Annotated in this window: 51 protein-coding genes and 1 pseudogene (2 of these 52 only partly in view); 28 read left to right on the top strand and 24 right to left on the bottom strand. The window is 67.1% G+C overall.

The window, feature by feature from the left end; genetic code table 11:
* From NKH51_RS00535 to NKH51_RS00500, 8 genes are all read left to right on the top strand, one after another.
* A protein-coding gene (locus NKH51_RS00535; RefSeq protein ID WP_254763294.1) for a hypothetical protein crosses the window boundary here: on the top strand, positions 1-266 show its 3' portion. The gene continues 178 nt to the left of window position 1, outside the view; the window shows 266 of its 444 coding nt (coding positions 179-444); its start codon lies off the left edge, out of view; the stop codon is at positions 264-266.
* Positions 267-509: 243 nt separating this feature from the next.
* Entirely contained in the window at positions 510-2015 is a 1506-nt protein-coding gene (locus NKH51_RS00530; protein WP_254763293.1) for a permease, read from the top strand.
* Between the two features lie 91 nt (positions 2016-2106).
* The gene (locus tag NKH51_RS00525; RefSeq protein ID WP_254763292.1) at positions 2107-3483 is read left to right on the top strand and encodes a transporter; all 1377 of its coding nucleotides are present in this window, start codon (positions 2107-2109) and stop codon (positions 3481-3483) included.
* On the top strand, positions 3480-5021 hold the full coding sequence (locus NKH51_RS00520) for a cytochrome c oxidase subunit I (protein ID WP_254763291.1): 1542 nt from the start codon (positions 3480-3482) through the stop codon (positions 5019-5021). The genes NKH51_RS00525 and NKH51_RS00520 overlap by 4 nt, the downstream gene beginning before the upstream one ends.
* Positions 5022-5204: 183 nt before the next feature.
* Entirely contained in the window at positions 5205-5531 is a 327-nt protein-coding gene (locus NKH51_RS00515; protein WP_254763290.1) for a hypothetical protein, read from the top strand.
* 86 nt (positions 5532-5617) lie between these two features.
* Entirely contained in the window at positions 5618-6007 is a 390-nt protein-coding gene (locus NKH51_RS00510; RefSeq protein ID WP_254763289.1) for a helix-turn-helix transcriptional regulator, read from the top strand.
* 69 nt (positions 6008-6076) lie between these two features.
* Positions 6077-7360: a Glu/Leu/Phe/Val family dehydrogenase gene (locus tag NKH51_RS00505; RefSeq protein WP_254763288.1), complete on the top strand. Its 1284-nt coding sequence runs from the start codon at positions 6077-6079 to the stop codon at positions 7358-7360.
* Positions 7357-8604, top strand: a complete 1248-nt coding sequence (locus NKH51_RS00500) for a hypothetical protein (protein ID WP_254763287.1) — start codon at positions 7357-7359, stop codon at positions 8602-8604. The genes NKH51_RS00505 and NKH51_RS00500 overlap by 4 nt, the downstream gene beginning before the upstream one ends.
* A gap of 3 nt (positions 8605-8607) precedes the next feature.
* On the opposite strand, the gene NKH51_RS00495 is transcribed toward NKH51_RS00500, so the two are convergent.
* Positions 8608-10632, bottom strand: a complete 2025-nt coding sequence (locus NKH51_RS00495; protein ID WP_254763286.1) for an AMP-binding protein — start codon at positions 10630-10632, stop codon at positions 8608-8610.
* A 2-nt stretch (positions 10633-10634) separates the two neighbouring features.
* Positions 10635-11492, bottom strand: a complete 858-nt coding sequence (locus NKH51_RS00490) for an SDR family oxidoreductase (protein WP_254763285.1) — start codon at positions 11490-11492, stop codon at positions 10635-10637.
* A gap of 245 nt (positions 11493-11737) precedes the next feature.
* Between NKH51_RS00490 and NKH51_RS00485 the strand changes: the two genes are divergently transcribed.
* The 4 genes from NKH51_RS00485 (at position 11738) to NKH51_RS00470 (ending at position 17575) form a co-directional block, all read left to right on the top strand.
* Positions 11738-12040, top strand: a complete 303-nt coding sequence (locus tag NKH51_RS00485; protein WP_254763284.1) for a DUF7518 family protein — start codon at positions 11738-11740, stop codon at positions 12038-12040.
* A 98-nt stretch (positions 12041-12138) separates the two neighbouring features.
* The gene (smc, locus tag NKH51_RS00480; RefSeq protein ID WP_254763283.1) at positions 12139-15711 is read left to right on the top strand and encodes a chromosome segregation protein SMC; all 3573 of its coding nucleotides are present in this window, start codon (positions 12139-12141) and stop codon (positions 15709-15711) included.
* A complete protein-coding gene (locus tag NKH51_RS00475; protein WP_254763282.1) occupies positions 15704-16801 on the top strand; it encodes a segregation/condensation protein A in 1098 nt (365 codons plus the stop codon). Before smc ends, NKH51_RS00475 begins: the two co-directional genes overlap by 8 nt.
* Before the next feature lie 108 nt (positions 16802-16909).
* The gene (locus NKH51_RS00470; RefSeq protein WP_254763281.1) at positions 16910-17575 is read left to right on the top strand and encodes a DUF8108 domain-containing protein; all 666 of its coding nucleotides are present in this window, start codon (positions 16910-16912) and stop codon (positions 17573-17575) included.
* On the opposite strand, the gene mtnP is transcribed toward NKH51_RS00470, so the two are convergent.
* Positions 17576-18433: an S-methyl-5'-thioadenosine phosphorylase gene (gene mtnP, locus NKH51_RS00465; RefSeq protein ID WP_254763280.1), complete on the bottom strand. Its 858-nt coding sequence runs from the start codon at positions 18431-18433 to the stop codon at positions 17576-17578.
* 161 nt (positions 18434-18594) lie between these two features.
* Between mtnP and NKH51_RS00460 the strand changes: the two genes are divergently transcribed.
* Positions 18595-20040 carry an MATE family efflux transporter gene (locus NKH51_RS00460; protein WP_254763279.1) on the top strand — a complete coding sequence of 482 codons (1446 nt, stop codon included), beginning with the start codon at positions 18595-18597 and terminating at the stop codon, positions 20038-20040.
* Positions 20041-20085: 45 nt separating this feature from the next.
* On the opposite strand, the gene NKH51_RS00455 is transcribed toward NKH51_RS00460, so the two are convergent.
* From NKH51_RS00455 to NKH51_RS00440, 4 genes are all read right to left on the bottom strand, one after another.
* Entirely contained in the window at positions 20086-20814 is a 729-nt protein-coding gene (locus NKH51_RS00455; protein WP_254763278.1) for a sporulation protein, read from the bottom strand.
* A gap of 466 nt (positions 20815-21280) precedes the next feature.
* Complete coding sequence (locus NKH51_RS00450; protein WP_254763277.1) at positions 21281-21979, bottom strand: phosphoribosyltransferase; 699 nt, start codon at positions 21977-21979, stop codon at positions 21281-21283.
* A gap of 57 nt (positions 21980-22036) precedes the next feature.
* Positions 22037-24043, bottom strand: a complete 2007-nt coding sequence (locus tag NKH51_RS00445; protein ID WP_254763276.1) for a TRAP transporter permease — start codon at positions 24041-24043, stop codon at positions 22037-22039.
* A 7-nt stretch (positions 24044-24050) separates the two neighbouring features.
* Complete coding sequence (locus NKH51_RS00440) at positions 24051-25106, bottom strand: TAXI family TRAP transporter solute-binding subunit (RefSeq protein WP_254763275.1); 1056 nt, start codon at positions 25104-25106, stop codon at positions 24051-24053.
* A gap of 261 nt (positions 25107-25367) precedes the next feature.
* Here NKH51_RS00440 and thiC point away from each other — a divergent pair, with 261 nt between their 5' ends.
* The 4 genes from thiC (at position 25368) to NKH51_RS00420 (ending at position 30674) form a co-directional block, all read left to right on the top strand.
* The gene (gene thiC, locus NKH51_RS00435) at positions 25368-26807 is read left to right on the top strand and encodes a phosphomethylpyrimidine synthase ThiC (protein WP_254763274.1); all 1440 of its coding nucleotides are present in this window, start codon (positions 25368-25370) and stop codon (positions 26805-26807) included.
* 126 nt (positions 26808-26933) lie between these two features.
* A complete protein-coding gene (locus tag NKH51_RS00430) occupies positions 26934-28271 on the top strand; it encodes an alpha/beta hydrolase family protein (RefSeq protein ID WP_254763273.1) in 1338 nt (445 codons plus the stop codon).
* A gap of 619 nt (positions 28272-28890) precedes the next feature.
* Positions 28891-29619 (top strand): hypothetical protein, encoded by a 729-nt coding sequence (locus NKH51_RS00425; RefSeq protein WP_254763272.1) that lies wholly within the window; start codon positions 28891-28893, stop codon positions 29617-29619.
* Positions 29620-29774: 155 nt separating this feature from the next.
* Positions 29775-30674: a PhzF family phenazine biosynthesis protein gene (locus NKH51_RS00420; protein ID WP_254763271.1), complete on the top strand. Its 900-nt coding sequence runs from the start codon at positions 29775-29777 to the stop codon at positions 30672-30674.
* Between the two features lie 8 nt (positions 30675-30682).
* On the opposite strand, the gene NKH51_RS00415 is transcribed toward NKH51_RS00420, so the two are convergent.
* Positions 30683-31258 carry a hypothetical protein gene (locus NKH51_RS00415; protein WP_254763270.1) on the bottom strand — a complete coding sequence of 192 codons (576 nt, stop codon included), beginning with the start codon at positions 31256-31258 and terminating at the stop codon, positions 30683-30685.
* A 251-nt stretch (positions 31259-31509) separates the two neighbouring features.
* Here NKH51_RS00415 and ppsA point away from each other — a divergent pair, with 251 nt between their 5' ends.
* Positions 31510-33840: a phosphoenolpyruvate synthase gene (gene ppsA, locus NKH51_RS00410; RefSeq protein ID WP_254763269.1), complete on the top strand. Its 2331-nt coding sequence runs from the start codon at positions 31510-31512 to the stop codon at positions 33838-33840.
* 36 nt (positions 33841-33876) lie between these two features.
* On the opposite strand, the gene NKH51_RS00405 is transcribed toward ppsA, so the two are convergent.
* Positions 33877-34086, bottom strand: coding sequence for a hypothetical protein (locus NKH51_RS00405; protein ID WP_254763268.1), 210 nt, complete (start codon positions 34084-34086; stop codon positions 33877-33879).
* Positions 34087-34164: 78 nt separating this feature from the next.
* Here NKH51_RS00405 and NKH51_RS00400 point away from each other — a divergent pair, with 78 nt between their 5' ends.
* Positions 34165-34794, top strand: coding sequence for a DUF456 domain-containing protein (locus NKH51_RS00400; protein WP_254763267.1), 630 nt, complete (start codon positions 34165-34167; stop codon positions 34792-34794).
* A 1-nt stretch (position 34795) separates the two neighbouring features.
* Here NKH51_RS00400 and NKH51_RS00395 read toward each other — a convergent pair whose 3' ends face one another.
* Positions 34796-35455 (bottom strand): ArsR/SmtB family transcription factor, encoded by a 660-nt coding sequence (locus tag NKH51_RS00395; RefSeq protein WP_254763266.1) that lies wholly within the window; start codon positions 35453-35455, stop codon positions 34796-34798.
* An 89-nt stretch (positions 35456-35544) separates the two neighbouring features.
* Complete coding sequence (locus NKH51_RS00390; protein ID WP_254763265.1) at positions 35545-36360, bottom strand: hypothetical protein; 816 nt, start codon at positions 36358-36360, stop codon at positions 35545-35547.
* A gap of 360 nt (positions 36361-36720) precedes the next feature.
* Here NKH51_RS00390 and NKH51_RS00385 point away from each other — a divergent pair, with 360 nt between their 5' ends.
* Together NKH51_RS00385 and NKH51_RS00380 are read left to right on the top strand one after the other, a co-directional pair.
* The gene (locus NKH51_RS00385; RefSeq protein WP_254763264.1) at positions 36721-37113 is read left to right on the top strand and encodes a DUF5802 family protein; all 393 of its coding nucleotides are present in this window, start codon (positions 36721-36723) and stop codon (positions 37111-37113) included.
* Positions 37114-37142: 29 nt separating this feature from the next.
* A complete protein-coding gene (locus tag NKH51_RS00380) occupies positions 37143-38075 on the top strand; it encodes a Vms1/Ankzf1 family peptidyl-tRNA hydrolase (protein ID WP_254763263.1) in 933 nt (310 codons plus the stop codon).
* A 13-nt stretch (positions 38076-38088) separates the two neighbouring features.
* Here NKH51_RS00380 and NKH51_RS00375 read toward each other — a convergent pair whose 3' ends face one another.
* Both NKH51_RS00375 and NKH51_RS00370 read right to left on the bottom strand, forming a co-directional pair.
* Positions 38089-38283, bottom strand: coding sequence for a hypothetical protein (locus NKH51_RS00375; protein ID WP_254763262.1), 195 nt, complete (start codon positions 38281-38283; stop codon positions 38089-38091).
* 375 nt (positions 38284-38658) lie between these two features.
* Positions 38659-40029: an MFS transporter gene (locus NKH51_RS00370; RefSeq protein ID WP_254763261.1), complete on the bottom strand. Its 1371-nt coding sequence runs from the start codon at positions 40027-40029 to the stop codon at positions 38659-38661.
* 121 nt (positions 40030-40150) lie between these two features.
* Here NKH51_RS00370 and NKH51_RS00365 point away from each other — a divergent pair, with 121 nt between their 5' ends.
* The 3 genes from NKH51_RS00365 to NKH51_RS00355 all read left to right on the top strand — a co-directional run bounded on the left by NKH51_RS00365 (position 40151) and on the right by NKH51_RS00355 (position 43268).
* On the top strand, positions 40151-41176 hold the full coding sequence (locus NKH51_RS00365; protein ID WP_254763260.1) for an N-acetyltransferase DgcN family protein: 1026 nt from the start codon (positions 40151-40153) through the stop codon (positions 41174-41176).
* Complete coding sequence (locus NKH51_RS00360; protein WP_254763259.1) at positions 41173-42219, top strand: dipeptide epimerase; 1047 nt, start codon at positions 41173-41175, stop codon at positions 42217-42219. Before NKH51_RS00365 ends, NKH51_RS00360 begins: the two co-directional genes overlap by 4 nt.
* A 128-nt stretch (positions 42220-42347) precedes the next feature.
* Entirely contained in the window at positions 42348-43268 is a 921-nt protein-coding gene (locus tag NKH51_RS00355) for a response regulator (RefSeq protein WP_254763258.1), read from the top strand.
* A 409-nt stretch (positions 43269-43677) separates the two neighbouring features.
* On the opposite strand, the gene NKH51_RS00350 is transcribed toward NKH51_RS00355, so the two are convergent.
* The 6 genes and pseudogenes from NKH51_RS00350 to NKH51_RS00330 all read right to left on the bottom strand — a co-directional run.
* Positions 43678-44493, bottom strand: a complete 816-nt coding sequence (locus NKH51_RS00350) for a TrmB family transcriptional regulator (RefSeq protein ID WP_254763257.1) — start codon at positions 44491-44493, stop codon at positions 43678-43680.
* Positions 44494-44833: 340 nt separating this feature from the next.
* Positions 44834-45034 carry a hypothetical protein gene (locus NKH51_RS00345; protein ID WP_254763256.1) on the bottom strand — a complete coding sequence of 67 codons (201 nt, stop codon included), beginning with the start codon at positions 45032-45034 and terminating at the stop codon, positions 44834-44836.
* 117 nt (positions 45035-45151) lie between these two features.
* Positions 45152-45598: an AAA family ATPase gene (locus tag NKH51_RS00340; protein WP_254765181.1), complete on the bottom strand. Its 447-nt coding sequence runs from the start codon at positions 45596-45598 to the stop codon at positions 45152-45154.
* A gap of 62 nt (positions 45599-45660) precedes the next feature.
* On the bottom strand, positions 45661-45795 hold the full coding sequence (locus NKH51_RS18775; RefSeq protein WP_256527487.1) for a hypothetical protein: 135 nt from the start codon (positions 45793-45795) through the stop codon (positions 45661-45663).
* Between the two features lie 80 nt (positions 45796-45875).
* Entirely contained in the window at positions 45876-46913 is a 1038-nt protein-coding gene (locus NKH51_RS00335; RefSeq protein WP_254763255.1) for a DUF7972 family membrane protein, read from the bottom strand.
* 122 nt (positions 46914-47035) lie between these two features.
* Positions 47036-47242: pseudogene (locus NKH51_RS00330) on the bottom strand (DUF7972 family membrane protein); the annotation flags it as partial.
* A gap of 321 nt (positions 47243-47563) precedes the next feature.
* Between NKH51_RS00330 and NKH51_RS00325 the strand changes: the two are divergent.
* The gene (locus tag NKH51_RS00325) at positions 47564-48070 is read left to right on the top strand and encodes an FxLYD domain-containing protein (protein WP_254763254.1); all 507 of its coding nucleotides are present in this window, start codon (positions 47564-47566) and stop codon (positions 48068-48070) included.
* Between the two features lie 33 nt (positions 48071-48103).
* Here NKH51_RS00325 and NKH51_RS00320 read toward each other — a convergent pair whose 3' ends face one another.
* From NKH51_RS00320 to NKH51_RS00310, 3 genes are all read right to left on the bottom strand, one after another.
* A complete protein-coding gene (locus NKH51_RS00320; protein WP_254763253.1) occupies positions 48104-48448 on the bottom strand; it encodes a helix-turn-helix domain-containing protein in 345 nt (114 codons plus the stop codon).
* A gap of 176 nt (positions 48449-48624) precedes the next feature.
* Positions 48625-49473 carry a PspA/IM30 family protein gene (locus NKH51_RS00315; protein ID WP_254763252.1) on the bottom strand — a complete coding sequence of 283 codons (849 nt, stop codon included), beginning with the start codon at positions 49471-49473 and terminating at the stop codon, positions 48625-48627.
* A 142-nt stretch (positions 49474-49615) separates the two neighbouring features.
* Positions 49616-50479: a winged helix-turn-helix domain-containing protein gene (locus tag NKH51_RS00310; RefSeq protein ID WP_254763251.1), complete on the bottom strand. Its 864-nt coding sequence runs from the start codon at positions 50477-50479 to the stop codon at positions 49616-49618.
* 127 nt (positions 50480-50606) lie between these two features.
* Between NKH51_RS00310 and NKH51_RS00305 the strand changes: the two genes are divergently transcribed.
* The 3 genes from NKH51_RS00305 (at position 50607) to NKH51_RS00295 (ending at position 54030) form a co-directional block, all read left to right on the top strand.
* Positions 50607-52193: a M23 family metallopeptidase gene (locus NKH51_RS00305; RefSeq protein ID WP_254763250.1), complete on the top strand. Its 1587-nt coding sequence runs from the start codon at positions 50607-50609 to the stop codon at positions 52191-52193.
* A gap of 26 nt (positions 52194-52219) precedes the next feature.
* The gene (locus NKH51_RS00300) at positions 52220-52828 is read left to right on the top strand and encodes an alpha/beta hydrolase (RefSeq protein WP_254763249.1); all 609 of its coding nucleotides are present in this window, start codon (positions 52220-52222) and stop codon (positions 52826-52828) included.
* A 110-nt stretch (positions 52829-52938) separates the two neighbouring features.
* A complete protein-coding gene (locus tag NKH51_RS00295; RefSeq protein ID WP_254763248.1) occupies positions 52939-54030 on the top strand; it encodes a molybdopterin-dependent oxidoreductase in 1092 nt (363 codons plus the stop codon).
* A gap of 34 nt (positions 54031-54064) precedes the next feature.
* Here NKH51_RS00295 and NKH51_RS00290 read toward each other — a convergent pair whose 3' ends face one another.
* Entirely contained in the window at positions 54065-55924 is a 1860-nt protein-coding gene (locus tag NKH51_RS00290; RefSeq protein WP_254763247.1) for an ATP-binding protein, read from the bottom strand.
* Positions 55925-55980: 56 nt separating this feature from the next.
* Positions 55981-56568, bottom strand: partial view of a cohesin domain-containing protein gene (locus NKH51_RS00285; protein ID WP_254763246.1) — the 3' portion only. Its footprint extends 225 nt past the window's final position; 588 of the gene's 813 nt are visible here — the last part of the coding sequence; the start codon falls outside the window, past its right edge; the stop codon is at positions 55981-55983.

The raw sequence follows: 56568 nt of genomic DNA, 5'->3' as shown, positions 1-56568 counted from the left end.
CCGTCGGCGGTGCCGTCACGCTGCCCGCGCTCTGGCGCGACGTGGAGTTCGTCGCGACGGAAACCGACTCGTGGACGCCCGACCGGGAGATATACGTCGGTGCGGCGGTCGCTGCGCCGCTACTCCTGGGCGCTCTCTCCGGGCTGGCGGCCGGGTTCGGCATCGCGATCGCGATCGCGGTCGTCGCGTTTCTGCTCTCGACGGTCGCGGTCTGTCTCACCTATCTCTACAACCGCCATCAGGAGATCGGACTGTTAACCCGCTGAGAGCGATCGCATTCGCACCGTCGCCGACCGACCCGTCGAACGCACCGACCGCGGTTCGAATTCTCTAGGCTTCGTCCATTTTTATAGGGCACAATCTATTGGTTATTGCTGTTGGTAGGCCCGGACGACGCGCCACCGGCGCGGATGACCTCCTGGCCAAACAGCACAGCCGCTACTGTCCGGCCGGCACCCCGGTCGGTCGCCTTCTTTGCCGCCATCACGGAGTCAGCTCGAGTCCCCGCTATGCTCTCAGCGATACACCCTCTCACGGACGCGTCCAGCATCGCGCCAGCAGCAGGGCAGCCGCTCGCCGCCCTGTCGCTCGCGATCGATCACAGCGATCCGGCTCTGTGGCCACTCCCGGCCGCCCGCCCGATCGGTACGGCGGCCGTCGCCCAGACCGGTGGCGGGCTCGCGCTCGCGGCCCGGCTGGTCGGGCTGCTCGGCGCGTTCCTGCTCGGGCTGTTCGAGGGCGTCGCCATCGCCGCCCGGATGGCCTGGGACACTTGGTGGGCGCTCGTCCTCGGCTTTACGATCACCGGTGCCGTCCAGGAGTTCGTCGCCGAGGAGCGGCTCACGGACTACCTCGGCGACGACGGCTGGCGGGAGATCGGCTACGGCACCGTCTTCGGCGCGTCCTCCTCGAGTTGCTCGTTCTCGGCGGTGGCGACGACCCGAACGCTGTTCACCAAGGGCGCCTCCGCCGCGGCCAGCCTCGGCGCGTTCCAGTTCGCGAGCACGGATCTCGTCCTCGAACTCGCGCTCGTGGTGACGATCCTGCTCGGCTGGCAGTTCGCCGCCGCCGAGATCGTCGGCGGTCTCGTCGCCGTCGCCGTCGTCGCGGTGGTCTACCGCCGGTTCGTTCCCGAGTCGTGGGTCGACCGCGCTCGAACCCACGCGCGGGCGCTCGAGGAGATCGAGTGTGCCACCTGCGGGATGGCCGCGGAGCCGACCGACGCGGACACCGTCGTTCGTGAGTTCGACGGCGAGCGCCGGTACTTCTGCTGTGGCGGCTGTCGCGGCGCGTACGATCCAGGCGACGACCGGGAGGCGGTCACCGCCGGGCCCGCGCTGCTCGAGGCCGACCGCTGGCGGGCGGCGACCGCGAACGCGATCCGCGAGTGGGACATGCTCTGGCGCGACATCGCGCTTGGCTTTCTCATCGCCGGGCTGCTGGCCGCGCTCGTGCCGACCGCCTGGTGGACCGCGCTCTTCGGCGTCGGCGCGGAGGGGACCGTCCTCCGGTCCGTCTCGAACGTCGTCCTCGGGGCCGTCGTCGGCGTGGTGACGTTCCTCTGTTCGGTCGGCAACGTCCCCTTCGCGGTCGTCCTCTGGGACAACGGCGTCTCCTTCGGGGGCGTCCTCGCCTTCATCTTCGCGGATCTGTTGATCCTCCCGCTGGTCCGCACCTACCGGCGCTACTACGGCACCCGCATGGCCCTCGCCATCTTCGTCGCGTTCTTCCTCGCGGCGGTGGTCGCCGGCCTCGTCGTCGAATTCGTCTTCGGCGGCCTCGGCCTCGTCCCGGCTCACAGCGCCGCGGGCGGCTCGGCCTCGGGCACGTTCACGACCCTGTTCAACGTCGTCGCCACCCCGATCCTCGCGATTCAGGTGTACGTCGCCCTCGATCCCGAGCAACGCGTCCGGCTCGGGAATCGGCTCGCTCCCCACGTCGCCGGCGTCCTCTATCACGCCCACAAGGCCCTCGAGCGGGTCGCCTACGCGCTCGAGGACCGCGGACTGGAGTGAGTCCGACCGCCGCGCGTCCCCCTCCGTTCGCGCCCGCTCGAGCCGCCGGACGACCGCACCGCCTGCCGATCGATTCCCCGTCTCAGTATCCATGACACCACCATCGACCGATAGCACCGATCGGAGCGATCCGGTTCGACTCGTCTGCCTCGCCGCCCTCGTGGCGACCCACGGGCTGGTTCGGCTGGCCGAACGCTACCTCCCCGAGTACCTCGCCGCGCTCGGCTACGGCCCGATCGTCGTCGGGGTGCTCGTGACCCTGGGGCTGGGCATCGCCGTCGCCGCGTCCGAACGATCGCGCGCCGTGACGGATGGCGGGTCGACGCCGGCCGTCGGGACGCGGTCGACGGCAGCCGCGTTGCTGGCGACGGTGCTCGCCGCGATCGGCCTGTTCACTTGGGCGGGCGCGCCGACGCTCGATAGTCTGCTCGGCACGCCGCTGTCGGCGCTGGGCTGGCTCGCGCTCGGCGTCGCCCTCCTCGGAGGCTGGCACCTCGCCGGCCCCGCACGCGGGCTCTGGCCGACCGAGCGGTGCGCCGCGACGCCGCCCTCGAGCGGGAACGGTCTCGAGGCCGACGGTGCCGGCGACCGATCCCCGCGGTGGGTGACCGTCCCCAACGGACGAACGCGGATCGTCGTCGGCGCACTCGGCGTCGCGGCCGCGGCGGTGATCGCGACGGCGGCCATGGCGAGCGCCGACGCCGTCGGTGCCGGTTTCGCGCTCCTCGCGGCGGCCGGCGCGACGACCGCCCTCGTCGGCGCGGTCGCGCTCGGGAGCGTCCGCGACCGACCGCCGCTGCTCGGCGGCCGGCCGGGACGCGACGGTCGGTCCGGCGACGCCGACTCCTCGCTCACCGTCGTCCGGGACGCCGTCTCGCGGCTCCCCGACCGTCGTCGGTGGGCCGTCATCGGCGACGCGCTCGTTCGGGTGGCGTTCGCGGGGATCCTCCCGTATCTGATCCTGCTGGTCGCCGAGTACCGGGCGATCGGCCTCTCGATGGGCGGCCTCTCGTTCGCGCCGACCGCCGTCTTCGGGCTGTTCGTCCTCGCCGAGGCCGGCGGTGCGATCCTCGGTGCAATGGCGGCCCCCGCGCTCGTCTCCCGAATCGATCGGCGACACCTCCTCGTGCTCGGCCTAACCGGGCTCTCGCTGGTGCCGATGGCGCTCGTCGTCGCGCCGGCTCGAGCCAGCGCCGTCGCCGCCCTGTTCGGTGCGCTCGGCTGTCGAACCGTCATCGAGCCGATCCGGCCGACCGCCGGAGCGAGCGCTCGCGCCGCACCGGTCCCCGGAAGCGAGCTTCCGCCCGAGATCAGGACGGGGGTCGAAGTCGCGGTCGTCCCCGCGCCGCTGCTCGGCGGGCTGTTGTACGCGATCGATCCGCTCGTGGCCGTCACCGCCGCGACGACGGTCGGCCTGCTCGGCGTGCGCGAACTGGTCCGCGCGTTCAGCTTCGACGGGTACCGATGAGCCGGCGGTCCACGCCGCGCCGCGCGTTCGAGGCCACGAACGGAACCCTCGCGGGACTCTGGCAGGTCGACCACCGACGGCTCGGCCGCTGGTACCTCGGTTTCGCGCTGGCGATGGGATCGTGGGGCGGACTCGACGCGCTGTTGCTCCGGACCGCGCTGGTCACGCCGGGACTCGACCGGTTCCCGGCCGAGACCTACAACGCCTTCTTCACGACCCACGGGCTGACGATGCTGTTCCTGTTCGCGCTGCCGGCGATCTGGGGGTTCGCCTACGCCGCCGTCCCCCCGCTGATCGGGGCCGACCGGACCGCGTTCCCCCGGCTCGGCATCTGGGCGTTCTGGCTGCAGGTGCCGGCCGCGCTGTCGCTCCGGGCGGGCACGATCGGCGGGATCCTCGGCGTGGCCGGCCTCGAGCCGGTCGCGAGCGGCTGGACGCTGTACCCACCGCTGAGCATCCTGTCGCCGAACCCGGCGGTCGACGCCGTGCTGGTCGGCCTCCTGCTCGTGTCTGTCGGGACCGCGGCGACGGCGGTCAACCTCGTCGTCACGATCCGTTGTCGGCGGTCGATCAGGTGGCTCGACGTGGACACGTTCACCTGGACGGTGCTGACGAGCGCGGCGATGTCGGTCGTCGCCTTTCCGGTGCTCGCCATGACGGTCGCCCTGCTGCTCACGGATCGGACGTTCGGCACCGCGTTCCTCCTCGGGAACGGCGGGCCGTTGATCTGGCAGCACCTGTTCTGGTTCTTCGCGCATCCGCTGGTGTACGTGCTGGTCCTGCCGCCGATGGGGATCGTCGGTCACGTCCTGCCGCGCTTCGCCGGCCGACGGCTGGCCGGCCGCCGATCCTCGGTCTACTCGACGCTCGCCATTGGCGTCGTCTCCTTCACCGTCTGGGCCCACCACATGTTCGCGACCGGGATGGGGCCGTCCGTTCGGACGGTGTTCATGGGCACCACGCTAGCGGTCGCGCTGCCGAGTTCGGCGAAGCTCTACACCTGGCTCGCGACGCTGTGGGGCGGCGCGATCCGCTATACTGCACCGATGCTGGCCGCCGTCGCCGCCGTCGGCTTCTTCGTCGTCGGCGGCGTCACCGGCGTCTTCCTCGCCGTCGTCCCGATCAACGTCCGCTACACGGGGACCTACTACGTCGTCGCCCACTTCCACCTGCTGCTGGCCGGCTTCGTCGGCCTCGCGCTCGTCGCCGGCGCGTACTACTGGTGTCCCCTCCTGACGGGACGGCGCCTCGAGCCGGGGCTCGCCCGCCTGCACGGCTGGCTGACGATCGTCGGCGTCGCCGTCGCCTTCGGCGCGCTCCTGGTGGTCGGGCTGGCGGAACTCCCGCGCCGGGTGGCGACGTACCCGGCGACCTACGCGCCGTTGCACCAGCTCGCGACCGTCGGCGCCTACGTCATCGCGGCCGGCCAGCTCGTCTTCCTCGCGGCCCTCGCCCGCGCGCTGGTGGGCGAAAACTGCGCGCTCGACGATCCGTGGTCGCTCGCGGACGGTCCGTCGCACGCACGCGAATGGCGGTAGAGTCCGCTGCAGTCCAGCGGGCTCGCCGCCCGCGTAGCCGGCGAACCGGGTTCGATCGCGACGACCGTCTCCGTCGCAACCGACCTGTCGCCCGAGACGGTATCCGCGTCGATCAGTCGTACCGACACTCGACCAGCGTAGACGCGCGCGTTCCGCTGCCGTTCGGTAGGTATCCCTTCATCCATGTCAACTACACCAAGCACCGATGTCGCACTGATGCTCATTCAACTGATCGCGATCACGATCCCGTCGACCGTCGTCCTGATCAACCTGTTGCGCCGGTCGGACAACCTCAAGTGGAAGTATCGGAAGCTGAGCTTCGGACTCGTCGCGTCGTGTATCACGCTGTTGCTCACGGCCGCAGTCGGGGTCCTGTCGTACTTCTTCGCGCAGTTACAGCTTCCCGCCACCATCGACGCCGGGCTCGTGCTGATCATCCTCGGCTTGCTGCCGCTGGGGGTGTTCGTCGCAGTCCTCTACCGAGAACATCGGAAGGAATTCGGGCCCTGAAGCCGATCGCTGCGTCCGGATCCGGGCCGGCTGCGGGTTCGATCCCCGCGCGTAGTTTCGGCGGCGTCGCCGCCGTTGATGAACCGATGTCGAATCACACCCCCACCGATACCGACGACTGTGACGAATCGAGTCCCGACGACGGCGAGGAACGACCGACCGACGAGATCTCGGACCCTCGGCCGCTGACGAACCTCACCGGGTTCAAACGCGACCAACTGTTCGTCATCCGAATGCTCGCGGATCGTAACCCCCACGGGCTCGTCATCAAGGACAAACTCGACTGCTACTACGACGAGGAGATCAACCAGGGGCGGCTCTACCAGAACCTGGGCGAACTCGTCGAAGAGGGCTACGTCGAGAAACATCCGCTCGACGGCCGGACCAACGCCTACCGGCCGAGTACGCGCGCCAACGAGCGCCTCGAGGAACACTACGAGTGGGAGCGTCGCTGTCTGTTCTGCGAACTCCCGTAACTCGGTCCGTCCGCGGTCGCATCCGACGGCGATCGCAGGCGGGAAGCTGTCGACCGCCTCTCCCCTACCATGACATCATTTCACGACACCGATAGCGACGAGACCAGTCGAACGACTCCCGATCTCGATGCGCCCTGGACGTACGCGACCGCTGCCGCGCGTCGTCTCACGCTTCCGGACGAGATCGAGCAGCGACTCCTCTACCCCCGCCAGCGCCAGCGAGCCACGGTGCCGTTCGAACGCGACGACGGCAGCCGGGGCATCTGTGAGGGGTACCGCGTCCGCCACGACGGCGTCCGCGGCCCCTATCTGGGTCCGCATCGATACGATCTCGGGCTGACCGGCGACGACTGCGCCGGCCTCGCGGCCGCGACGACCGTCAGCGCCGCGATCGCCGACGTTCCCTTCGGCGGTGCCGCAGGGGGGATCGCGATCGATCCAACTGACCTCTCCCGAGCAGAGCGCGTCAACCTCACCCGCTCGTACGCGACTCGCGTCACCGGCATCGGCTCCCAAACCGACGTGCTCACCCCCGGCGTCGGGACCGACGAACGGACGATGGCGCAGGTCGCCGATGCCATCGCCGGCCGCCCCGACGGCCCACAGCGGGGGGCCGTCACCGGCAAGCCGCCGGCCCTTGGCGGCACTCGAGCCATCACGCGCGCAAGCGGCCACAGCGTCGCGCACGTCACGCAGGACCTCCTCGAGACCGACCACGATCGCCCGCTGTCCGACGCGACGATCGCCGTCTACGGCACCGGCCACCTCGGCGCGACGGCCGCCCGCCTCCTCGAGTTCCAGGGCGGCACCGTCGTCGCGATGTGCAGCGACGGGGCCGGACTCACCGCCCCCGAGAGTGAGAACGGGCTCGATACGGATCTCGTCCCGAGCTACCTCGAGCGCCCCGACGCGCTCTCGGCGTACGACGACGGGACGGTGACCGGCACGGAGAACGTCCTCGGACGGGACGCCGACGTGCTGGTCCTCGCCGAGCCCGCAACGGTCGTGACCGCCGAGAACGCCGAGACGATCGCCGCCGACCTCGTCGTCGAAGGGGCGACCGGGAGCGTCACCCCCGGCGGCCAGTCCATCCTCTCGGAGCGGGACATCCCGGTCGTTCCCGACGTGCTCGCGACGGTCGGCCGGCCGATCGCGGCCCACCTCGAGTGGGTCGATAGCAACGGACGCGATCAGCTGAGCGACGCCCGCGTGACCAACGAGTTCGGCTACGCGCTCACCGACGCGGTCGACGACGTGCGAGACCGCCGCGAAAGCTGCCGGCTGAGCTGGCGCGAGGCCGCCTACAGCGTCGGCCTCTCCCGCGTCGCCGCCGCCTACGAGGTGGTGCGATGAGAGACCGACTCGAGCGGTCGCTGCGCGACGTCCGCGGCTGGTTCGGGCCCCTCGAGTTGCCGGAGCTCGACGAGGGAGACGGCGAGAGCGACGGCCGAGGAGCTGATCGACCCGTCGCCGACTCCGAGAACGACGGAGACGGTGACACACGCTCCGACGGCGACCATGCCGCCGTCGCGGCCTCGAGCGACGGAGTCGACCCCGGAACCGGGACGAGCGCCGACTGGGAACTCGTCGAATCGCCCGCGTCGCGGACCCTCCACGGCGTCGTCCACGGACAGGACGGCCCCTACGCCTGCGGCGAGGGCGGACTCCTCCTCCACCGAGGGGACGACGGCTGGCGCGTCCTCTTAGAACGCGGCCCCAACGTCTCGGAGAACACCCTCCGGGCTATCGGCGCAACCGACGACGGCTGTCGGCTCTGGTTCGCCGGCGACAGCGGCGCACTCGGCTACTACGACGTAGCCGACGGCCACCTCAGCGATTACTCCGCGCCGATGGAGAAGACGAGCACCTGGGAAGCGATCGCCGTCACCGGGAAGACCGGCGAGGAACGCGTCCGCGTCGCGAACGGCTCCGGGGAAGTGCTCGACTGCATCGTCGAGAACGGCTGTCCGACGTGGGGCGCAGTGGTCGAACCGGGCGGCGGGTCGACGATCACCGGCCTGACCGCCGGCCCCGACGGGTTCTACGCCGTCGACACCAGCAGCGGGGCCTACCTCGAGCCCCGGTCCGACGGATCGGACGGCGACGAGTCGCCGAGAAGCGACCCCAGAGACGGTGCGCCGGCGGATACGGAACCGACGGATACCGCTCCGACCGACGAGTGGCAGCGGATCGGCGTCCGCAACGCCCAGGTCAACTTTCAGGACGTCTGGGCCGACGACGAGTCCGTCTTCATCGCCGGCGCCGACGGGATCGCCTATCGGTACGATCCCCGCTGTGAGAACTGGACGCCACTGTCCGTCGGTCAGGGGGACCTGCAGTCGATTCGCTCGACCGGCGGGAACGCTCTCGCGGTCGCGAGCGGCGGCCGACTCTACGAGCGCGACCGGAGCGTCCGCTGGCTCGAGCGCGACGTACCCACCGAACAGTCGCTGCTCGGCCTCGCGCTGGCCCGCTCGAGCGCCGACGTCGACGCCGGACTGGCGACCGCGCCCGTCGACGTCGCGGTCGGTGCCGGCGGCGTCATCGTCGAGCGCGAGCGGAGACCGGGGTCGAGCGGGCGCGACGGCGGTCGGTGACGGCTAGCGCGCGTCCTCGAGTTCCTCCAGCGCCGCTGGGTTCTCGATGCTGCTCATGTCCCCGAGGTCCTCGCCGACGTAGGTCGCCTGAATCGCTCTGCGGATGATCTTGCCCGACTGGGTCTTGGGGAACTCGTCGACGAACAGCACCTCGCGCGGGCGGAACGGCTTTCCTAACTCGTCGCCGACCTGCGCGCGCAGTTCCTCGCGGAGGTCGTCCGTTTCGTCGTGGCCGGCCTCGAGGACGACGTAGGTGACGACCGCGGTGCCGGTGGTGTCGTCCGGCGCGCCGATGGCGGCGGCCTGGTTGACCGCGTCGTGGTCGATGAGCGCGCCCTCGACCTCGGCGGGGCCGACCTTGCGACCGGCGACGTTCAACGTGTCGTCGGCGCGGCCGTGGAGGAACCAGAAGCCGTCCTCGTCTTGCTGGGCCCAGTCGCCGTGGTTCCACATGTCCTCGAAGGTCGACCAGTACTCCTCGAGGTAGCGCTCGTCGCCCGACCAGAGCGATTTCGTCATCGAGGGACAGGAGTCTCGCGCGACGAGGTAGCCCCGTTCGTGGTCGTCTTTGATCGAGTTCCCCTCGCGGTCGACGATGTCGATGTCCATCCCGAGGCCCGGACCGCCGAGCGTGCAGGGTTTGAGCGACTGGGTCGGCATCGGCATCAGGAAGCAGCCACAGATCTCGGTGCCCCCGGAGATGTTGACGATCGGCGCGTCGCCGCCGCCGACGTTCTCGTAGAACCAGTGCCAGGACTCGGGGTCCCACGGTTCGCCCGTCGAGCCCAGAATTCGGAGGCTCGAGAGGTCGTGGCCGGAGAGCCAGTCATCGCCATGCTTGCGCAGCGCGCGGATGGCAGTCGGCGAGATACCGAACTGGGTGAGTTTGTGGCGGTCGATCATCTCCCAGAACCGGTCGGGATCGGGGTAGTCCGGCGCGCCCTCGTACATGAAGACGGTGCCGCCGAAGGTGTGAGTGCCGATCAGCGTCCACGGCCCCATCATCCAGCCGATGTCCGACACCCAGAAGAATCGGTCGGACGGTTTGAGGTCCATCCCGAAGTAGACCTCCTTCGGACACTGGACCTGCACGCCGGCGTGGGTGTGGACGATCCCCTTCGGCTGGCCCGTGGTCCCCGAGGAGTACAGCAGCATCGATTCCTGGCTCGAGTCGAGCGATTTCGTCTCGTACTCGTCGTCTCGGGTCTCGACGGCGTCGTGCCACCACTCGTCGCGGTCGTCGTCCCACGGGATCTCGTGTTCGCTCGTTTTAGTGCTCGAGCCCAATCTGTCGAAGACGATCGTCGACTCGACGTAGCCCGCTTCCTCGATCGCCTCGTCGGCCGCGGACTTGAGGAAGACCGGATCGCCGCGCCGATAGAAGCCGTCGCCGGTGAACAGTACGGACGGCTCGGAGTCGGCGATCCGGGTCGCCGCCGCGTCGACGCCGAAGCCGGAGAAGATCGGCACCGCGATCGCGCCGACCTTGAAACAGCCATAGAGGATCGAGACGACCTCGGGGACCATCGGCATGTAGAGCCCGACGGTGTCGCCCGTTTCGACGCCGCGCTCCTCGAGGGCGTTCGCCACTTGATTCGCTTGCCTGCGGAGTTCGTGGTAGGTTATCTCCCTGACCTCGCCGTCCTCGCCCTCCCAGATGGTCGCGACCTTGTTTCGTCGCTCCTCGCCGAGTTCGGCGTGGCGGTCCACGACGTTGTGGGCGACGTTGAGTTCGCCGCCGGGGTACCAGTCGGTGAACTGCGGTCCCTCACTGTCGTCCCGGATTTCGTCGTACTCCTCGTAGAACTCGATCCCGAGGTAGTCGACGAGTTCGTCCCAAAACCAGTCGACGCCGCTCTCGGGTTCGCCCTCGAGGTCGGTCGTCGTTCGTTCGATGAGCTCGTCGTAGTCCTCGATCCCGTACTCCTGCATGAAGTCGTAGACGTTCGTCGACTCGACGAACTCCCGACTGGGCTCGTGGACGATCTCGTCGATGTCCTCGAGGCTGGGGCTGGTGTTTCCGGACATTGTTACTCGTAGGTTAGCGTCATGCCACCATCAAACAACAGGTCACCGCCGTCTAAGTGTCGGCCGAGATCGGAGAAGCCGAGCAGGTAGAGGTTGGCGACGTCGATCGGCTCCATCATCTCCTTGACGCGGGACTGGCCGAGCATCACGTCCTCGATCACTTCGTCGACCGAAATGCCGCGCTGTTCGGCGGTGTCCTCGAGTTGGGCTGTCACCAGCGGCGTTTTCACGTAGCCGGTGCTGATCGAGAACGCCCGAATCCGTCCGTCGCCCTCGGCGGCGATCGATTGGGTCAGCCCGCGCAGGCCGAACTTCGAGACGTTGTAGGCGACCTTGTCGCTGGTGACGTAGTGGCCGTGGACCGAGGCCATGTTGCCGACACAGCCCGCGCCGTCCTCGGTCTCCCGAAAGTGCGGAATGCAGAGCTTCGAGAGGTACAGCGGCGCCCGGAGCATTATCTGATGCATCCGGTCGTAGGTCTCCATCGGGAACTCGTCGATCGGGTCGATGTGTTGCATCCCCGCAACGTTCGCGAGGTACTTGATATCGCCCAACTCCGCGGCCTCCTCGACGACACGCTCGAGGTCGTCGTCATCGGTCAGATTGCCGGGAACCGACTCGATTCGTCCCTCGAGATCGAGTTCCTCGCCGCGGTCGACGGTCCCCGCGAGTCCGTCCTCGTCGATGTCGGTGGCCGCGACGGTCAGTCCATTGCCGGCGGCGGCCAGCGCGGTCGCCCGGCCGATGCCCGAAGCCGCGCCCGTCACGAGACAGACGTTGCGCTCGGTAAACGAGTCGTCGGGGAACCGGTAGATCTCTTCGTTCGAGACGGTGGGTGCCGTCACCTGTTGCTGGGACATGCGTTCTCAGGATACCCGTCTCTCCGGATCACGATAAAAGTGGCCGGCACTCGACGGCAACCGATCGGTGACGTGTGCCCGCCGCCGCGTCGGTCGCGCTCGCGTCCGACCGAGGTTTCGGGCGTCCTACGACCGATCCGTCGCACCTCGAGCGACCCGCTCGCTTGCATCGCCGACGAGCACCTGTAAGAGTTCTTATAGTCGTCTGACGTACGTTTATGTGGCCGGACGGACCCCTAGTTGATATGTCGAACAACCGCGTCGAGAAACTGGAATCGACGGTTGCGGAACTCGAGTCGACGGTCGAAGGGCTGACGGACGAGCTGATCGAGGCGAAAGAGCGGATCCGCGTCCTCGAGGCAGAACTCGATGCTGACACGCCGACGCGCGTTCCCGAACGGCGCAGCGAGGAGGCGGGCACCGAGTCGTCGAAGACGCCCGAAGCCGAACCCGACGAGGTGGCCGAGGCGGCTGCCGACGCCGAGGAAGACGGCGCGGCCGGGGACGAAGCGGAAGACTCAGGTAGCGACGACATTATCGTCGCGTAACTGCGGCCGACGCCGCGGAGGGGAGGGGACGGGGTCGCGAACGCGATACCCGACTCCGCGGCGACGAACCACTGCGGAACGGAGGGCTCGTAACGAGAATGTACATCAAGGCGCTGGTCCTGGACAACTTCAAGAGCTTCGGCCGGAAGACCAAGATCCCGTTTTACGAGGACTTCACGGTCGTCACGGGGCCGAACGGCTCCGGCAAGTCGAACATCATCGACGCCGTCCTCTTCGCGCTCGGACTCGCCCGAACGCGGGGAATCCGCGCCGAGAAGCTGACGGACCTCATCTATAACCCCGGCCACGAAGACGGCGACTCCTCGGCCGGCCCCCGCGAGGCCACCGTCGAGGTCATCCTCGACAACGAAGACGAGACGCTGACGCGCTCGCAGGTCGTCAACGCGGCGGGCAGCGACGACGTCGGCGATGTCGACGAGATCCGCATCCGTCGCCGCGTCAAGGAAACCGAGGACAACTACTACTCCTACTACTACCTGAACGATCGCTCGGTCAACCTCTCGGACATTCAGGACCTGCTCGCACAGGCCGGCGTCACCCCGGAGGGGTACAACGTCGTCATGCAGGGCGACGTCACCGAGATCATCAACATGACGCCCCACGCCCGCCGGGAGATCATCGACGAGATCGCGGGCGTCGCCGAGTTCGACGCGAAAAAAGAGGACGCCTTCGGCGAACTCGAGACGGTTCAAGAACGCATCGACGAGGCCGAACTCCGCATCGAGGAGAAACGCGATCGGCTCGACCAACTCGCCGACGAGCGCCGGCAAGCGATGCGCTACCGCCGGCTCCGCCGCGAAAAGGAAGAGTACGAGGGCTACAAGAAAGCCAGCGAACTCGAGGAAAAACGCGACGAACTCGACTCGCTCGAGTCGACCGTCGACGACCTCGAGGACGAGCACAGAGAACTCCAGCGCGAACTCGACGAGCGCGAGGGGACGGTCGTCCGCTTACAGGAGGATCTCGAGGACTTAAACGCCGAAATCGAGCGCAAGGGCGAGGACGAACAGCTCCGGATCAAAAGCGAGATCGAGGAGATCAAAGGCGACATCTCGCGGCTCGAGGACAAAATCGAGGCCAGCGACGAAACGATCGAAGAGGCCGAGTCGAAGCGCCGCGAGGCGTTCGTCCAGATCGACCGCAAGCAGGAGACGATCGACGACCTCGAGAGCGAGATGCGCGAGCACAAGCTCGAGAAGGCTTCGCTCAAGGGAGAAATCCAGGAACGCGAAGCCGAACGCGACGATCTCGAGGCCGAGATCGAGGCCGTCGACACCGAGTTCGACGAGCTCAAAGCCGACCTCGCCGAGCGCAAAGACGAACTCGAGGAAGCGAAAACCGAGAAGAACGACCTCCAGCGCGAACAAGACCGCCTGCTTGACGAGGCCCGACGGCGCTCGAACGCCATCAGCGAGAAAGAAGCCACGATCGAGGACCGCCGCGAAGCACTCCCCGAGATCGAGAGCGAGCGCGGCGACCTGGAGCGCGAACTCGAGAAGGCCGAGCGAAACCGCGCGAACATCGCGGAAGTGGTCGACGACCTGAAACGCGAGAAGCGACGGCTCCAATCCGACGCCGACGATCTGGACGATGAGATCCAGGCCAAACAGCAGGAGTACGCCGAACTCGAGGCAAACGCAGGCGAGAGCGGCGACTCTTCGTTCGGTCGCGCGGTGACGACGATCCTCAACTCGGGGATCGACGGCGTCCACGGCGCGGTCGCCCAGCTCGGGACCGTCCCCGGCGAGTACGCGGTGGCGTGCGAAACGGCAGCGGGCGGCCGGCTGGCGAACGTGGTCGTCGACGACGACGTGATCGGCCAGCAGTGTATCGAACACCTCAAATCGCGCAACGCGGGCCGGGCGACGTTCCTCCCGCTGACGGACATGAGCCAGCGCCGGCTTCCCAACGCGCCGAGCGGTCCGGGGATCGTCGACTTCGCGTACAACCTCGTCGACTTCGACGACCAGTACGCCGGCGTCTTCTCCTACGTCCTCGGCGATACGCTGGTCGTCGAGGACATCGAGACCGCCCGCTCGTACATGGGCGATTACCGGATGGTCACGCTCGACGGCGACTTAGTCGAGAAAAGCGGCGCGATGACCGGCGGCTCGGGCGGCGGCTCGCGGTACTCGTTCACCGGCGGCGGCGAGGGCCAACTCGAGCGCGTCGCCAAACAGATCACCGAGCTTCAGGAGGAACGCGAGTCGATCCGCGAGGAGCTACGGGGCGTCGAGGAGCGCCTCGACGACGCCCGCGACCGCAAGAGCGACGCGGCAGACGAGGTGCGCTCGATCGAGTCCGAGATCGAGGGACTCGACGAGAAGCGCGAGCGGATCGAAGCGGAGATCGAAGACCTCGAGGACGACCTCGCGGACCTCCGCGAGGAGCGCGAGTCCGTCGACGAGCGGATGAACGAGATCTCCGGCGAGATCGAATCGAAGACGGCCGCCGTCGAGGAGATCGAAGCCGACATAGCCGAACTCGAGAGAGAACTCGCCGACTCGAAGATCCCCGAGCTGACCGATCAGATCGAGGCACTCGAGGCCGAGATCGACGAACGCGAGGGCCGCATTCAGGACCTCGACAGCAAACTGAACGAACTGAGCCTCGAGAAGGAGTACGCCGAGGACGCCATCGAGGATCTCCACGACGACATCGAGAGCGCGCAGAACCGCAAAGCCGAACACGAAGAGCGGATCGAGGAGTACGAAGCGGAGATCGGCGGAAAGCGCGAGGAACTCGAGGACAAACGCGAGGCGGTCGAAGAACTCGAGGAGGAACTGACGGAACTGAAAGCCGAACGGAGCGACCTCAAGGACGAACTCTCCGAGGCCCGGACGAAACGCGACCAGCAGCAAGACCGGGTCAACACCGTCGAGAGCAAACTCGAGGACGCACGCGAGCGCGCGAACAGCCTCGAGTGGGAGATCGAATCGCTCGAGTCGGAGGTCGGCGACTACGACCCCGAAGACGTGCCCGATCACGACACCGTCCTCGAGATGATCGACCTCTTGCAGGCCGATATGGAGGCGATGGAGCCGGTCAACATGCTCGCGATCGACGAGTACGACGAGGTCAGAAGCGACCTCGAGGAACTCGAGGAGGGGAAGGCGACGCTAGTCGAGGAGGCGGAAGGCATTCGCGACCGGATCGAGCAGTACGAGACCCAGAAGAAGCAGACGTTCATGGACTCCTACGACGAGATCGCCGAACAGTTCACGGAGATCTTCGAGAAGCTTTCGGAGGGGACCGGGACGCTCCACTTGGAGAACGAAGACGATCCGTTCGACGGCGGGCTGACGATGAAGGCCCAGCCGGGCGACAAGCCGATCCAGCGGCTGGACGCGATGTCCGGCGGCGAGAAGTCCCTGACCGCGCTCGCCTTCATCTTCGCGATCCAGCGGCACAACCCGGCCCCGTTCTACGCGTTGGACGAGGTCGACGCCTTCCTCGACGCCGTCAACGCCGAGCGAATCGGCGAGATGGTCGACGAACTCTCCGAGAAGGCCCAGTTCGTCGTCGTTTCCCACCGCTCGGCGATGCTCGACCGCTCCGAGCGGGCGATCGGCGTGACGATGCAACAGGACAACGTGAGCGCGGTGACCGGTATCGATCTGAGTAGCGGGGAGGTTCCCGCCGATGACTAGCGAGGAGCCTGAGGAGCCAACGGCGACGCAAGGCTCCTCGGATAAGCGAACGGGGAGGGAAACGACCCGTGAGCGACGGGAGTCGCACAGTGACTCCGGAAAGTCGAGCGGGGAGCGAGACGACGACATTCCACTGAACATCACCGGCCACGAGGACCGCGAGCGGCCTGGCGAGACGGTCCCCGGCGGCGGCGAGGACCGCACGTCAGCGGACGAGTCCGACGAATCGGTCCTCGAGTTCACGGATGTCAAAACCGACGCCGCGGACGACGCGGACGACGAGGAAGTCGAACCCGTCGAACTGCTCGTCCAACTCGCCGAGGACGGCGAGATCGACCCCTGGGACATCGACGTCGTCCGGGTCACCGACAAGTTCCTCGAGGCGATCGAAGACGCCGACCTCCGCACGTCGGGGCGGGCGCTGTTCTACGCGAGCGTCCTCCTGCGGATGAAAAGCGACGAGCTGTTCGCGACCGACGAGCCCGACGACGAGGAGCTGCCGCCGTGGGAGGCCCCCTTCGCCGACGACGGTGCGATGGATGCCGAGGGCGGCGGCGAGGGGCATCCGCCGGGGTTCGACCCCATCGAAAATCTCGAAGAAGAGATGGAGCGACGCCTCGAGCGCAAACACGCCCGCGGGAAGCCGGAGACGCTGGACGAACTCGTCCGGGAACTCCGGACCGCAGAGCGCGACAGCTGGTGGAAGGAATCGCGGACGTACGACACGAGCGACTCGCCGAAAGGGTACGATCGCGGCGTCCAAGAGCTGAACTACCACTCGGGGGACGACTTCCGGGTCGACGACGAGCCGACCAGCGACGACGTGACTCACACGACCCACGAGGAGGACATCGAGTCGGTCATCGACGACGTGGAGGCCGAACTCGAGGCCCACTACGAGCGGGGTCGCGAGGAGGTGCTCTACGCCGAGATCGACGAGGTCGGCGGCACGCGCGTGATGACGTATCTCGCATTGCTCTTTCTCGCCCATCGCGGTCGAGTCAGGCTCGAGCAGGACGAACTGTTCGGCGACCTCTGGATTCAGGAGGTCACGGTGGAGTCCGAGGCGAGCGAAGCGATCGCCGACTAATATTTTCGAGACGGTCGAAAGAGCGGAGTCGACGCGACGGAGCGTCCGCAGGGAGATCGAGCGGAGCGCCCACAAGCGTTTAGCCCGCACCGGCGAAACGTCGGGGCAATGCCCAGACCGGACGATGCCATCTTTCGCACCTGGGTCGAGGCGTTCGCGCTGCTGCGGAAACTGCTCCCGATCGCCCTGCTCGCAGGGGCGCTGGCTGGCCCGCTGTTCCGGTTCGAGCCGACGGTGGCGATGTGGCTCTCGGCGCTGCTCGTTCCGCTGGTCCTCGTCGGCCTCTACCTCGCGAGCCAACTCCCGCTCTATCCGGCCCACACGTTCGGGCTCGAGTACCGATACGAGGAGGAACCGTTCGACGCCGACCAGCGCGAGTGCGTCCGCTGTGGGACGCCGGCCGAATCCGGGACCCACCGCCGCTACGCCAAACAGATCGTCGTCCTCGGCGTTCCCGTGCACACCCTCGAGTGGGGAGACAACGACTTCTGTCCCGACTGCGTGGCGCTCGCGGCAGGCGTCGAGGGCGGGGACGGTCCCACTCCGAACCGGTCGCCGGAGCCGACGGCAGACCGGACCGAAACGGCAGCCCCGGATCAGGCGGCGGCGTCGGACCACCCATCGCAACCCCAGGCATCGACGCCGAGAACGGATGCACCGGCGGCAGAGACAGCAACCCCCGCGGGTCACGACACGCCCCGACTCGAGCCCGCTCGTCGCGTCGACCGAACGGACGAGACGACGGCGCTGGAACTCAAACGCGCCTTCGAGTAGTCAGAGGTAGTCGCCGGCCAGCAGGTCGACGCGCTCGCGTGTCTCTTCGGGGATCGCCTCGGTCGGGGTGTTGATGGTCCCCTCGAGCGCGGACCAAGCCTCGCTCTCGAAGTCGTCGGGCATCGTCCGGATCGCGCGTTCGACGACCGCGTTGATGGCGTCCTCGTTGGCCGCGGCGTTCGCGAGGACCTCCTCGAGGGAGACCTCGCTGTCCTCCTTCCAGACGTCGTAGTCGGTGACGCCGGCGACGGTGGCGTAGCTGAGTTCGGCTTCGCGGGCGAGTTTGGCCTCCGGGATGGCGGTCATCCCGACGATGTCCCAGCCCTGCGACCGGTAGAACTCGCTTTCCGCCTTCGTGGAGAACTGCGGGCCCTCGATGCAGACGTAGGTGCCGCCCCGCTCGGTCGCCGTCTCGTCGCCAGTGGCCGCCGCAGCCGCCGTCGCGAGGTGATCGACCATCGCCGGGCAGTACGGCTCGGCAAAGCCCATGTGGACGACCATCCCGTCGCCGAAGAACGTCGGCGAGCGGTGCTTGGTCCGGTCGAATATCTGGTCTGGCACGACGAGCGCCCGCGGCGGGAGGTTCTCGCGCAGGCTCCCGACCGCGTTCGTGGCGATCACGCGGTCGACGCCGACCGATTTGAGCGCGTAGAGGTTCGCCCGGTAGGGCGCATCGCTCGGCGGATGCCGGTGGTCTTCGCCGTGGCGCGGAAGGAATGCCACCTCCCGCCCGGCGAGTTCGCCGATCGTGATCGCCTCGCTCGGCTCGCCGTAGGGTGTCGACACGTCCTCGCTGCGCGTGTTCTCGAGCGCCAGCGCCTCGTACAGTCCGCTGCCGCCGATAACGCCGATGGTCATGCGGGAACGTGCGTCGAGCAGTCCCCTAAAGCTCCGGTTCTCGCCTCGCCTCAGGCCGCGGCGCGGAGCGTCGACGAGCGTCGAGGCCGCCGACCGGGAACGGTGGCCGTCGCTATCACGGCTCAGGAGCACCCAAGTAGCGCCGTCGTTACTGTGTGGCTATGGCAGTTCGAGAGGATTCCGACGGCGGGCTCACCGACGGCCCGCTCGTCCGGCCGATGCTCCGGCTGGCGTGGCCGCTGGTGGTCATCCAGCTCCTGCAGGTCACCTACAACGTCGGCGACACCTTCTGGCTGGGCGCGCTCTCGCCGGACGCAGTCGGGGCGGTGAGCCTCGCCTTTCCGCTCCTCTTCTTACTGATCGCGGTCGGCGGCGGCTTTACGACCGCCGGCGCGATCCTGATCGCCCAACACACCGGCGCGAAAAGCGGCGACGCGGGGCTGATCGCCGGCCAGACGCTCTCGTTCGTCTCGCTGGTCGCCGCCGCCCTCGGTGCGCTGGGCTTCGTCGCGACCGAGCCGATGCTGGCCGCTCTGCCCGCCGACGCCGAGACGGGGGCCGAGATCATCCCGCTCGCGGCGGGTTACCTACAGATCTTTTTCCTCGGGCTTCCCTTCCTCTTCGGCTTCTACGTCTTCGTCGCGCTCATGCGCGGCTACGGCACCACGCGCGCGCCGATGCGGGTGATGCTCGTCAGCGTCGTGCTCAACCTCGCGCTCGATCCGCTGTTCATCTTCGGCGTCGGCCCGTTCCCTCGCCTCGAGGTGGAAGGTGCCGCCGTCGCGACGCTCATCTCGCGCGGGCTCGCGACGCTGATCGGCGTCTATCTGCTGTACTACACCAACGTCGGGCCGGACATCCGGGCCGCACACCTCCGTCCGCGCTTGGAGTACGTCACGAAGATCACGCGACTGGGGACGCCGTCGGCGCTCGAGCAGTCGATGACCGCCCTCGCGCTGGTCGCGATGACGGCGATGGTCGTGACCTTCCCGCCAGCGGTGGTCGCGGCGTACGGGCTGGGTAACCGGCTGCTCTCGCTGGCGTTCCTGCCAGCGCTCGGGCTGGGACAAGCGACGGACACGATCGTCGGCCAGAACCTGGGGGCGGGCAAACCCGACCGCGCGGCGCGAGCGGTCAGGATCGCCGCAGGGACGATCGCGGCGATCATGCTCTCGGCAGGCGCGGTCGCCGCGCTGTTCCCCGAGCCGTTCGTCTCGGTGTTCGTCACGGCCGACGCGGCGGGGAAGGCGGCGACGATCGACTACGGCGCGACCTACCTCCGCTTCGCCGCGGTCGGCTTCGCGTTCATGGGGGTCTTGCAGGTGATTCAGGGCGCGTTCCGCGGGGCCGGAAACACGAAGACGGCGCTCGCGTTCGCCGTGCTGGGGCTCTGGATCGTCCGCGTGCCCGTCACCTACGCGCTCGTCTTCGTCGCCGACTGGGGGCCGACCGGCGTCTGGACGGGCGTCGTCGTCGGCGACATCGCCGGGGCGATGGCGGCCGCCGCGTGGTTTACGCGGGGGACGTGGAAGCGGTCGATCGTCGGCGATAGCGGGGACGGCTCGAGATCGGCCGAGGCGACCGACTCGGAGTCGGTCGCGGAGTAACGGCGGGCGGCGACGGGCGCAGAGAGACGGAGACGGCTTCCTCGATCAGAGATTCCGCTCGACCGCCGCTCGCAGCCGTCGCTCGAGGTCCGCCTCGTCGCCCGGCTGAAGCGAGACGCGGTCGTAGCGCTCGTCGACATCGAAGTGTTCCGACAAGAGGCCGCCGCGGCGGTCGACCTCGAGCAGCAGGTCGAAGCCCTCGCCTTCGGGCAGCGTGACGACCTCGAGTTCGTCGAGGTCGCCCGCGAAGGGGCCGGACCGGGGGACGAACTCGAGTTCCTGGACGAAGCGGCGGCTCGCGAACAGAGACTCCGTGGCCTCGCATTCGGCCGTCCGAAGGGTGAAGCCGAGCGACTCGAGGGCGTCGAACAGCGCCTCGCGGAGCGGGTCGGGTTCGATCTCGATGGGGTCGCGGTCGTCCGGGTCGACCGCCCAGTCGATGTCGAGGCCGGTGTCGAGCCAGACGTTCGTTCGCCCGTGCGTGACGGGGGTGTGGTAGGGCACGTCGATAGTGACGGTGAACGACCGTTCCTCGTCGGGGTCGATCGTGAACGACTCGGCGAGGTCGTAGGTCTCGATCTTCGCCGTTCCGTGACTCTCGTCGGTCTCGTAGCGCGTCGCCAGCGCGAAGTAGATGCCGTCGACCTCCTGGCTGTCGTTGCCGCCGGTAACGTCGACGCGCGCGTCGACGGATTCGCCCGCCGTGAGGGTGGTCGGGAGGACCGTATCGACCGTCGCCGAACCGATACCGAGGCTCGAGAGGATTCGCTTCATACGATGAGAGCCGTCACAGCCGCCCCTTAAATATTTTGTCTGATTGACAGCAGTGGTGATCGGCGACGGTGGGCGGATACGAAACGGCTGACGGACCGGCATTATGTTAACGCACGTGGCGGCAACTCACCCGGTATCAGCGTGGGATTACACTCTACGTTCTCCGTATCGATGACGAGTCACGTGTTTCATAGAGTTTGTAGAGCATACCGATCGCTCCAACTGTGCCAAAGAATAGAAAGCCGATGACTCCAATCGACGAGAACCCAGCGGAAAGGAGTTTTGTAGGTCCATTCGACAGATATGATATCTATCTCATAGATGGATGCTATTGAGAGTATTCCACTAATGTGGTCGTGACGGGGGCAAATGGATTACTATCCATTTCGATGACGACACCACACCCATCGTTTGCAGTGTGGATCTACCCCAGACGGTCCCAATGTAATCAACTGTCTGAGGGCAATCAGTCCTCAACTACGCTCCACTCGTCGGCTCCGGCCGCCTCGAGCACCCCGCGGCGCTCCATCTCCGCAAGGACTTCGGGCAGTCGATCGGGCTGGGCGATCTCCATCTCGATGCGCTCGATGCCGTGGTGTTCGGTGAGGAAGTGGCGGATCTCGTCGGCCGTGAAGGTCTCCTGATCGGCCTTCTCCATGGCGCTCGAGATCAGATCGACCATATCCTCGATGAAGTTCCACGGGTAGACGACCCAGGTCCACGCCTCGAGCCGTTCGCCGACGTAGTCGGGCTGGAACTCGCTGGTACCGAGCAGTTGGAGGGTCGCGGTGCGGACCTCGCCGGCGTCGCGGTCGTCGACGTACTCGTAGGCGCGTTTGATCGAGCCGCCGGTGTCGGCGATGTCGTCGATGATGAGCACGTCCTTGTCCTCGACGCTCCCCTCGGGCATCGGATAGCGGACGGTCGGCTCGCCGGACTTCTCGGCGGTGCCGACGTAGTGTTCCATCTTCAGGCTCGTCAGATCATCCATGCCGAGGAAATCACAGAGACAGCGGCCGGCGAACCAGCCGCCGCGGGCCAGCGCGACGACGACGTCGGGTTCGAACTCGTCGTCGCGTACGTCGTCTGCAACGTCCCGGCACAGGCCGTAAATGTACTCCCAGTTGGTTATCGTGCAGTCGAAATCGTCCGGTAAGTCGGACATCTGATGGCCACCTACCCGGTGTCTCGAGCGCAGCCCCCTTAAGTTGGCTGAAACGGGTCACTCGCTCTCGGCGACGGGTCCGAAGCCGGTGTCGCGGGTCACCTGCGTCTGGAGCGCGATGAGGACGAGTGCGACGGTCACGGCCGCGATACGGGGCATCGTCGCCGGCCAGACCATCGCGAAGACGCCCAGCGAGACGTAGGCCGCGCGCGCACCGTAGCTCAGCGGCGACGGGATGCCGAAGGGCCGCGGTGCGCAGTTGAGTCCGTGGGTGATCGCGACCGCGCCCAACAGGACGATCAGCCCCGAGCCAGCCGTCGTCAGATCGAATCCCCCCGTCACGATTTCGGGGTTGTAGATGAACGTAAAGGGGAGGACGAACAGCGGCAGGCCGAGCTTCAGCGCCTCGAGCGCCGTTTTCCAGAAGTTCGACTCCGCGATGCCGGTGGTCACCACGACCGCGATGGCGATCGGCGGCGTGATCCCCGAGAGGATCGCCGCGTAGAACACGAAGAAGTGCGCGGCGAGGGCGGGAATGGCGAACTCGCCGGTCAGCGTCGGCGCGATGAGCAAGGCGACGATCGTGTACGCCGCCACGGTCGGCATCCCCAGTCCCAGCACGAGACAGACGACCATCGCGAGAATGGTCGTGAACAGGAGGACCCCGCCCGCAACGCCGACTAACGCCAGCGAGAGCTTGCCGGGAAGTCCGGTCGCGTTCAGCAGGTCGACGATCCCGTTGACCGCCGCGATGATGATCGCGATCGGTGCCAGCGTGACCGCGCCGAATTTGAACCCCGAAACCGTGTTCTTCAGCGCCTCGAACGTGGTCTCGCCGACGCGCTCGCCGTCGTCGACGGCGCTGAGCACGATCGGAATCCCCGCACCGGTCAGCACCATCGCCCCACAGGTGTACAGCGCCGAGGAGATGACCGTCCACTGGGCGATCCCCAGCGTGTACAGCAACACGGCGAAGGGGACGCCGAAACGGATCGCCTCGATTACGGGGTGGTACCCCTCCTCGAGGTCGTCGATGCGCTGGTCTAGGTCGACGCCGCCCTCGGGGAGCTGTTTGACCGACATGTAGTGGACGCCGATCGCGACGGAGATGTAGAACACCAGCGCCGGGATGATCCCGGCGATGAGCACGTCGACGTAGCCGATCCCCGGAATGAGCGAGGCCATGACGAACGCGGCCGCGCCCATCACCGGCGGCATGATCTGCCCACCGGAGGAGGCGACCGCCTCGATCCCGCCAGCCGAGTCCGCCTTCATCCCGCTTTCTTTCATCAACGGAATCGTGAACGAACCCGTCATCGCCGCGTTCGCCGTCTGGGCGCCGTTGATCGACCCCACGATCAGACTCGAGATCACCGCCGACTGGGCGACCCCCGACCGGAGGTACTTCGCCGTCCGGAAGGAAAGCCGCATGATGAGCTGAAAGGCCCCGTAGCCGCGCATCAGCCCCGCGTAGAGCAAGAAGAGTGCGACCCAGGCGGCGACGATCTGCGTGATCGAGCCGAAGAAGCCGTCGAACTCCATCGTCAACAGGTTGATGATCTGCCTGATCCCGATGCCGCCGTGACCCAGCAACCCCACGATCAGGTTGCCGTAGAATGCGTACAGGATCGCGGCGATTACGACGCCCGCGAAGGCGGCCCCGAACGCGCGGTAGGTCAGATAGAGGACGACGAGCCCGAACAGGCCGCCGATAGCGTACTCGTAGCCCAACGCGTAGCCGATCCGCTGGGTCTCAAGTACCTCGTAGTGCAGCCAGACGTAGGCCGGCACGGCGACACCGATGATGGCACACGCCCACAGTCCGATGCGCTCGAGCCACTGACTGCGCTCCAGTCCCCTGAGTTCGTCGAGGACGTAGATCAGAATCCCGCCGGCAAGGAAGACGGCGCCGTATTTCGCCCGCGGTACCTCCTGAAAGTATGCATACCACAGGACCCGCGCCCAGAAGAGCACCGCGACGAGCACGACGAGGTTGTTCAGCAGGTGCTCGCGCCGGAGATCCAGCGGCGACCAGACCGACGGTTCGCTCTGGGTCTCGCTCATGAGCGCGCTATTCGCCGCCGCGCGTGTAGGCACTCATGTCGACGTCTTGCTCCTCGAGGTAGTCGTACGGCCCCGGATGGACCGGAACGTCCTCGAGATACAGCGAAGCCATGTTCTGGGGGTCGCTGTGGTCGAGGTACGCCGGTTGGCCCTCCTGAATCGACGCGGTGTTTTCGTTGCTGATCCGCGCGAGTTCGTAGCCGACGTCGCGGGAGACATCGCTGCCGAGCCAGAACTGGAAGTCCGCGCCGTAGACATCCATCTGGTCGGCGTCGAAGCTCTGTTGTTCCCAGCCGTAGACGTCGATCGAACTGTAGCTCGTCCCGCGGGTGTTGTTCGCGGCCTCCTGGAGGCTGTCGGAGAATTCGACGAGTTGGAGGTCGGCACGGGCGTCGACTTCTGTCGCCCAGCCGGCGAGGTTCGTGAACCCGGCCCCGTAGCCCATCATCGCGTCGATGTTGCCCTCCTCGATGAGTCCGGCCACGTCACCGGTACCGGCGTCGACGACCGAATCGGAGTTCTGGAGTTCGCTCCAGAGACCGGCGTTCGAAAGCACCGTCTCGGCCTGCTGGCGCAGCCCCCACTGCGGGGGCAGCGGCCAGAAGTTGCTGCCGACGAGGTCGTCGGTCGTCTCGATTCCCGATCCCGACACCGAGAGAATGTGCATGTGCAGCGGCGTGATCGAGAACATCTGGTTTGGCAGCGTGTCCAGGGGCCGCTCGGCGAACGGCGGCTGGTCCTCCTGAGCCGACGCGACGATGAAGTTCCCCGCGGTCAGCGCCTGCAAGTTCCCCTGCGAGAACTGGCGGAGACTCGGCGGGTCCCCTCCCGTCTCCTGATTCTGCCAGCGAATTTCGCCTGCCGGCTCGGTGTCACCCGACTGTTCCTTGACGACTCGCTGAAAGGAATTGCTCGCTGCACCGGTCGTCGTGCTTGCACTCGGAATGCCGACGCTCAGCGATGTCGGCCCACCGTCGCCACCACCGCCGAGGCAACCGGCCAGCACACCGATACCGATCCCACTCGCCGCCGTCAGCACCCTCCGCCTGCTACTTGTTACCATACATAGTACCCGCTTCGCCGCAGCCAATGAAACTATTGTAAATTTGTATGACGTTCAAACGCATATATTTCCAATGCTAACGTCACAGTCATCGATTCGAGGTCGAATCGGACGCCCCCGACGAACGCCGTCAGAAACCCGCCACTAGGGAGCGTGTGGTACTCAATCGGGCGGGTCTCGAGGCCGAGGGTCGCTACGCGTCGCGCCGCCGTCTCGAGATCGGAGATAACTATATAACACCGTAGTATAACCTAGTTATCGATGCCGCAAACCCAGATGCAGGCCGCCCGCGACGGGACGGTCACGCCCGAGATGGAACGCATCGCCGAGCGAGAGAACCGAAACCCCGAATACGTCCGCGAACAGGTCGCCGAGGGACAGGCCGTGATCCCGGCCAACCGAAACCACGACGCGCTCGATCCGATGATCATCGGCCGGGAGTTCGCGACGAAGGTCAACGCCAACATCGGCAACAGCGAGACGACCAGCGACCTCGAGACGGAACTCGAGAAGCTCCACACCGCGGTCCATTACGGTGCGGACACGGTGATGGACCTCGGCACCGGCAGCGACCTAGACGAGATCCGCGAGGCCCACGTCGAGCACTCGCCGGTTCCTCTCGGGACGGTGCCACTGTACGAGGCGGTCAAGCAGGCGGGCAGTCCCGCGGCTATCACGACCGACCTGTTGCTCGAGATCATCGAAAAGCAGGCCAAGCAGGGCGTCGACTACATGACGATCCACGCCGGAATCCTCGCCGAGCACCTGCCGCTGACCGACGGCCGAAAGACCGGAATCGTCTCTCGCGGCGGGTCGATCATGGCGAAGTGGATGGAGGAACACGGCGAACAGAACCCGCTGTATCAGGTGTTCCCCGAGATTTGTGCGATCTTCGCCGAACACGACGTCACCTTCAGCCTCGGCGACAGCCTACGACCGGGCTGTCTGGCAGATGCCTGCGACGAGGCCCAGTACGCCGAACTCGACACGCTGGGCGAACTGACGCGGGTCGGCTGGGACCACGGCGTCCAGGTGATGGTTGAGGGACCTGGCCACGTCCCGATGCACAGGGTCGCAGAGAACGTCGAGCGCCAGCAGGAGGTCTGCGACGGCGCACCCTTCTACGTGCTCGGACCGCTCGTGACAGACGTCGCGCCGGGCTACGACCACATCACGAGCGCCATCGGTGCGGCGATAGCGGCCCAAGCGGGCGCCGCGATGCTGTGTTACGTCACGCCGAAAGAGCACCTCGGGCTCCCCGAGGAGGAGGACGTTCGGGACGGGCTGGCGGCCTACCGGATCGCCGCCCACGCCGGCGACGTGGCGACCGAACGACCTGGCGCGCGCGACTGGGACGACGCGCTCTCGGAGGCGCGATACAACTTCGACTGGCGCGAGCAGTTCCGCCTCGCGCTCGACCCCGAGCGCGCGCGGTCGTTCCACGACCAGACGCTACCCGGCGACAATTACAAGGAGGCGCGCTTTTGCTCGATGTGCGGCGCGGAGTTCTGTTCGATGCGGATCGATCAGGACGCTCGAGCGGACGGCGAGATGGCGTCGCTCGAGGACGACGCGGGAACCGACCTCGAGAACTCGTCCGCCGCGGAGGTCAACCGGCCGCCGGTCGGCACCCACGCCTCGGGGGATTTGCCGCCGATGGCCGACCACGGCGACCCGCTCGAGGAAGCGAGCGACGATTGAGCGCCGCCGCCGGCCGTCACCCATCGGCGCGTGACACCAGCCGTCGACTTCGTATATCAAAGCCGAACACAGTCACAGAGAATCGACCTCGTACTTATCCGACACACCGTGGAGGGTCCGACAACGATGGCACCCCGACGGCGGACCGTACTCGCGGCGGTATCGACGGCGACGGCGTCAGCAGTGGCCGGCTGTTCCGACCTACTCTCGGACTCGACAGGTGATGGCGGCCCGACTACACCCACCGACGTGGCGACGGCGCTGATCGACGACTTCGCAGACGAGAACTTCGAGCGAGCCAGCGAACGGTTCGCCGAGCGCGAACGCGACAAACGCGGCGATCCCGCCCGACTCGAGCGGCTCTGGATGGCGTACGGATCGGTCAGCGGCTCGTTCGAGGAGGTCGCCGAGACGAAGACGGCGGCCAAGCGAACCCGGACGGCGGTCGATCTGACGCTGTCGTTCGACGGCGGCGACCACGACTTCCGCGCTGTCGTCGACGGGAAATCGCGGCTCCTCGATTGCGGGATCGTCGACGGCTACGCCCGACCGGCCTACGTCGATCCGAACGCGATCGCCGAGCGGACCGTGACGCTCTCGGTCGCGGACTGTTCGCTGCCGGGAACCGTCACGACGCCCACGGCGGAGTCGGGGGAGGTCCCCGGCGTCGTCCTCGTCCACGACGCCGGTGCGGGGACCAGAAACAACGACCGCGGCGGCACGAAGGCGCTCAAGGATCTGGCCGAGGGCCTCACGTCGAACGGCGTCGCGGCCCTCCGCTACGACAAGCGAATCCCCACCTGTGACGTCGACCCCGGCTCGTACACCCTCGATCGCGTCACCGTCGACGACGCGCTGGTCGCCGTCGAGCGACTCCGAAACGTCGACGGCGTCGACCCGAATCGCATCGTCGTCGTCGGGCACGGTCTCGGGGGCCGGGCGGCACCCCGGATCGCCGCTCGAGACGGGAGTCTCGCCGGGATTGTCGGCCTGGCCGCGCCGGCCCGGCCGTACCACGAGTTGACCCTCGAGCAACTCGAGCACAAGGTCTCGGTCGGCTCCATCGAGTGGGACGACCTGGCGGCCATCCACGACCGATGGGCCGGCCAGATCGAGCGGGTCCGCTCGGGCGAGTACGAGCCAACGGAGACGCTCCTCGGTAAGCCCGGCGCGTTCTGGGACAGCCTCGCCGCCTACGATCACGTCGGTACCGCGGCGGCACTCGACGTGCCGGCGTACTTCCTGCAGGGCGGGCGGGACTTCCAGGTCTCCGTCGCGGACGACCTCGAGCGCTGGCGGTCCGAACTCGGTGGGGAGTCCGAGACGACGTTCGAGACGGACGGCGACCTCGATCACCTGTTCATGCCGGGCGAGGGACCGTCGGTGGAGTTCGCCTACACCGTTCGGAACAACGTGGCCGAGGGAGTCGTCACCGATCTCGCAGGCTGGATCGGTGAGCGCTAAGCGCGCCGGCGCGCAAGCGAGACGGGACATCGAACGCCTCGAAACGGACTGGACGCTGACACCGTATTGCTGCACACAGCGGACGGATATGGCATACGTCGCGGCAGCGATTTCTACGGCTATATCCCGGTGTAGCCGTGAAATTCGGTTCTTTCCCCTAGTACTGTCCGCACGTGAACACTATTTGAATAGGTCGCCCATTTATAAGTAAATACTTCTACGTAACCGAATGAATGGGGAGATGGACTGAAAGGGAACGGAAAACGGGCCGTTCTCAGTGGGATCGACGAACGGCGCTGAAGCCGCTCTGGACTGCCGGAATAGTTGGGTTGGCTGGCTGTTCGTCGACGACTGACAGTCGTTCGCCGGGGGGAGACAACGGAGACGGGAATGGCGACGACGATGCCGACAATTCGACGCGGACCGAACGATCGGCGGCGGCGGGTTCCTCGAACACTGGCGCCGCAGACGGCACTGCGATGTACCGGATCGATGTCGCCAACTCCGGCCACGCACCGAACGAACCCGGCCCGCTCGAGAAACCGGGCGCCCTCACCGCGAGCCATGTCTTCTCATCGAACAGCACCGGCACGCTACTTGCACTCACCGAACCAGAATCATGAACGCATCCGAGACGACCGCGGACGACACACGACAGCCGTATAGCCGCCGCCGACTACTTGCGACCGGACTCACTGCCGGGGCGGTGAGCATCGCCGGCTGTGCCGGCGACACGAGCGATTCCACCGACACGGGGACGGACGGCTCCGGAGACGAAGGGGCCGACGAAAACGAAGATAGCAATGGCGGTGGATGTACGCCCGGACACAGCGACGGCGACCCCGCGTGTCAGCAAGTCGCCGATGACGCAAGCGCCCTCACGCCGTTCGACGCGGCCGGGACCGCACTGCCGATTACCATCGACTACCCCTGTGGCTGGCAGACGAGTACGACCGACCAGTACGACGACCGGTGGCAGGCGAACGCGACTCGAGACGGGTTCGGAAGCGATGGCAACGCCTACGTCGACGTTCAGATTCGGTGTTCCTACGCCGCCGTCACCGACGGATTCCTCGAGGAGACCAAAAGCAGTGGCAACTACGAGGAGGTCTCCTACGAGTACGACGGCGAGACGCGAACCGCGCTCGTCAGCGCGGCGTCGACGGCAGCCTACGGGACGACGGCTCACGCGACCGTTCCGTTCGAGGACGCGCTCGTTCACGTCGAACTTGTCTCGACGTTGAAAGCATCGAGCTGTGAAATTGAGCCGCGACCGGACTACGACGTGGTTGCCGCGATGATGAAAACGATCGCACCGAATTCGGAGACGACCTTCTCGTTCCAGTGACACAGCCGAGGTGACGCCACGCGCGGTCGTCGGGGGAGACGCAGCATCCAGCAGTAGTCTGGAGATAATTGCGGTCCTCACCCGCTCGCTACGAACAGGAGCCGTTTTGATCGATAGACCGAGGATTGATACGCCGGTCGGCCGACCCACGTCGTATGAAGACGATTCGGATCTTGCAGGTCGACGCGTTCACCGACGAACCGCTGACCGGCAATCCGGCGGGCGTCGTCCCGAACGCGGACGGACTCTCGACCGATCAGATGCAGGCAATCGCCGACGAGATGGCCGTCAGCGAGACGGCGTTTCTCCGCTCGAGCGACGCCGCCGACCGTCGAATCCGCTACTTCACTCCCTCCCAGGAGGTCGACCTCTGCGGTCACGCGACGATCGGCAGCTTCGCGCACCTCCGCGACGAGGGCCTCGAGCCGGGAACGACCACCCTCGAGACGAACGTTGGCGTCCTCGAGATCGACGTCGAATCGGACGGAACGGTCTGGATGACCCAGGACGAGCCGACGATCCGCGAGGTCGATATCGGCTACGATCGGGTCGCCGACGCACTGGGCGTCGACGCGGCCGCGCTCGAGGGCGCGAGCGCCGATCTCCCGCTGGCCGTCTCCTCGACCGGGCTGCCGTTCCTGATCGTCCCGATCACGTACCTCTCAGACGTGGGGAGCGCCCAGCCGGACATGCGCGCGATCGAGAATCTGGCCGACGCGGTCGACGCGACCGGAATCTACCTCTTTACTTTCGACGCGCTCGAGCGCGACTCGACGCTCCACGGCCGCATGTTCGCGCCGGGAGCCGGCGTCCCGGAGGATCCCGTTACGGGCACCGCGAGCGGGGCCGTCGGCGCGTACCTCGATCGCTTCGGCGCGTTCGACGACGACCTGCCGGAGGAACTCCGCCTCGAGCAGGGCCACTACGTCGACCGGCCGGGACTGGTCCGCGTGCGACTCGACGAAGCGGTGCGGGTCGGCGGTCGCGGCGTGACCGTTCTCGACGGCTCGATCGCCGTCCCCGACGACGAGGAAGACGAGATCCTCGAGGCATGAGAAGCGGCTCAGGCGAGCGGGTCGCCGCTGCTATCGGCGTGATCGGATCCGATATCGCCGTCGCTCCCGGTCTGTTTCGGGCTCGAGGGTGGTGACGGTCCCCGATCCGACGACGGATTCGGTTCCGATTCCGACGACGCTTCCTCGCGGTGCTCGCGCTCGTCGTAGGTCAGTCGTCGATCGCCGTCGTCGAGGGCCTCGACGGCCCGGCGCGTCGCTTCGATTTCGGACTCCAGATCGGTGAGTCGCTCCTCGAGGCTGTCACGCACTTCGCTCGCGACACGGTTGGCGTCGACCTGACGGCCGGCGGCCCGACCCGCCGCGCGGGGAAGAGTGGCGAACAGCGCGTATGTCTTGCCGAGTTGCCAGACGACGACGCCGAGGACGGCGAAGACCACGGTGATCACGGGATTCGCCTGCTCGATCGCCGGACCGGGATCGAGCGGAGCAGTGAACAGCACCGTGACCGCACCGCCGAACCCGATGACGAGACCGAGCGCGACCAGCGCCAGACCGAGCACCAGCGACCCGACCGCGACCAGCCGATAGACGATCGCCCATCTGAACGGATTTCGAAGGTCCATACCCACGACAGTCACCGAGGTTGTTTAATCGCTATGGACGAACAATCCGCGAATCGTCACGTCGGCGAAGGGCGTTCGAGCGCCGACGATATCCCGTTTGCAACGCCCTAACGCGTTCGATTTACCGACGATTTCTGGCCGCCCGGCTCTCCGAGCGCTTCGCCTGATAGAAACTCATTCAGTCTCGAGTTGCGACTGTGCGCGACCGTTCGCAACCTTCTTTATTCGTTCCAGTGATCACACAACTAGAGATGGCTGTACTCTGGCTGGACGAGATCAGTGCCGGCGACCTCGAGAAGGTCGGCGGTAAAGGTGCCTCCCTGGGCGAACTCACGGGTGCTGGGCTACCCGTTCCCCCGGGATTCGTCGTAACCGCCGGGACCTATCGATCGTTTATCGAAGAAGCCGAAATCGACGAGGAGCTGTTCGCGGCCGTCGACGTCGACGTCGACGACTCGGCCGCGCTGGCCGACGCGGCCGACCGCGCACAGGAACTTATCCTCGAGACGCCGTTCCCCGACGACCTCCGCGAAGAGATTCTCGAGAGCTACCGCGAGGTCGGCGACGGCGAGGCGTTCGTCGCGGTGCGCTCGTCGGCGACCGCCGAGGACCTGCCCGACGCCTCCTTCGCCGGGCAACAGGAGACCTTCCTCAACGTCACCGAGGAGGACCTGCTCGATCGCGTCCGCGAGTGCTGGGCCTCGCTGTTTACCCAGCGGGCGATCTACTACCGCCAAGAGCAGGGCTTCGACCACTCTGCGGTCAACATCGCGGTCGTCGTCCAGCAGATGGTTGACGCCGAGAAGTCGGGCGTGATGTTTACGAGTCACCCCTCGACGGGCGATCCGACGATGATCATCGAAGCCGCCTGGGGACTCGGCGAGGCCGTCGTCTCCGGCGCCGTCTCGCCGGACAACTACGTCATCGATCGGGAGGACCGGTCGATGGACGTTACCATCGCCGAGAAGAAGGTGATGCACGAGAAAGACGAGGAAACCGGCCAGACCGTCGAGCGCGACGTGCCGGAGGACAAGCGGACCCAGCGGGTCGTCTCCGACGACGAGATCGACGATCTCATGGACCTCGGCGAGCGCGTCGAGGACCACTACGACGAGCCCCAAGACGTCGAGTGGGCGATCGTCGACGAGGACGTGTACATGCTCCAGTCCCGCCCGATCACGACGATCGACGAGAGCGGCGACGCCGCCGAGGCAGCCAGCGGCGGAGACGCTTCGAAGGGGCTGACCGACGGCAGCGGCGTCCAGGCGGCCGAAAGCGGGGGCGGCGCGGCCGACGCGAGTTCCTCCGGCGACGTGCTCGTCGACGGGCTGGGCTCGAGTCCGGGGACCGTCAGCGGCCCCGCACGGATCGTCACCAAACTCGACGACCTGGCGAAGGTCGGCGAGGGCGACATCATCGTCACCGAGATGACCATGCCCGACATGGTGCCCGCGATGAAGCGCGCCTCGGGGATCATCACCGACGAGGGCGGCATGACCAGCCACGCCGCCATCGTCTCACGCGAACTCGGTGTCCCCGCCATCGTCGGCACGACCAACGCGACGACCGTCCTAGAGGACGGGCAAGTCGTCACTCTCGACGGCGAGAAGGGATCGGTACTCGAGGGGACGACGGTCGAGCCCGACGAGGAGACCGAACCTGTCGAGGAGGTCCGCCCGCAGTCGCCGGTCAAGCCGATGACCGCGACCGAGGTCAAGGTCAACGTCTCCATCCCGGAGGCCGCCGAGCGCGCGGCCGCGACGGGTGCAGACGGCGTCGGCCTCCTGCGAACCGAGCACATGATTCTCTCGCTGAACCAGACGCCCGCCAACTACATCGAGGAGAACGGCGAGGACGCCTACATCAAAGAACTCGTCGAGGGCATCCGCGGCGTCGCCGACGAGTTCTACCCGCGTCCCGTCCGCGTTCGCACCCTCGACGCGCCGACCGACGAGTTCCGCCAGCTCGAGGGCGGCGACGACGAGCCCAACGAGCACAACCCGATGCTGGGCTACCGGGGCATCCGGCGCTCGCTCGACCGGCCGGACGTCTTCGCCCACGAACTCGAGGCGTTCCGCCGACTCTACGAGATGGGCTACGACAACGTCGAGATCATGTTCCCGCTGGTCAACGACGCCGAAGACGTGCTGCAGGCGAAGGAACTCATGAAGGAGGCGGGGATCGACCCCGAGAAGCGCCGCTGGGGTGCGATGATCGAGACGCCGGCCTCGGCGCTGTCGGTCGAGGGAATGGCCGAAGCGGGCATCGACTTCGCCTCGTTCGGCACCAACGACCTGACCCAGTACACGCTCGCCGTAGACCGGAACAACGAGAACGTCGCCGACCGGTTCGACGAGCTCCACCCCGCCGTCCTCCGGCTGATCGGCAACGTGATCGAGACCTGCCGCGAGCACGACGTGGATACGAGCATCTGCGGGCAGGCGGGCTCGAAACCCGAGATGGCCCGATTCCTCGTCAACGAGGGAATTAGTTCGATCTCGGCGAACATCGACGCCGTCCGCGACGTGCAACACGAGGTCAAACGGGTCGAACAGAAGCTGCTACTCGACTCGGTTCGCTGACGACACGGTTCCCGGATCGCCCCTGTTTCGCGTTCGTCACCACGTATAGGCCCGGCCGGCAGAAAGGAGAAAGACGATTCCGATGCCGACTGCAGCGGTCGCGACCGCGAGTCCGACGAGCCGTAGCGCGTCGGTCATCAGTTCCGGATACTCCGGCTGGGGCTCGAGGTTCGACACGAGCACGTAGACGAACGCGCCGATTCCGACCGAGAACAGCCCGAGGGCAGCCGTCACAGCCCAGGTCATGGTTCCGGTGGGGCGGCCGTCCACGTATACGCTGCGGCCGGGGAAAGGTCCATGACGACGGGCTGCCATTGATGACACATGAGCGACCGTTCGGACGAGGTGACCGAAAGCCGGAGCCGAGACGGCTCCAGCACCGACGACCTCCTCGAGGAGACCGATCGATTGCTCTCGGAGGTGGGGACCGGGGCCGGCGACGCCGAACCGCGGGCCGACGCTGCGGCTGCCACCTCGGAGTCGGGAGCCGACGCGGAAGCGTTCGGATCGGCCACCGAGCGTGACGCCGGCGCCGAGGCCGATAGTGGTTCGTCGCGATTCTCGCCGTCGTCGTTGCTCTCCCCGCTGACATCGCGGCTCTCGCTCGGGCGGTACTTCTCGCCGAAGGCGTTCCTCGCGCTCGTGCTCGTCGTCGGCGCAGGCCTGTTGGCCGGCGCGACCGTGCTCCCGATCGCCGGCCGCATGGTCGGCATGTTCGCGGTCACCTTCCTCGTCGGCCTGCTCGCGTCGAAGCGCCGGTACCTCGAGGTGAGCGCCGCCGGCGTCTCGGTCGGTGCCGTCTCGGCGCTGCTCACCCACGCCGTGCTCATCGCGGCTGCCGACTCGGCCGGGACGCTGGTCGCGGTCGGCGGAGCCGTCGGACTGCTCGCGTCGCTCGTGGGCTACTACTTCGGTCGCGACCTCCGCGATGGACTCACGACGGACATCGACTGAGTTAGCCGTTCGTCGTCAGCTCCCAGCCGCGCTCGGTCCGGCGCACGACGCCGTTGTCGGCCATCACCTCGAGCAGGTCGGCGACGACCTCCCGCGGGGCCTCGACATCGTCACTGAGTTCGCCGACCGATTTCGGCTCCGACCGGACGCTCGCGAGGAGATCGGCGTAGATCCGGCTCTCGGGGTCGGCACCGACGCTTTCGGAGATCTGGTCGAGCACGTCACAGAGCCGCCCCTGAACCCACCGCTGGGCCAAGGAGAGTTCGTTCTCGAGCTGTTCTAAGTCCTCCAGAGCGGCGAGTAATTCGTCTAAATCGTCAGTATCGTCCCAGGAGATGTCGAGCGTCAGGTGGCGACAGGTCGTGATATCGAAACTGCTGTTGGCCGGATACGCGCTCTTGCTCGCGAAGCCATAGGGCGAGACGTTGACCTCGAGGCGAACGTTCCGGGCGATATGAAAGTACTTCCGGCGCTGATCGTCGACTCGGCTCTCGATCAGGCCCGCCTCCTCGAGTTTCCGCAGGTGTTCGATGACCGCCTTGGGACTCACGCCGAGGTATTCGGAAATTTCGGTGACATAACAGGGTTTGCGAGCGAGCAGCCGAAGGATTCGCCTCCTGTTTTCGTTGCCAAGTAGATCCAACAACGCGGCGGAGTCCATCGACGTGGAGTTAGAGACCGTCGCTGAAAAGCGTGTCTGCTTGCCGGACTCGAGGTGAGAAGGTCGACGTGACGGAGTCCGCGAGCGAGCTAGTTACCGTTTTGCCCGTTACCAGGGGTGCCGGTCCCCGAGTTACCGTTTCCCGAGTTACCGTTTCCCGGGTTACCGCTTCCCGAGTTACCGTTTCCCGGGTTGCCGCTTCCCGAGTTACCGTTTCCCGGGTTACCGCTTCCCGAGTTACCGTTTCCCGAGCCACCGTTCTGTCCGTTTTTCGGCGCCTCACCGGGGGAGCCGCCGTTGTCCGGCGGACCCGCACCGTCCGGTGGCCCCGCACCGTCCGGCGGACCGCCGCCGGTAGAGAGGCCGCGAGCGAGCGCTGCGACGCCTGGACCGGCTTTCGAAGCGGCGTTTTCTCGCATCGACGCCGCGGTTCCGCGGAGTTCTGCCAGACGGTCCTCCCCGACGCCGACCTCGGCGGCGCGGCGCTCGGTTCGCTCGATCGACCGCTCGAGGCTGGCGATTTCGACCGTCAGTTTCGCCATCCGAGAGCGGTAGGCGCCCTGTGAAAGTTTTTCGCGCTGGTTGCGGAGTTCGGCACGCTCGGCTTCCAGTGCGTCTAATCGGTCCTCGAGCGCTGCGGTTCGGTCGGTGACGACCGTCGCTTTGCTCTCGTTGTCCGCCGTTTCGTACGCGGCTTCGAACATGCCGGTTTCGACTCCGTTCTTCGTATCGGCTGCGCTCGCTTGCATCAGCGTCCCGACGGACGCGTTCGTCGTTGCCGTCTCGGACTGGCCGGTTTCGGCGGCTGCGAACGGGCTCACGACCGCGCCGCTCGCGAGCGGTGCGACCGTGAGACCGACGACCGCGAGGGCCACGAAGACCGCAACGGACCGAGTGGTGGTCATTACGTTAGTTGTGACACCGAATATACTAAAAAGACAGACCTTCGTTCGTACCGTTTAATCGCTCCAGGCAGCCCCTGAAATTCGTTCTGAGCGTTCAAGCCGGGCGCAGTCTTCGTCACGATGGGCCGGCGACCACCGAAACCGCCCCGTTTCCGGCACGATCGTTCGAACCGTTTCATCTGGTTTCTGGCTCGTCAATCGCGACCTACATCTGCGGGAAGTCCGCTATCTCCGTGGCCGAGCGGCCGGATCGTCGTCGTCGCTTGCGGTCCGCCGATGCCGGGCGACCGATCTGATAGCGCGCCGATTTAAACGTATCTGCAAACAGTTATGTCCGTCCGGACCATGGTACTAGTTAGCATGTTCGAGGTCTTCTCGCAAAGCTACTATCTCGGACGTCTCTACGTGACCCCGACCGACGGGGACCACGCACTCATGCACGACGAGCAACACGAGCGCATCAACGAGGAAGTGTACGCGACCGGCGACGGTCTCGAGCGCCTCGATACGCCGCTGGTCATGAAACTCGAGTCTCAGCACTTCCCCGTCCACGGCGCGGCGGACGTGCCGACGAACACGCTCGCACTGCCCGAATCGATGCTCGACGGCACAGAGATCAGAAATCCACCGTCGCTCCAGGAGGTGTTCCTCGCCCGGCGCGAGCGGGCGCGACAGTTGCTCGCGTTCGCCGGCGGCTGGCGCGACGACACTGGCGGATCGCCCGACGACGGCTTCCCCAACGCCGGAACCTAGAAGTAGGCTCGCTTCCCGTGTTCGGCCGGATGCTCGACGAGTTGCTCGGCCGCGCATCGCTCAAGGAGCGAATCGACGACCTCGAGGAGGAAAACGACCGGCTGCGCGAGCGCTACGAGGCCGAATCCGAGCGCCGGGCCGAAGCCGCGACCGCGCGACAGGACGCCGAAGAACGGGTCAACCGGCTCGAGGACCGCATCGCCCAGCTCGAGGGCGAACTCGAGCGGGCGGACGAGGACGAGTCCGGGCTCGCCGTTCGCCGTCGCGACGACCTGCGCGGCGCTCGTCTCGAGGCGGTCCTCGACCGCCTCAACTCGTTTCGGACCGGCCCCGAAGGCGCGCTGACGGTCGGCGTCGACGATGACGGGCTGACCGAATCGACTCGCGGGGACCTGACAGACGTGCTCGGCGATCGGACCGCGCTCGTCGACGACGCCGCGCCGTGTCTCTGTTGTGTCGACGACGCCGGGTTGATCGCGCTGACCCTCGAGCCGCCCGTCACCCCCGAGCGCCCGGCGACGTGGGACGACCGCTTCGCCCTCGAGCGCGAGTGGTTCCTGCCGACCGGCGACCACGCCGTCGCGCTGGTCCGAACCGACCTCTTCGCGGTCGGCGTCTACGAAGGCGACGAGCGCGTCGACTACCGCGGCTTCGAGAGCGACGTCAAGGGAAGCCACTCGAAGGGCGGCTTCTCGCAGGCTCGGTTCGAACGGATCCGCGACGGCCAGATCGACGACCACCTCGAGCGCTGCCGGGAGGTCCTCGCCGCGTACGAACCCGGCGGCGAGCGCGCGGAAACCCCACTCTATCTCGTCGGACAGCGCGGCGTCGTCGAGACGCTGGTCGAGGAATCGGAACTCGAGCCGGCCGCGACGGCCGCCGTCGACGCGACGGGCGACCCGAAGCCGGCGCTCGAGGACGCCGTTCGCTCCTTCTGGACGACGGAACTGCGGGTGCTTTGACGCGGTCCGCGGCTCAGTGACCGTCCCCGTCGGCGAAACAGCGCCCGCAACGGTTCGCGTCGGTGTCGCTGACCGCCCGCTCGACGGGCATCAGTCGGAGGTACTCGTGTGCGACGTGGGAGGTCGCCCCGCAACTCGTCTGAAAGTCCGACCGACCGGCTTCGTACTTGTGGATCTTGTTGGTCGTCTCGTTCAGAACACCATTCATGCTACTGGTTGTCACTGCCAACGCACATAAGTGCACTGTCCGTTGATCGGCGGCGGTCGGACGGCCCGGACCGTGCGAGCGTTCGGCGGCGTGAATCCGAGTACGGCGGCGAGAAGCGTGTCGAAAAACGCTGTTACTACCGTCGAAGCAGTGATTTCGGATGGCGGGACGACCGCAGCCGAGGCAGCCTGAAACGATACCGTACTCGAAGACGACCGTTTGACCGAATCCAACCGAGTTCGAACCCGTCTCGGACGTGTGCGTGGCGGCGATTTTGAAGCGGGTCCGACTCCACCGCGGCTCGCTCGGGTTCCGCATTCCCGTGTATCCCCCAGGCGAACCGACCGGCGGCCGTTCGGCGATCGCGTTGGTACGTCACTCGCGGCGGGTCGAGGAGGCCATCGCGGTGTCGTCGTCCGCGCGCTCGGCGACCGTCTCGGGGTGGGTCGTCACGGTGCGGTCGCCGCTCGAAATCGACTCGAGCGAGGCCACGAGAACCGCGCCGGCGAGAACGAGCCCTCCAGCGACGGCGAAGGCGGCGGCGTAGCCGAAGGTCGCCACCCAGCCGCCGAGGACGCCACCGAGCCCGCCGCCGACCGCGCCCAGTGCGACGTAGGCTCCGAGTACCTCGCCGCGGGCGTCCGGCGGCGCGAGCCGGGTGACGATCGCCGTTCCGACGACGGCGATGCCGGCCCACGTGACCCCGAGGAGCGCCAGGAGGAGGCCGACCGTACCGAACGCGACGGCGAGTCCCGCTCCCGCGACGGCGACGATCGAGGGAAACAAGGCCCCGCGAACGGCCAGCACGCCGGATTGCAGATGCCGAACGTCGTACCGCGACGACAGCCGACCGGCGAGGCCGTAGCAGGCCGCGGAGCCGAGACTCGAGGCCAGATAGCACGCGAACACTCGACCCGAGTCGAAACCGAGGTCGGTGAGGTACAGCGGCAGCGGCGCCCAGAACGCCGCCGAACCGGTGAAAAAGAAGGCCCCTGCGACGAAGTACGTCGCCAGTGTGCGGTCGGTTCGGGCTGCGAGCCGTCGCGGATCGATTCCCCGCGTCGTCCAGTAGAGGCGGGTCGGCGAGAAGGCGAACGTCGCCCCCTTGACGCCGCGGCTCGAGGTCGCGAGGAGCCGGCCGACTCGCCTGACGGCGCGCCCGTCGGTGACGTGGGCCGACGACACGGGCCGGGGCAGTGTTCGCGCGGCGAGGACAGCGCTCGCGCCGGCACACGCCGCGAGCAGCCAGAACAGCGACCGCGTTACCGTCCCGGCAGCGAGCAGTCGCCCGCCGAGAAGCGGCCAGACGGTTCCGAGAACGAGCCCGCCGGCCCAGCCGTAGCCCTGGTACGCGTTCACGAGTCCGATCCGTTCGCTCCACTGCGATTCCGGCGTGTCGTCGACGACGAGCATCGTCAGGACCGGCCCGATCGAGGAGACGAACAACCACAGCGCCGCGTTGGCGACGATAACGGCCGCGATCGAGGTCAGGAACGGAATCGCAGCCATCGAGATCGCAACGCCGATCAGCGTCGCGAGCACGAGCAGCCGTCGACGGTCGACCCGGTTCGCCAGCCGGCCGAACGCGATCGCACCGGGCGCACCGACGCCGGCGGCCGTCGCGGCCAACAGGCCGAGTTGAACCGGCGACGCGCCGAGTTCGACGAGATAGAGCGGGACCAAAAGCGAGGCGCCGCCGAAGGCGATCGAGCCGAGCCCCCAGGCGGCGAGCCACCGATCACTCATTGCGTCACCCTGCGTCGCGAACGAGTAAGGTGTGACGATCGTTCGGCTCGAGCACCGGTCGCTCGCGGCGTCAGTCGTCGCCCGAACGACTGCTTAAGTGACCCCTCGTCTATGTCCCCGTATGCGCGTTGCGATCCTCGCCCACGAGAAGTTTCCCGACCGGGCCAAGACCGCCCTGGGGGTCCTCCGGTACGCCGACCACGACGTGGTCGCCGTCCTCGACAGGGACACCGCCGGCCGCCGGGTCTCCGCGTTCGTCTCCGACGTTCAGGACGCACCGATCGTCGCCGAAACGAGCGATCTCGAGGCCGAGGCCGACGAGATCGACGCTCTGCTGATCGGCATCGCCCCGATCGGCGGCGGTTTCGACGAGAGCTGGCGCGACGACGTGCGAACGGCCCTCGAGTACGGCTGGGACGTGATCTCTGGGCTCCACTACTTCCTGGCGGACGACGAGGAGTTCGCCCGGCTGGCGGCCGAACGCGGCTGCGAGCTGCGGGACGTACGGAACCCGCCGGACGATCTCACCGTCGCCGACGGCGTCGCCGACGCGGTCGACGCGGAGGTCATCCTCACCGTCGGCACCGACTGCTCGGTCGGCAAGATGACGACGACGATGGAACTGGCGCGGGCGGCTCGTGCGGCCGGTCACGACGCCGCGGTGATCCCGACCGGCCAGACCGGCATCCTCATCGAGGGCTGGGGGACGCCGATCGATCGCGTGGTCAGCGACTTCGCGGCAGGAGCCGTCGAGGAGATGATCCTCGAGAAAGGCGACGACCACGACTACCTGTTCGTCGAGGGGCAGGGCAGCATCGTTCATCCGGCGTACTCGCCGGTCACGTTGGGGATCCTCCACGGCTCGATGGCCGACGAACTCGTCCTCTGTCACGAGGCCGGTCGCGATCTGCTCCACGGCTACGAGTCGTTCGCGCTGCCGTCGATCCCGACCTACGTCGACCTCTACGAGTCCGTCGCCGCGCCGGTCGCGGAGGCCGAAGTCGTCGCCGGCGCGCTCAACACGGCCGGCCTCGAGCGCGACGCGGCCGCCCGCGACGCCGTCGACGACTACGCCGATGCCCTCGGCGCGCCCGCGACCGACGTGCTCCGCTTTGGCACCGACGACCTGCTCGCGGCCCTGCTATGAGTCTCGAGACCTCGTTCGAACGGCGCTCGCTCCCGCTCGAGTACCCCTTCGGGATCGCTCGCGGGACGACGACGGAGACCGACGCGGTGTTCGTCCGGATCGAAGACGACGACGGCGCGACGGGAGTCGGTGCCGCCGCGCCGTCGGCGCGCTACGGCGAGACCGCCGCCACGGCCGAGGCCGTTCTGCCCGACCTGCTGTCGGTCGTCGAAGGAGTCGGCGATCCCCACCAACTGGAGCGGATCGAACGCCGCATGCGTGAGACGGTTCGGCAAAATCCGAGCGCCCGCGCTGCGGTGAGCGTCGCCCTGCACGACCTCGTCGCAAAGCGGTTCGACGTGCCGCTCTATCGCTACTGGGGGCTCGATCCCGCGGACACGCTCGAGACCTCCTACACGATCGGTCTAGACGAGACGGAGACGATGCGCGCGAAGACGGAGACGGCCCTCGAGCGCGGCTTCGGGACGCTGAAAGTCAAACTCGGCACCGATCGGGACCTGGAGATCGTCCGGACGATCCGGTCGGTCGCGCCCGACGCGCGGCTGTTCGTCGACGCGAACGAGGCCTGGAGCCCTCGCGAGGCCGTCCGCAAGATCGAGCGACTCGTCGAGTTCGATCCGGCGTTCGTCGAGCAGCCGGTCTCCGCCGACGACCCGGAGGGCCTGCAATTCGTCTCCGAGCGCTCGGCGCTGCCGATCGCCGCCGACGAGTCCTGCCGAACGCTCGCGGACGTCCCGCGGGTCGCAGACCGCTGTGACATCGTGAACCTGAAGCTGATGAAATGCGGTGGGCTGCTCGAGGCCAGGCGGATCATCAGCGCCGCTCGTGCTCAGGGCCTCGAGGTACTGTGTGGCTGTATGACCGAATCGAACGCCTCGATCGCGGCGGCCTGTCACCTCGCGCCGCTGGTCGACTACGCCGACCTCGACGGCTCGCTCTTGCTGGCCGACGACCCCGCCGACGGCGTCCCGATGCCCGACGGTCGGATCAATCTCGCGGGACTCGAGCGGCCCGGGACCGGAGCCGTCCTCGACGCGGCGTGAGGGTGTCCCGAGTCGACGGGCCTCGAGACGCCGCTCGTGTCACCGACGTGAACAGCGACCTCTAGAGCTATTTACGGACCGAGCCGAAAGGGTCCCCAGCAACCGCTTCCAGCGAGTGACCGACAGATATGCCTGCAGACTCATCCGACGCCGTCGCCGATGCGGCCGCCGGGACAGACCCGCCCGAGACGACCCCTCGGCACGTACTGATCGTCGAGGACGACGAAGAACTCGCGGAGCTCCTTCGCGTCTGGGTAAACGACTGCTGCGGGGGCGAGACCACCGTCACCGTCGCGCACTCGGTCGCCGACGGCACGGCGGCGCTCGAGTCGTGCTCGACGCTCGATATCGCGCTGCTCGACCGGCGGCTGCCGGACGGACCGGGCCGCGAACTGCTCGACGCCGTGACCGCCCGGTTCGACGCGATCACCGTGATGATCACCGCCGTCGCCCCCGAACACGACATCATCACGCTCCCGCTCAACGACTATCTGGTCAAGCCGATCGACAAGGAGACGCTCGTCAAGCAACTCTCCCTGCTCGTTCGCCTCGATGCGGCCACCGCCTTGGAGCCCTACACCGACGCCCGCAAGGCCAGCCTGCTCGAGTACCACCTCGATCGGCCCGAGGAGAACCCGCTGTTTCGGCGCTTTGCGGCTCGCTGGTCCTACGACCGTCTCGAGGTCGCCGCGGTCGACGACCGGGCCGTCGTCTACGAACTGTACACCGGTGGCGCGGACACGGCCGCGGACGACCGCGAGGTACACGTCTCGGTCGCGGGCGCGCTGGCGTCGGAGATCGACGCGCTGCTCGAAGCAGGGAAGCTCGAGCCGGTCGGCGAATTGCTGCCGTCGGGCGACGACTACGCCTGGCTCGAAGCCGACGGCGACGGTCGCATCGACCTCGAGGACGGCGCGATCGGCATCTACGGCTTTACCTGTGAGACCCCCGAGCAGTACGTCGCCGACGGTGACGGGCGAGACGACGGCTTGGCGGTCGGGATGAGCGACCGCGAACTGGCGACCGTCCTCGAGTCCGAGTTTAACTGACCGGTCGACAGCGGCCGCTGGTCGGCACACCACTGGGCGGACTGTCCGGCTCATCGGCAACACGGTTTCGTGCCGGCGGTCGATGTCGATCAGTTGGTATGCGCGACGGTACCGACGATCCGAACGGTATCCGACAAGCGTTGCTCCGGGCATCGGCCGGGACGCGCTGCCGGACCACCTCGTCCCCGGTCGGACGCCCGACGAGGTCGGGCTCTCCGATCCGTTCGAGATCGACCTGATCTGGTACAACTCGCCTTGGTGGAACGTCGGCCTGCTGACCGTCGCGGTGGCGCTCCACCCCGCCCTCACCTACGCCAGCGACACGGCTGAGCATCCCTACCGGCTCAGCAGCTCCCAGTCGCAGTCGGTTGGGCCCGGCCTCTCGTCAGATCGCTCCTCGAGCTACCCGTCAGTCCGTCGGATCGCCGACGGTCGAGAGCCCCATCGTTATCAGGCGGCGAAGCAGGACGACGATCCCGTTCTCGAGGCCGCGCGCGAACACGGCCTGTTCTTTCGCTTTCGCCTCGTTGTCGTCCGGATAGTACGAGCCGATCAGGAGCACCTCACGGTCGACGAGCAGAATGCGGCTGACTGCGACTGCCTCCTCGCCCGGCATCCCGGTCAGCCAGTCGAGACTCGTTTCGAAAATCCGAACGGTCGGTAGTTCCGATCCGAACCGGTCCGTAATCGCGTCGGTCTTTCCGCCGAGCAGTATCGAGAGGTCGCTCTTCGCTGCCTCCGCCAGTTCGTCGAACAGCGTCTCGGATAGGATCGCTTCGTCGACGACGACGAGCGCGATCTCCGACTCCGCGCCGTCGATCAGCTCGAGCATCCGCGACTCGATCGCGTCGTTGCCGGACAACGACCAGACTTCCTGAACGTGATCTTTCTCCTCGGTCTTCCGAACGTCCGTGTTCTTGAGGTGGGTTTCGAGGGTTTCGATCCGATTCGTGTACTTCCTTCGGAGGGTCTGCGTGGCCTCATCGATATCGACGGCACGGTACACCTGCGGATTGGAGTGTTGAACTTCGACCAAGCCCTCCGTCTCCAAGACGCGAATCGCGTCGTATACCCTCGTCCGCGGCACCCCGGAGATCTCGTGGATCTCCTTGGCCGTTCCACTCGGGAGCTGGTTCAGCGCCACGAAACAGCGCGCTTCGTACTCCTGCAGCCCGAGATCCTGTAGCAACTCGGTCGCCTTTTGTATCGTTTCGTCTTGTGTCATGGCCCAACCACGAACATATCCGATCATGCAACGTAGGACGCGGAGATGCAAAAGGGTTCATCTCTCTGGTTTTCACCGGTAGAAGTAGCCGTTTCGCGAACCGGGGTACGGCCGATTTGTTACTCGAATAGTCACACAATCTATTTGGCGGTCCACCAATAAGGTGCGACTGGTGAGTCCCGCTATGGCCCAACCACACCGGGGCTCACCATTCTCACCAGAACGGACATCGGTCAGTCCACACGCAGTTGCGCATTCTCACTACCTCGAGTGACATTCCTACGACCGCTGAGAGGCTCGAGCAGCTGGCACTCACTGGAATCCCAACGAGGGGTACCGTTCACTCGGGACGGCCGTCGTCGAAGCCACCGTCGGCCACCCCGTCCGCCACATCTTGAAACGGGATGTCTCGGCCGAGAGTGAACTCGCCCGTGTGGCCACACTCGTAGCACTCGAGGACGACCTCCGTCCCGTAGGCGAGGACACTCACTGCCTCGGCCGTGGAACAGGCCGGGCAGCGGAGCCAGTTTCTGAATTCCATACTCGGAAGAACGAGGGATACTGTGTTGAACATTAGGGTGACAGTCGATCGGGTAGAAGCGAGACCGCGGAGCCGTGAACGGAGACACGACGGCGACCGCCGTCGTCGCTACAGCCGTCACTCCGGCCACGTCTCGAGCGCCACGGCGAGCCGGTCGACCGCCTCGTCGGGGTCACGGCGGTCGGTGTCGATCACCAGATCGGCGTCGGGGCTCTCGAACTCGCGGTAGACGACGTGAACGCCCTGTTCGTCGATCGAATCGGTGCGGCGGCGGTTGCGCTCGAGGCAAGTCTCGAGGCTCGCGGTCACGTGGACGAACCGAACGTCGCCGAGCGCCCGGAACCGGCGCTGCCACTCGCGGCGGTAGAACGTGCCGTCGACCAGCGTGACCGCCGCCGGCGGCGCGTCGCGGACCCGTTCGGACAACTGGTCGTAGGTGCGACTCGAGAAGTCGTCCGAGTGAAAGAGCCGAACGGGGACGGCTCGCGCCTCGAGGCGGTCCCGAACTCGGGTCGCGAGGGTGGTCTTCCCCGCACCCGGCGGCCCGCAGACGACGACGATCACGGCCGTCGGTAGCGGACGCCGCCATACCAATGAGTCGATTCGGGGACGGTGCGCCGTGAGGGTCACACGATCGACCGGGTCGACGATTTCGACGGTAACTCCGCGAGACACTGCCGACAGTAGGCGTAAAACGGATCGCTTTCGGTCTGGCAGGTCGGGCACTGCTGGGAGTCGGTAGTGTCGGAGGCCGTGGACATGGCCGCCGGTTCGGACTGCGGCCGAAAAGCCTCGTGACTGACGCCTGCAAGCGTCCCCGCCGGACGACCGCCCCGCAACGTCACTCCCAGTCGATCTCCTCTCCGCGACTCGAGTCCCGGAGGATGAAGGGCCCGATCGCAAGCGTCCGCTTTGCGACCGTCGCGATCCGCAGGATGAAAGCGATCAACAGGAGAAACGGCGTGACGGCGACGGTCACCGCCAGCGCGACGACCCACACCAGCGCGTCGGTCCCCAGCAGCGTCCCCGAGACGGCGCTCGCGTCGAAAAAGAACAGCATCGACAGCGTGACCACCAGCGCGGGCACGGCGACGTACATCATCGCCCGCGAGAGGTTGATCAGCTCCCACTGGAAGTACAGCGTCTTGAAATGTTCGCGCGCGAGGCCGAACAGCTCCAGCGTCTCGAGCAACTCGTCGTATCGGTCCCCGGTCTCGTCGTCGAACGCGTCCGCGTGGGCGTCCTCGATCCGGCGCAGCCGGAAGATCTTCCAGGAGTAGTTGTAGTCCAGCGCCGCCTTGAGCACGTCGTAGGTGCCGAACTGGGCGGCCTCGAGTTCGTCGCGGATCGAGTCCGCGTGGGAGGTGAGGTTGTCGACGAAGTCGTCGACCCGGTCGACGAACGTCTCGTCGTGACTCTCGGCGACGGCCGACCGGAACCCGTTCGCTCGCTCCTGCGAGGCGGCGACGATCGCCTGCAGGAACGAGGCCGGCTCCGGCGGGCTGATCGGCGCGTCGATCGACGACTCAACGTCCTCCCGGAAGTCCATCGCCCCCTCGAGTCGCTCGCGCTGGTCCTCGACGGCGCCCAGTTCCTGCGAGAGGACCAGCGAGTTGATCGTCACGACGAGCGTGACGCCGGTGATCAACGCGGTCACGAGCGCCTGAAACGCGGTCTCGATCGGGTCGCCGGTCTGCACGAGCAGACGAAGCGAGACGGGGCTGAACCGGGCGGCGACGAGTAGCCCGCCGAAGACGAACAGCATCAGCCCGGCAGCGATGAGCCAGCGGCTCGTATCCAGCAGCAGTCGCTGTTTCAGCGTCGGAGCGTCGCTGCGCTGGGCCATCGTATCGCTCGGCTGGGTGCCGTCGCCGCTCATCGTACGCGCTCGAGGTACCACGACCGCGCGGAAATACTTCTGGCACGTCTGCAGGCGACGATTCCGTGGCGACCGGCCGACGGCAGCCGTCGGCGACCGCGGGCTCCGGTGAACGCGAGCGACCGGTCGTCGCCATAGTGTCCGTCGAACGGCCCTTCCTCGGGGTCCTTCTGGGGAGCATCGGCCCGGTCGACGCGGTCCGGCAGGTGATCGTCGTCGTCCGGAGGATGAACGATGCGAGGAGACAGCGGCGAGAGGACGACGACGATCAGTCCGATGGCGACGTCGGGCAGCGCCACGATGTTGACGCTCGAGCCGGTGATATCGGCTCCGTCGGTCTCGAGCGGCTCGTCGCTCTCCGGGGAACCCATACCGAGACGTTCCATCGCCCCGACGATAGGGGTGCGTTGCACACGTCTATGGCCGAGTAACGACGGCCCGCGGGTCAACTCGTGGTACGGCCGGGCCGGCGCGGCTAGGCCGACGATCCCGGCGGTCGAACGATCGAACGTTCAGCCGCGACACGACCTCCCCGGATGGCAAGCGGCCCGATCGCTGCCTCTTCAAGGGCGGCACTGAAATGCGCCCGGATCGTTGATACGGGATATGCTCGGTAACGGTAACTGTTCGCGGACGCGGGTCCGACAGCGATGACCGGGTCGGGGCCCGCGAGCCGACGGCGCGTTCTCGCGTCGGTCGGTACGGGGATCGCGGCCGCGATCGCGGGCTGTAGCGGCGGCGGCCTCGGCGGCGAGCCGACCTACGAGGAGGGCACCGTCGACATCGGGAACGTCAGTGCTAACGCCAGCCGATCGACGAGCGAGATGGCGACGGCAGCGGCGCTGGCCACCCAGCAGTCGAGCACGTCGGTCACGCCGCTTGGCTCTCTCGCGTTGCTCGACCACGAGTTCGTCCTCGAGAGTGGCTATCTCGGCTCGACTATCCAGGGAACGGTCGAAAACGACGGCAGCAGTCGCATCCGGACCGCCGAAGTGCGGACGCGAGTCTACGACGACACGGGAACCCTCCTCGGCCGGTATCTCGCCACTACCGGCGACCTCAACGCCGGCTCGACGTGGGCGTTTCAGGTCATCGTCCTCGAGGCCCCCGCAGATGTCGCGAGCTACGATATCGCGGTTCTGGGAACGCCGACGTGATCGGCGGTCGACCACGTCACATCGCGTCGCGACTCAGTCTGTCCCCTGTAACAGCGCGTCGGCGACCCCGTCGTACACGGCATCGACGCTCACGGCCAGCGAGTACGCCGGCCGCCCCTTGCCGGTGGGGGTCGTCGACGACGGCTCGCGTTCCTCGACGAGCCCCGCGTCCTCGAGTCGGTACAGCGACCGGATGACGTCGACCTCGGTGATCGTCCCGACGACCTCCGTGTCTACGTCCTCGAGGTGTTGCTGGCAGTGCTGTCGAACGGTGTGGGTTTGGATCGGCGTTTCGCCGTCGGCGGCGAGGTCGGCGACACCCAGCAGCACCACCTGATTGGTCAGCGAGAGGGAATCAAACGTCGCTGTTTCGGTCATACGAAGGGGTTATTCACGGACGATGGTAACCGTTTCTCCCGGTCGCACGGAACGGGAGTGACGGACGGAGTGGAACGACCATGAGAAACTGGGCGACTGACTGGGCGACACCGGTGGCCCGTGACCGTCCGACGCGGCCCGCTATCCGGAACACGGCACCGCTGGCTGTCATCAGGTTAAGCGTTCTCCTCGTCCTGTAGCTCCGCGAGTTCGGCCTCGACGTCTTCCTGATCGTCTGCCTCGAGTTCCGTGAGTTCGTCCTCGCTGGCGTCCGCCGCCGGTTCGGTCTCCGTATCGGCCTCGGGCTCGGCGTCCGAGTCGGTCTCGCCCGCGCCGACCTCGGACTTGAGCGTCTCGAGTTCGGCCTCGACGCCGCTGTCGGTCTCGAGTTGCTCGAGTTCGCGGTCGATGTCATCTTTGTCGGACATGACGTCCTCGAACGCGCCGGATTCGTGGAGTTCGTCCATCGCGGCAGCGCGGGCCTCCATATCCTCGGTCTGTTCCTCGGCGCGTTCGATTGCGCGGCCGACGTCCTCGAACTCCTCGCCGGTTGCGGTCATCGCTTCCGAGACCGAGGAACTGGCCTTCGCGGCCTCGTGGCGCGCCTTCATCGTTTCCTTTTTCGTGCGGAACTCCTCGATGCGAGTCTGGAGTTCGTCTTTTTGCTTGATCAGCTTGTCCTGCTGGCTCTGGAGATCGGAGATCTGGCGCTCCAGATCCTCGATCTGGTTCATCTTCGTCTTCTTCTTCTCTAGGGCGCGTCGCGCCAGATCCTCTCGGCCCTGCTGGACGGCGGTGCGGGCCTGATCGTTGTGTTTGTCGACGTTCTCCTCGAGGCGGCGCTTTTGCATCTCGAGGCGCTTTTTCTGCGTGGTGAGATCGGCGATACCGCGTTTGACCTGCTGGAGCTGGTCTCGCATCTGCTCGTAGGAGTAGTCCAGCGTTTCGGTCGGATCCTCGGCCCGGTTGAGTATCGAGTTGAGCTTCGACCGGATGACGTAGGAGGTCCGAGAGAGGATGCCCATACTCGCAACGTATGGATCTCCGGCCTTAAAAACATCACTTCGGCAACAGTCCGAGAACGACGACACTCACGGTGTGGTGAACACGCGTCACGACCGACTCGATCGGCCGCTACCGAAGCCGGCCGGAGAACGCGCGGGTCGACTACCGATCGACATCGATCGATCGGACGGTGAGCGAGCCGTCGACGACGATCGTCACCGTTCCGGTATCGCCCTCGACCGCGAGCGCGATTCGGACCGGCTCTCGGGACTCGATCCGTACCGTCGGCTCGGGAAGTTCCCAGTCCGGGCGCTCGAGGTCGACGCCGATATCGGCAAGCACCGCGGCGACGCGGCCGTCCCGAACCAGCGGCGAGAGCGGATCGATGCCGACGAGGAACGTGCAGGTATCACAGGAGATCTCGACGGCGTCGGCCCCGTCCTCGAGGCAGGGATCGACGGTCGTCGTCCCCGCACAGAAGGGACACTGTCCGGTCCGAGCCAAGCCGACGTGGAACCGGGCGCGGCGCGCGGTTTCGCGCGCGACCGCGTCCGCGCTCCGTCCCGCGAACCCGTTTTTCGGGAACGGATACGTGAAGCCGGGCCACTCCTCGCAGGCCGAACACGCGACGGTGACGAATCCCCGTTCGTATCGCAGCACCGCCCCCGCGTCACAGCGGGGACACCGCGAGTCGATCGGCGTCGGGTCGGACGGCGTCTGGTCCGCCGGTCGTTCGGCCGGCCGATGAGCCAGCACGGCCCGGTACAGCGCCGTCACCGCCGCCGTCGGCACGTAGCCGCCCTCGACCTCCCGGACGTAGACCCCCCGAAGCTTGTCGAGGTGGTAGTTGAACTTCCCGCTGTCGCGCATGCCGATCGCATCCATCAACTCCGCGTACGATCGCGGCTCCGTGTAGACTGCGTGCCAGTCCTCGAGCAAGGCCAGCAGGATCTCGAGGCGGATCTCGTGACCGAGCAGGGAGAACGCGTCCCGAACCGCGGCCGCCGACTCGTCGTCCGGGCTCATATCTCACCGTTGTCTCGATACCGCATTGACCGTTCTGGACGCGACCGGCCAGCCACCGTATGCTAACATGGCACGTGAAATCCAGTTCACAAAGCGATTACGTATCACTGGACCCATCGATGCATCGATGACCGAACGGATACAGACCACCGAATCGGCCACGCTCGCCACGCGGCTTCGGCATCGGCTTCGGTCGTTCGAGCCGATGTATCTGGCCCTATTGGGCCTGTTGGCGATTCCGAGCTACGTCTTTGACTCGCTCGCGGTCCTCGAGGTTTTCGAGGTCTTCTTTCTCTTTTTCCTCTGGCCGTTCATCTCGCCGCTAGTAGATCTGGCGTTGCGACGCGGGGCCGACGAGGAAGAACGCGAGGAACCGACCGACTGGATCCACATGGGCGACTGGCGGGAGTACGCGGCGTGGTTCCTCACGATGCCGCTGACGTTCGTCAACCCCCTCGTGCTGGCACAGGACTTCGCCCAGTGGCTCGGCACCGGCGTCGCGTTCGTCCGCCACCGGGGGACGTTCCCCGACGCCGAGCGCTACGACCAGCAGACCGACTACCGACTGCCGTTCGACGGCGCGTGGACCGTCGTCAACGGCAGCTACGACCACGACTACTCCCACTCGTGGTTCCCGGTGACCCAGCGCTATGCCTACGACTTCGTGATCACCGACGCGGACGGGCGCACGTCCCCCGACGGCTCCGGGTCCGCGGTGGGTTCCTACTACTGCTACGACGAACCGATTCTGGCCCCCGCCGACGGCGTCGTGGTCGACGTCTTCGACACCGACTTCGAGTCGCCGCGCGGCGGCGGTCTCTCCCACCCGCTGAAACGGGACATCCGCGGCTGTTACGCCGTGATCCAGCACGCCCCCGACGAGTACAGCTGTCTCGCCCATCTGGTCCCCGGCAGCGTGGCGGTTGCCCCCGGGGACCGCGTCGAACGCGGGCAGGAGATCGGGCGCTGTGGCCACTCGGGAAACTCCTCGGAACCACACCTCCACTTCCAACTGCAGGACCACCCCCGGTTCGAACTCGCGGCGGGGCTCCCGATCGGCTTCGACGACGTCGACGCGGCGTGGCCCGGCGCGAACGCGGACGACCCAGAGCCCACCGAGGACGAATCGATCGGCGAACTGCTCGAGGACGCCCCGAACGACGGTCGCACGTACATCACGGCCGGCCAACGCGTCACCCACGTCGACCGGGCCGACGGAGACTCGAGTCCGGACGGGGACGACAGCGAAGCGGTCTCAGTCGAGAGCGCGACGGACGGCTACCGAACGGCGACCGGAAGCGGGGAGGGGATCGCCGGGTTGCAACGCGGCGCGTTCGGGGCCTGCGTCGGCGGCGGCGTCGCGTTTCTCGGCCCCGTCGTCGCCTCCCGCTCCACCGTCGCGCTCTTGCTGGCCGCCGGCGTCGCGCTCGCGGTCGGCTGGTGGGTCCGGGCGGCGGTGTTGCAACGGGACCGCTACGAGCCCCGACCGGGCGGCCTCGGCATCGCCGTCGGTCTCGGGCTCGTCGCCGCGGCCGTCCGCTACGGCGGGGCAGGCACGGTCCTCGAGATCGGGACCCAGACGCTCGGCGTGCTGGCCTTCCTCGTCGGCTTCGTCGGCTACGTCGTCCTCGGAGAGTACGACCGGCGCCGCCTGCGCGTGTCGTTCCCCGTCCCTGACGGGCCCACGTCCGCGGCCCTCGACGCCGAGGATTGATTAGCACCGATTCGGAACGACTCGCCATGAGCGACGTGCTGATTCCCGGCGGTCGCGACGTTCGGGGCACCCTCGAGGAACCGACCGACGATCCGCGGGCGGTCGTCGTCGCCTGTCCGCCCCATCCCCAACACGGCGGGTCGCGCAGCGATTCGCGCCTCGTCGCGGTCAGCGACGCGCTTCGCGAGGCCGGCATCGCCTGTCTCCGGTTCGATTACGGCGCGTGGGACGGCGGCCACGGCGAGCGCGAGGACGTTCGCAACGCCATCCGGTGGGCGCGCGAGGAGTACGACGGCCGTCCGGTCGGCGTCTTCGGCTACAGCTTCGGCGCAACGCTCGCCCTGCTCGCATCTGCCGACGCCGATCCCGACGCCGTCGCCGCCCTCGCGCCGACGGCGCGACTCGGCGACGACCTCGACGCGCTCGAGGCGCTTTCGGCCATCGAACGCCCCCTCCACGTGCTCTACGGCGAGCGCGATACGACCGTCGAGTGGGAGCCGATCGTCGAGCGCGCCCGCGAGCGCGGCGACGAGGTCACCGCGCTATCCGGTGATCACTTCTTCGCCGGCGATCGAGACGAGATCGCGAGCACGGCCGGTGCGTTCTTCGAGCGGACGCTGCTCGAGTCGGACTGACTTCGAGCGCAGACTGGGGCTTACGATCCGCTCGAGCGGAGTCGCCGCGCTGTCGAGGACGCATCTCGAGGTGCGCAACGCTTCTTGCGTGGGGGACGCTAGCTTTAGCCATGAGCTTCCGGCCAGGAGCGCTCGTTCGGACTGCCGCGGCTGCAGTCAAACCGCCGCCGCGGCTCGTCGACTGGTCCCTGCTCGTGCTCGTCGTGCTCGAGGCCGTCTCGGGTGCCGTTTCGTTTACCGTGGGCACACCGGCGGGGTGGCCGGTGTTCTGGCTCCACCGAATCGTCGGCCTGACGTTCGTCGCGCTGCTGGGGTTCAAACTCGCGCGAGTCCGCCACCGCCTCACCGATCCCGGTCAGTGGCGGCCGTCCACGCTCCTGTCGGTGCTCACGGCGGTCGGGGCGGTGGGCGCGCTCGCGACGGGGATCGCCTGGGCCTTCGGCCTCGACGTTCGGCTCTCCTACTGGACGCTGTTGAGCGTCCACGTCGGGTTCGGGCTCGCCCTCGTCCCGCTGGTAGTGTGGCATCTGACGACCCGGTTTCGGCTCCCGAGTCGGCGCGACTTCGACCGTCGCCGAACGACGCTCCAGTACACGGCGTTGTTGCTCGGCGGCGCGGTCACCTACCGGCTGCAGGAAGTCGCGAATCACCGCCTCGAGACGCGCGGTGCCGACCGGCGGTTCACGGGCTCCCAGCCGCGACGTGGAACCGGTAACGAAGGATTCCCGGTCACCTCGTGGGTCGCGGACGATCCCGACCCGGTCGATCGGTCCGACTGGACGCTGACGGTCCGCGGCGAGATTTCGACGCCGCTCGAGTACGCGTACGGCGATCTGGCGTCGGACAGCGAGGCGGAAGCGCTACTCGACTGTACGAGCGGCTGGTACACCAGCCGACGGTGGCGCGGGGTTCGCATCGGCGACCTCCTCGATGCGGCCGAGGTCGGCGACGACGCGAAATTCGTCCGGTTCGTCTCGGTGACGGGGTACCGCTGGTCGCTCCCGATCGACGAGGCCCGACGGGCGCTACTCGCGACGCACGTCGACGACGAGCGGCTGAGCCACGGCCACGGGGCGCCGCTCCGTCTCGTAGCGCCCGGCCGTCGCGGGTTTCAGTGGGTGAAGTGGGTCGAACGGGTAGACGTCCGCTCGCGCGACGATCCGGCCCAGTGGCTCGTGACGCTGATCAGCGGCTTCGACTGAGAAGCAGAGTTGCCGAGAGCGACGGGGAGAACGCTCAGTCCCGTCCGTGGCGGGTCAGACACTTCGGGAGGCCGATCAGTTCGACCGGCTCGGAGTTGTCCGGCGAGTAGACGACCATCTGGCCCTTCTCCATGTAGGGGACTTTCGACTCGAGGTTGCTCGGGATGTTGACGCTCTTGATGGCGTCCTCGTCGCCGAGATTGAGGACGACGGTGGTGTTGATCTGTTTGAAGACAGCGTCGTGGATGTCCTGTGGGTCCTGCGTGATGAGAAAGAGGCCGAGCCGTTCCTTGCGGCCCTGTTTAGCGGCCTCGGTGAACTTCGTGATGACCTTCCCCGCCTGCACCGAATCGGCGTCAGTCAGGAAGTTGTGGGCCTCGTCCATGCCCAGCACGAGCGGGGTCTCCTTGATCCGGTCGTAGTCGGGATCGTTCGAGAGCTTCTGGTCGATGATCAGCGACGAGACCGCGAGGACGATCGCTTCGGTCGCCCGGCTGTCGTTGATGTGGTAGGTCGGCACCACGGTGAGCCCGCCAGGGCGGACGAACTCGTGGACCAGTTCGGTGATCGGGCGCGCGTCCTGATCGAAGACGTGACCGAAGCCGAGCACCCGCCGCCGGACCGCGTCGAAGGTCGCCTCGTGGACCCGCCCGGACTCGTCGAGTTCTTCGCGCAGCGCGGGGTCGTCGAGGAAGGTCGTGAACTCCTCGTAGGTCCCCCCATCGCCGTACTGCTTGCGGAACCGCGGCAGAAGCACGCTGACGAGCGCGCCGTACTGGTTGTCGTTGAGGCCGCTGCCCGCGACCAGCCACGGGTTGTCGTGGACCATCGAGAAGGGGATCGTGAACTCGACTTGCTCGGCGCGGTGGTGGCCCGCGGCGTACGACGCCGATCCCACGTTCGGCACGAAGGCGGTCGTCTCGTCGTGGCCGCCGTAGGCGATCCCCTCGCGCTCGAGTCGGCGCGCGAACTCGTCGTCCAACTCGGGGTTGTCGTCGTGCATCTGGGCGTACTCGTCCTGCGGGTCGAACTGGACGACGGCGGGTGTGACCTCGCGGCCGTCGTCCATCGGGTAGGTCCGGTCGGCGTCGAGGTACTGGCGTAGGATGTTCTTCGCGCCGTGGGTCTTCCCCGACCCCGTGCCGCCGGCGACGAGCGTGTGCCGGAAGACCAGCGGATCGCCCGCGTCGTAGTCGTCTTTCAGTCGATAGTCGATGGTGGGAGGCGAGGCGGCAGTACGGACTTTCTCGCCGCCGACCGAGAGGTGACCCAGGAAAACGCCGTCGTCGGGCATCTTCAGTCCGGTCTTGATCTCCTCGGTGTCGTCGGCCTGTCGGATCACCGTCTGCGGCTTCGGTACCCGGTCGGTCATCCGCCGTTTCAGTTCGCCGTCATCGTCGTAGAGGACGGCGACCGGCTCGAGTTCGGCGACGAACTTGTAATCGGACTCGTCGATCCCGTCGGTGCGCATCGCCCGGCGGGCGTGGATCTCCGTCGCGTCGTCGGCGTGGTACTGTTGGGCGTACTCGAGTCCCGTGATGCGACAGAAGAGCGTCTCGCCGTCGGGGTAGGGCGCGAGCAGGTAGCTCCCGATGCGGATCGACGAGCGGTTACCGCGCGTGACGTACGCCCGCAGGGAGGTCTCCTCGCCGTCCTCGGCGACGCGCAGCCCCTGGGAGACACAGATCGCGCCGATGCCGACATCGTCCCCGCTGGGCTCGACCGGCGTCGATTCGAACTCGCTTGCGGTCCCGTCGGTCGTCGCACTCGCGCTCGCGCTCCCCTGTCCGTCGGACCCCGAAGACGACGGCGAGGAACCGGTTGCGTCGGCCGCCGCGCCGTCGTCGGAGTCGGCGTCGGCGTCGAAATCGCCGAAGTCTCCCAGATCGGTCATACGGACTCCATCTGGCCCATCCCTAAAACGCGTTTCCCTCCAGCGGGGCGGACTGTTTATCTGTGACGACCGTCCCGCCCGATCCACAGCGCCCCCGCCGCGAGCGCGACGGCCGCCAGCGCGAGTTCGGTCGTGAAGCCCGGAATCGGCGCACCACCGGCGCTACCAGCCGTTCCGCTGCCGGAATCGTCGGCTCCGCTCGAGCCGGTCGCCGCGTCCGACGCGTTCGGCTCGAGCGCGAGCCCCAGGTCGTCGGGATCGGGATGATCGAACGGCTCGAGGGGCTCGCCGCCGCCGTCGATCGCGACGGTGGCGGACTCGTCGACGACGGCGAGCGGCCAGTCGCCGGTCGTCTCGAGGTCGCTCTCGGCGAAGGAGACCGTCGTCGTCCCGGCCGGGGCGTCCGCGGCGATTCGAACGGTCAGTGTCGCGACCGTCCCGTCGCCGGTCGTTCCCCCCGCGGCCGGCACGCGTCGTTGCTCGACGATCGCCGTTCCCTGCTCGTGGGCGATGGCCGTCGCGGTTCGGACCTCGGTACCGTCACCCTCGAGCCACGGGCCGCGCTCTATATCGGTCACCTGGACGTACTCGGGGTTGTACTGGGCGACCAGCGTCACGGCACTGATGCCTTCGCCGCCGTGGCC

This window comes from Natrinema marinum, assembly GCF_024296685.1.
Classification (GTDB): Archaea; Halobacteriota; Halobacteria; order Halobacteriales; family Natrialbaceae; genus Natrinema; species Natrinema marinum.
This window is presented reverse-complemented; position numbering and strand designations above follow the sequence as displayed.

Excerpts from the sequence above, each read along its gene's own strand:
- NKH51_RS00530 (WP_254763293.1), top strand. The coding sequence starts at position 510 with ATGCTCTCAGCGATACACCCTCTCACGGACGCGTCCAGCATCGCGCCA.
- NKH51_RS00525 (WP_254763292.1), top strand. The coding sequence starts at position 2,107 with ATGACACCACCATCGACCGATAGCACCGATCGGAGCGATCCGGTTCGA.
- NKH51_RS00520 (WP_254763291.1), top strand. The coding sequence starts at position 3,480 with ATGAGCCGGCGGTCCACGCCGCGCCGCGCGTTCGAGGCCACGAACGGA.
- NKH51_RS00515 (WP_254763290.1), top strand. The coding sequence starts at position 5,205 with ATGTCAACTACACCAAGCACCGATGTCGCACTGATGCTCATTCAACTG.
- NKH51_RS00510 (WP_254763289.1), top strand. The coding sequence starts at position 5,618 with ATGTCGAATCACACCCCCACCGATACCGACGACTGTGACGAATCGAGT.
- NKH51_RS00505 (WP_254763288.1), top strand. The coding sequence starts at position 6,077 with ATGACATCATTTCACGACACCGATAGCGACGAGACCAGTCGAACGACT.
- NKH51_RS00500 (WP_254763287.1), top strand. The coding sequence starts at position 7,357 with ATGAGAGACCGACTCGAGCGGTCGCTGCGCGACGTCCGCGGCTGGTTC.
- NKH51_RS00495 (WP_254763286.1), bottom strand. The coding sequence starts at position 10,632 with ATGTCCGGAAACACCAGCCCCAGCCTCGAGGACATCGACGAGATCGTC.
- NKH51_RS00490 (WP_254763285.1), bottom strand. The coding sequence starts at position 11,492 with ATGTCCCAGCAACAGGTGACGGCACCCACCGTCTCGAACGAAGAGATC.
- NKH51_RS00485 (WP_254763284.1), top strand. The coding sequence starts at position 11,738 with ATGTCGAACAACCGCGTCGAGAAACTGGAATCGACGGTTGCGGAACTC.
- smc (WP_254763283.1), top strand. The coding sequence starts at position 12,139 with ATGTACATCAAGGCGCTGGTCCTGGACAACTTCAAGAGCTTCGGCCGG.
- NKH51_RS00475 (WP_254763282.1), top strand. The coding sequence starts at position 15,704 with ATGACTAGCGAGGAGCCTGAGGAGCCAACGGCGACGCAAGGCTCCTCG.
- NKH51_RS00470 (WP_254763281.1), top strand. The coding sequence starts at position 16,910 with ATGCCCAGACCGGACGATGCCATCTTTCGCACCTGGGTCGAGGCGTTC.
- mtnP (WP_254763280.1), bottom strand. The coding sequence starts at position 18,433 with ATGACCATCGGCGTTATCGGCGGCAGCGGACTGTACGAGGCGCTGGCG.
- NKH51_RS00460 (WP_254763279.1), top strand. The coding sequence starts at position 18,595 with ATGGCAGTTCGAGAGGATTCCGACGGCGGGCTCACCGACGGCCCGCTC.
- NKH51_RS00455 (WP_254763278.1), bottom strand. The coding sequence starts at position 20,814 with ATGAAGCGAATCCTCTCGAGCCTCGGTATCGGTTCGGCGACGGTCGAT.
- NKH51_RS00450 (WP_254763277.1), bottom strand. The coding sequence starts at position 21,979 with ATGTCCGACTTACCGGACGATTTCGACTGCACGATAACCAACTGGGAG.
- NKH51_RS00445 (WP_254763276.1), bottom strand. The coding sequence starts at position 24,043 with ATGAGCGAGACCCAGAGCGAACCGTCGGTCTGGTCGCCGCTGGATCTC.
- NKH51_RS00440 (WP_254763275.1), bottom strand. The coding sequence starts at position 25,106 with ATGGTAACAAGTAGCAGGCGGAGGGTGCTGACGGCGGCGAGTGGGATC.
- thiC (WP_254763274.1), top strand. The coding sequence starts at position 25,368 with ATGCCGCAAACCCAGATGCAGGCCGCCCGCGACGGGACGGTCACGCCC.
- NKH51_RS00430 (WP_254763273.1), top strand. The coding sequence starts at position 26,934 with ATGGCACCCCGACGGCGGACCGTACTCGCGGCGGTATCGACGGCGACG.
- NKH51_RS00425 (WP_254763272.1), top strand. The coding sequence starts at position 28,891 with ATGAACGCATCCGAGACGACCGCGGACGACACACGACAGCCGTATAGC.
- NKH51_RS00420 (WP_254763271.1), top strand. The coding sequence starts at position 29,775 with ATGAAGACGATTCGGATCTTGCAGGTCGACGCGTTCACCGACGAACCG.
- NKH51_RS00415 (WP_254763270.1), bottom strand. The coding sequence starts at position 31,258 with ATGGACCTTCGAAATCCGTTCAGATGGGCGATCGTCTATCGGCTGGTC.
- ppsA (WP_254763269.1), top strand. The coding sequence starts at position 31,510 with ATGGCTGTACTCTGGCTGGACGAGATCAGTGCCGGCGACCTCGAGAAG.
- NKH51_RS00405 (WP_254763268.1), bottom strand. The coding sequence starts at position 34,086 with ATGACCTGGGCTGTGACGGCTGCCCTCGGGCTGTTCTCGGTCGGAATC.
- NKH51_RS00400 (WP_254763267.1), top strand. The coding sequence starts at position 34,165 with ATGAGCGACCGTTCGGACGAGGTGACCGAAAGCCGGAGCCGAGACGGC.
- NKH51_RS00395 (WP_254763266.1), bottom strand. The coding sequence starts at position 35,455 with ATGGACTCCGCCGCGTTGTTGGATCTACTTGGCAACGAAAACAGGAGG.
- NKH51_RS00390 (WP_254763265.1), bottom strand. The coding sequence starts at position 36,360 with ATGACCACCACTCGGTCCGTTGCGGTCTTCGTGGCCCTCGCGGTCGTC.
- NKH51_RS00385 (WP_254763264.1), top strand. The coding sequence starts at position 36,721 with ATGTTCGAGGTCTTCTCGCAAAGCTACTATCTCGGACGTCTCTACGTG.
- NKH51_RS00380 (WP_254763263.1), top strand. The coding sequence starts at position 37,143 with ATGCTCGACGAGTTGCTCGGCCGCGCATCGCTCAAGGAGCGAATCGAC.
- NKH51_RS00375 (WP_254763262.1), bottom strand. The coding sequence starts at position 38,283 with ATGAATGGTGTTCTGAACGAGACGACCAACAAGATCCACAAGTACGAA.
- NKH51_RS00370 (WP_254763261.1), bottom strand. The coding sequence starts at position 40,029 with ATGAGTGATCGGTGGCTCGCCGCCTGGGGGCTCGGCTCGATCGCCTTC.
- NKH51_RS00365 (WP_254763260.1), top strand. The coding sequence starts at position 40,151 with ATGCGCGTTGCGATCCTCGCCCACGAGAAGTTTCCCGACCGGGCCAAG.
- NKH51_RS00360 (WP_254763259.1), top strand. The coding sequence starts at position 41,173 with ATGAGTCTCGAGACCTCGTTCGAACGGCGCTCGCTCCCGCTCGAGTAC.
- NKH51_RS00355 (WP_254763258.1), top strand. The coding sequence starts at position 42,348 with ATGCCTGCAGACTCATCCGACGCCGTCGCCGATGCGGCCGCCGGGACA.
- NKH51_RS00350 (WP_254763257.1), bottom strand. The coding sequence starts at position 44,493 with ATGACACAAGACGAAACGATACAAAAGGCGACCGAGTTGCTACAGGAT.
- NKH51_RS00345 (WP_254763256.1), bottom strand. The coding sequence starts at position 45,034 with ATGGAATTCAGAAACTGGCTCCGCTGCCCGGCCTGTTCCACGGCCGAG.
- NKH51_RS18775 (WP_256527487.1), bottom strand. The coding sequence starts at position 45,795 with ATGTCCACGGCCTCCGACACTACCGACTCCCAGCAGTGCCCGACCTGC.
- NKH51_RS00335 (WP_254763255.1), bottom strand. The coding sequence starts at position 46,913 with ATGAGCGGCGACGGCACCCAGCCGAGCGATACGATGGCCCAGCGCAGC.
- NKH51_RS00325 (WP_254763254.1), top strand. The coding sequence starts at position 47,564 with ATGACCGGGTCGGGGCCCGCGAGCCGACGGCGCGTTCTCGCGTCGGTC.
- NKH51_RS00320 (WP_254763253.1), bottom strand. The coding sequence starts at position 48,448 with ATGACCGAAACAGCGACGTTTGATTCCCTCTCGCTGACCAATCAGGTG.
- NKH51_RS00315 (WP_254763252.1), bottom strand. The coding sequence starts at position 49,473 with ATGGGCATCCTCTCTCGGACCTCCTACGTCATCCGGTCGAAGCTCAAC.
- NKH51_RS00310 (WP_254763251.1), bottom strand. The coding sequence starts at position 50,479 with ATGAGCCCGGACGACGAGTCGGCGGCCGCGGTTCGGGACGCGTTCTCC.
- NKH51_RS00305 (WP_254763250.1), top strand. The coding sequence starts at position 50,607 with ATGACCGAACGGATACAGACCACCGAATCGGCCACGCTCGCCACGCGG.
- NKH51_RS00300 (WP_254763249.1), top strand. The coding sequence starts at position 52,220 with ATGAGCGACGTGCTGATTCCCGGCGGTCGCGACGTTCGGGGCACCCTC.
- NKH51_RS00295 (WP_254763248.1), top strand. The coding sequence starts at position 52,939 with ATGAGCTTCCGGCCAGGAGCGCTCGTTCGGACTGCCGCGGCTGCAGTC.
- NKH51_RS00290 (WP_254763247.1), bottom strand. The coding sequence starts at position 55,924 with ATGACCGATCTGGGAGACTTCGGCGATTTCGACGCCGACGCCGACTCC.